A 56,947-nucleotide genomic window follows, 5' to 3' on the forward strand; every position below is an offset into this window, starting at 1 on the left:
CCAACGCCATCGCCACGCCCGGACACGGTAAGAGCGAACCATACGGGCGTCAGGGTTAATGCGGAGTTAAAAAGTTTTACCACTAACATATTGATATATTTTATGTTATTCGCTGCCGTGCTCTGCGTGTGAGGCGACAGCGTAGTCGCTTATGCCGCAGCCCAGATCGGAAACGGTCCGATCTATGGCCGGACGGGCTTGTGGTATGCCGCTTCATGAATGTTGTCTTCGAACGAACCGGCCCCATCCCCGAACTAGCCCCGTTTCCCTTTCGAGGACGGGGGCTTTTGCGTTTTAGGACCTTTGAAATCGCCTGGTGGAGCCGTAAAAGTGGGCTATGTCTGGGGAAGATTTAGCGAAACAGAATTTTTTTACCGCGTTGGACTGTCTCGATCGAGGCGACCTTGCGAACGCTGATCGCTATTTCAGAGCGACCCTTAAAATCGTGCCGGCACACGGCCCGTCGCTGGCGAACCTCGCTGCAGTCTTGGTGCATCAGGGGCACTTCGATGAGGGGCGCGAAAGGGCTGAACAAGCGGTCGCGGTCGGGCCGCCAAGCGCTGACGTTCTGAACACGCTCGGCTTCGCGCTGGGGCGGCTCGGCCGCTATTCGGAAGCGATTAAGGTCACTGACGATGCGCTGAAAATCGATCCTTCATCGATCGATGCGCAACTGACGCGCGGGAATGCTCTGCGTCGCCTTTGCCGTTTTGACGAAGCGCTGGCGGTCTATGATCGTCTTCTGTCGGCAGACCCGCAGAGCGAAGATGCCGCGCTGGGGCGCGCAACCGCACTCGCTCAAGCGCAACGCTTTGACGAAGCTTTCCCCATCTTCGAGCGGCTGCTTTCCCAAAATCCGAAGCTTGCGAGTGCGTGGGCGGGGCTCGGAAACGCCCTCGTTTCTTCTCACAAATCTTACGCCGAAGCGGTCAGCGCGTTTGACCGGGCGATCGAGATTTCGCCGGGCCTCGCCGACGCATGGGCCGGGCGCGGCGGCGCTTTCTTGGCGATGAAAGACTTTGAGAGAGCGCTTCCGAATTTCGAGCGAGCGTTATCGCTAGACCCACATCAGCGCTTTTTGCGCGGCGATCGATTTGGCGTTGCGGCGATGCTTTGTGATTGGAGCCATCGAGAAGAAGATGTCCGCGAAATGAGGCGCGGAATCGCAGAGGGGCGTTACCCATCTGCGCCGACGCACTTTCTATATGCATTCGATGAACCGGCGATGCATCTGAAGGCATCACGCGCTTACGCCGACTTGATGTATTCTACGGCATCAACCGCGCCGCTGAAGAGCGGCGCTCGTACCGGCAAAATCCGGATCGGCTATTTCTCTTCCGATTTCGGCGACCACGCGACCTCTTTTCTAATCGCAAGGCTGTTCGAGCTGCATGACCGGTCGAAGTTCGACGTTATCGGTTTTCCCGTTGGCCCTGCGAGGTTCGGAGATATAACGAACCGCGTTCGAAAATCGTTCGACGGATGGTTCGAGCTGGGCCCGCGCGTCTCGATTGAAAGCTGCGTGCAGATCGTGCGCGCACAGCAGATCGACATCGCGATCGACTTGAACGGCTACGCTCAAGAGCCTCGCTCGGACATCTTTGCGGCGCGGGTCGCGCCGATCCAAGTTGCGTATCTCGGTTATCCTTCAACAATGGGCGCCAGCTTCATCGACTATCTGATCGCCGACAAGATCGTCGTGCCGCCGGCGCAGCGCGCAAACTTCGCGGAGCATTTGGCCTATCTGCCGAATTGTTATCAGGTGAACGACACGACAACGCGCGTTATCCCAAACGATCCTGTATTCAGGCGGGACCACGGCCTGCCTGATGCTGGGTTTGTGTTTTGCTCCTTCAACAACAACAACAAGATCAATCCGGGTACTTTTACTGATTGGATGACGATCCTGCGCCGCGTTCCGGGCAGCGTCCTATGGCTATTGAAAAACAGCGACGTCGTCGCGCAAAACTTACGACGGGAAGCGTCGGCGCGCGGAATTAATCCAAACCGCCTTGTCTTCGCTCCCAGAGCCGACCTTCCACGCCATCTTGCCAGGCACAGGCTTGCGGACTTGTTTCTCGACACTCTGCCGTACAACGCTCACACCACGACCAGCGACGCCCTCTTGGCCGGCCTGCCTGTCCTGACGCTTCAGGGCGAGGCGTTCGCGGGGCGTGTGGCGGCAAGCATCCTAACCACGGTCGGCCTTCAGGACGGACTTGTGACGTTCTCGCGGGAAGAATACGTCGAACGCGCCGTCGCTCTTGCGACGGACGCTGACCGGCTCGACGGCATTCGCAAGAGGCTTGTCGAGTATGTTCGGACAAGCCCATTATTCGACATCAAACGGTTCACGGCCGATCTGGAAAGCCTGTACGAGGCTATGTATCAGCGTCAGGCTTCGGGCTTGCCGCCGGCTGAACTGTCTGTCGGTGTTTGACCATCCTCGCCATCGAAGGGCATCCGGAACCCCAAAAGCCGGGCTCGAAGCTTCCATCGCTGGGGATCGCAGGATTTGCAGCTTATACCGGTGTCGTCCAATGCAGCGATGGGCGCCGCTGAAAGGCGGCCAATGGGGGCGGCGGGGGTGGTTTGGCGCACTCGCTCCAATGAAATCAATGGCTTCGAGTTAATGCGGCTTCCCTTCCGGCGTATTGCCGGTTCTGCTAACCGGAGGAATGGCCAAGAACGAACGGAAGCCGATTGCATTTCAGGATGCCGCAGAGCTGGGCGAGTGGCTGATGAGCCACTTCCAGCATAGCGGCGAACTTTGGGTGCATATCTTCAAGGCTAAATCGGGCAGGCGGTCAGTGACGTGGACTGACTGCGTGATCGAAGCGATCCGCTTCGGTTGGATCGATGGACAGAAGTTGCCGCTGGACGAGGCTTCGTATTTGCAGCGCCTGACGCCGAGGAAGCCAAAGTCGAATTGGTCCGCCAAGAACCGCGAACATGCGATGAGGCTTATCGCGGAAGGGCGGATGATGCCTGCCGGATTGACCCATATCGAAGCTGCAAAGGCGGATGGCCGATGGGACAGCGCCTATGCAGGGTCAGCGGCCATGACCATCCCGCAAGATTTTCTGGATGCGCTGGAGACGATGCCCGCCGCCAAGGCGTTCTTCCAGACGCTGGATCGCAAGAATCTCTATTCGATCTACTATCGGCTTCACACGGCGAAGCGCCCCGAGACACGCGCCAAGAGATCGGCGCAAATCCTCGCCCAGCTTGACCGCGGCGAGCGCTTCCACTGAAAGCGAAACGATCGGGTCGAAAAGGCGATACGCCTCTACCGCAGGCCCTCATAGACCATGAAGCCGCGCGCGATTTCGAGCTTGCGCAGCATACGCGGCCCGCGCGGTTGAATCTCGGGTTCGAGATGGCGCCAGGAGGTCAGGCCGAACTGCGACAGTGTGCCGGGGGCTTCCGTCAGCGCTGCCATCTGGCCGGTGAGACTAAGCGGGGTATGGGCACGGGGGCTGAAGGGCAGGAGCAGCAGTTCGAAATGCACGAGGCCGCCCTCGCTCGTCGCCGCTGTGACGCCCGCGACCGTCGGCATGGTTTCCTCGGCGACGATGCCGAGAAGATCCTCGATCTCCCGGTGCGCCTCGCCCGTGAACAGCGACGAGAAGCTTTCGCCCTTAACGTCGCGGCCGAGCCGGGCGCAAATCCGCGTGCCCGCGACACGGAACGGATATCCGGCGGCGGGATCGTAGGCGAGCACGAAGATGTCGCCGAGCAGATGCCGCACGGGCTCAGGCGCAAGGCTGCTGCGGTCCGGGGCGGCCGATGTGCCTCGGGCCTTGTCCCAGTATGCGAAGAATTCCCGGTTCGACGGATGCTTCACGTTAATCACCCACCCGGCAGGTCCAGACACGGGACAGTTGTGTCCCGAGCCCGCACGCTGCGCGGCCCTTGGTTGTTGTGCGCAAGGATCGGTGCAGCGTCCATGCCGAAGGGCGAAACCGGGGGAGGTTAAGCCCCGGTTTGTGGCGTTAAGGTAAATTTAACTATGAAGTTGAGGCCGCAAGGGAACCGGGTAGTATGCATCTACTCCATACGGCAGCAGCTTTTCCCAAGAGCTGCCGCCGGGTCCAGACGGTCGAATACAAGTTGAATAACGGGTGGCTATAAGACCGGCCATCGCGCGGGGAGGGGTGGGGATTTCCTTCGCGAAAGGCTGTCATCGATCAAGGGAGGACCTGTCCGGTCCTCCCTTTTTCATTTTCGGCGCGGGATGACCGCTTTTTCACCCAGGATGGACACAGGCGGCTTGCGCTGCGGGGCAAAAGCCGTATGTCAGGGACTGGCTGGCCCGATCCGTTCCCGGTCCGGGCGGCCCTGGATGAGACCATTGCTGGCACCCCCCGAACACTCCCGCGAACCCATTCTGACGCTGCCGCGTCCGATGACGCTTCTGCTCGCGATCCTGTTTGGGATTCATATCGCGCGGATGCTGCTGCCTGCGTCGCTGGATCAGGAAGTCATCTGGGTGTTTGGCTTCGTGCCCGCGCGCTACGAAACCACCCTGATGGCCGAGCAGATTCCGGGCGGAATCGGTGCAAGTATCTGGAGCTTCCTCACTTATTCGCTGCTGCACGCGGACCTCACTCATATCGGGTTCAACATGCTGTGGATGCTGCCGTTCGGCAGTGCGCTGGCGCGGCGCTTCGGCGGGGTGCGGTTTTTCGTCTTCCTCGCCATTACCGCGGTGGCCGGGGCATTGGCGCACCTGCTGACGCATGCCCATGAGCTGGCGCCGATGATCGGCGCATCCGCCGCTGTGTCCGGCACCATGGCCGCCTCGCTGCGTTTTGCATTCCAGCGCGGCAGCTTCCTGTCATTTCGTCGCACCCCCGATGCCGATGCGGCCGCGCGCATCCCGGCGTTGCCCTTGTCGCGGGCGCTGCGCAACGGACGGGTGCTCGCCTTTCTCGGAATCTGGTTCGTCCTGAACCTGTTTACCGGGCTTGGCGCCATCGAGATCGGTACTCAGGGGCAAAGTATCGCATGGCAGGCGCATGTCGGCGGCTTCCTGGCCGGCCTTTTGTTGTTCTCGCTGTTCGATCCCGTGCCGCGCGGCGGCAGCGAGTCACCGGCCGATATTTCACCTGAGGAAAATCTTTCCTCCCGCGACGTCTGATTCGATTTTTCTTTTCCTTGCAGCCCTCCCTGCATTGATCCATCATTCGATCAATGCCGGACCGCACTTCGCCGGTGATGCAACCAAATCGCCGCTGAGTGAGTTGTTCCCGGCTGGACGAGATCGCACGGTTCAGAATGCGATCGCATCACTTTATGGGAGGCGCTGGCAATGACGGTTCAGGCAATTCTCGGCACCAAGGGATTCGAAGTCATAAGCATCGAGGCAGACGCCAAGCTGTCCGATGCTATCCGTGTCTTGACCGAGCGTCATGTCGGTGCGGTGCTGGTGATGAAGGATCATCACATCGAAGGCATCCTGTCTGAACGTGACGTTGTGCGTGTGCTCGGCAAGCATGGCGCGAGCGTGCTGGCGATGCCCGTCAGCGAAGTCATGACGCGCAAGGTCGTGACCTGCCGCCGCGCCGACACCGCCGCCTCGATCATGGAAAAGATGACGAACGGCAAATTCCGTCATCTGCCGGTGGTGGAGAACGAGCGCGTCGTCGGCCTGATTTCGATCGGCGACATCGTGAAGTGGCGCGTCAAGGAATACGAGCGCGAGCAGGAAGCGCTGCGCGACTATATCAAGACGGCCTGAGGTCTCACGTCACGGTGCGAGTTGCGCTGTGCCCGGCGGCTGGCTTGCCGTCGGTGTGAGCATGTTGATCGCTTCCTGAATCGATTCGATGGCGCGTTCGGCGGCGCGTTCGCCGTGCGCGATGCATTCCTCGGCACGATGGAAATCGAACCATCCGATCCGTCCGACGCGCGGAGAGATCAGTACGTCGGGGGGGTCGCCCGCGAGACGTGCGCGGGTGATGCGGTCCTGCATGATGTTGAAGGCGTCCACCATCACGGTGGAGATGCCGGGGCGGCCGGGCGCGCCGAAGAACTCGCGCTTCATGGTCTTCTCAGCGGAGAAGAATCCGAATCGCTTTTTTTCCGGAGCAGGCTCGGGCGCCACAGCGTCTTCCGGCGTGCCGTGTGCGACGATGGTGCCGTGGCCGGTGATGTCGGTGGAGACGTTGCAGGCGATCACGATCTCGGCGCCCATCGCGCGCGCCGCGGACACCGGCACTGGATTGACCAGTGCGCCGTCCACCAGCCAGCGATCGCCAATCAGGATCGAAGCGAAAATGCCGGGCAGCGCGTAGGAGGCGCGCATCGCATCGACCAGCCTGCCGTGGTTGAGCCAGATCTCGTGACCGGTTTTCACCTCGGTCGCGACCGCTACGTATTTCAGCGGCAATTCCTCGATGGTGATCCGGCCGAACGTGGTGTCGAGTTGGGCTGCGAGCTTGTCGCCACCGATCAGGCCGGAGCCGTTCAGACGGATGTCGAGATAGCTGAACACGCTGCGCGGGCCGAGATGCCGCGCCCATTCCTCGAACGTGTCGAGATGGCCCGCCGCATAGGAACCGCCGACCACCGCGCCGATCGAGGTGCCGACAATGATGTCGGGGACGATGCCGTTGGCGATCAGGGTGCGCAGGATTCCGATATGGGCGAAGCCGCGCGCCGCGCCGCCGCCGAGCGCGAGACCGATTTTGGGCCGGCGCGGAGCAGGGGCCGCGTCCTTATCGTTGGACCCGATGGCCTGGCCGATCCCTTTGAAGACTTCGAGCAACCCGGGGCCTCCCGATGATGGATGGTGCCCTCCGGTGCGGTTTTCCCGCCCCGGACAGGCCGGATGGAGAACATGCGGTGGTTATTGCCGGAATGTGACTGAAGCGGGACCTTTTATCCAGATATGTTCTGTCCCAGAGCCATTTCCGCCGCCCCTTGGGCGGGTCTGGAGGCTTGAATTCGCCGCCTTTTCAGGGAAAAAGCTACGCATGATGACATTCCGGCATGGCAGTCTTGTCTCAAGGCGCATGGCGCGCCTTGCGTGCGCCTGTGTGGCTGTCGTCCTGTCCGGCCTGATGCTCGTCGAATCCGCTCATGCGCAGTTTCCCGGCGATCAGCCGGCGCCGGTTCCCCCCGGCAGCATTCCGCAGGCGGAGCCGTCGGCGCCTGCCATCAGCCTCGCGCCGCCGTCCGGTTTGTCTCCTGCCGATTTGCCGGCCCAGCTCACCCAGCCGCCGCTGTTGCCGCCGGCCCCGGCGGTTCAGGCCACGCCGCAAGGCACGCTCACTTTGTCTGCACGTTTTGGCAAGGACATGCCCGCGATCAATGGCGGGCTGATCTGGCGTATCTATTCCGACAAGCTCGGCCCGAATGGCGCGATGCATCTCATCCGCGAGGAGCGCGCCGCGGCACCGGTGATTCCGCTGCCGCCGGGCGGCTATGTGATTCACGTCAGTCTTGGTCTCGTCAGCGACGTGCGGCCGGTGACGATCAGACAGGAAGAGACCACGCGCGAGACGTTCGATCTTGCGGCAGGCGGCTTGCGGATCGAAGGCCGTGTCGGCACGTCGAAAATCCCGCAAGGCCAGATCGTCTTCTCGATCTACAAGGGCAGCCAGTTCGAGATCGGTACCGGCGACCGCTCTCCGATCGCGCAGAACGTCGCGGCGGGCGATGTGCTGATGCTGCCTGCCGGAATCTATTATCTCGTCTCGACCTATGGGGACGCCAATTCGATCGTCCGTTCCGACATTCGCGTGCAGGCCGCGAAGCTCACCGATGTCGTCGTCACGCATCGGGCCGCCGTCATCACGCTCAAGCTCGTCGGCGAGAAGGGCGGCGAGGCGCTGGCGAACACCGCATGGTCGGTGCTAACGCCAGCAGGCGACGTCATCAAGGAATCGATCGGCGCGTTTCCACGCGTGATGCTGGCCGAGGGCGAATACAAAGCCATCGCCAAGAATGACGGCAAGGTGTTCGAGCGCGACTTCGAAGTGAAGAACGGCGTCGACGGCGAAGTCGAAGTGCTGACGCGCTGATTATGACAAACTGTCATAGTTTCTAATTCGGACTAACCATCAAACAAGTTTTCCTGTTGCCGTCGCGTGCGAATGCGAGGGATTTACGCCGCTTTAATTGGCACGGCATTGGATGCGCGCGCGTGAAGAAGCTGCGTTAGTGCGCGAGGATACGTTGTGAGTACCATCGGTATTTCGAACGAAAATATTTCCGGGTCCGATTTGTTCAGCGATCTGTCGGTGCTGGAGCGAAAATGGCGCGCCGCATTGAAGCCGGGGCGCCTGCTGCCGCCTTTTGAAGATGTGACGCTGGGCGGCTTGGGCCGCATCGCCGATAACATGGCGCTGCTCAGGGGGCAGGGCGGCGATATCGAAATTCTGCGCGCCGGGCGCGAGGTCGATGCATGGCTTGAAAGCGAAGTTCAGCACACGCCGCTGGCCATGCTGCCGCCGGACTGCGCGCTGACGCTGGCGGAGGCTTGCGCCTCGGCGCAGCATAATCAGAAGCCTTATCTCGCCACCGCCCATTGCGTGCGTCACGGCAAGGTGCAGGCCTATGACGTTCTCGCGCTGCCGATGGCGTCCCGCTGGGGCGACGTGCTCACCAGCATCTATGTTCATACGCGCGGTCTCGATTTCGACCTGCTGGATGCGGTGTTCTGCGCCACCGATGACGGTGTGCTGTCGCTTGCGGCCATTCGCGACGCCGAAGGACATCCGGTCGATTTTCAGATCGTGCATCTCAATCAAGGCGCGGCGCGGCTGTTGCGGCTGCCTTCCGACGAATTGCGTTGGTTGCGGCTGAGCGCGGGAACGCATCTGTTGTCATTCACCAACGTGCTGGCGCAACTCGCGGAAGCGACGGGTGCCGCGGCGAATGTGCAGATCGAAGTCGAGGGGGATGGTTTCACCTTGAAACTGAATGTCGCGCCGGTCGGCGACATGCTGTCGGTCATCCTGACAGACATTACGGATCTGAAGCGCCGCGAAAGATCGTTCCGCCTGCTGTTCGACGCCAATCCGATGCCGATGTGGGTATTCGACGCGCAAACCAAGAATTTCCTCAACGTCAACGATGCGGCCATCCGGCACTATGGATATGACCGCGCCACCTTCCTGGGGATGAATCTTCTCGACATCTGGCCGGAGGACGAACGGCAGGCCCATGCAAGCGTGCTGGACGAGGTCGGCGACATCTATCAGTCGACCCACAACTGGCGACATATGAAGGCCGATGGCTCCGAGATCGAGGTTTTGACATTCGGTCGTCGCGTGCCGTTCGAGGGGAAGGATGGCTTTCTGGTGACGGCGGTGGACATCACCGAGCGGCGCAGGGCGGAGGCGCGCATCGCCTATATGGCGCATCATGACAATCTCACCGGCCTGCCGAACCGCGTGAAGTTTCGCGAGCATCTCGATCAGGCGCTGGAGCGGAGCGATGGCAGCGATGAACGCATCGGCGTGCTGTGCATCGATCTCGACATGTTCAAGAATGTGAACGACTCGTTCGGGCATCCGGTGGGCGACCGCCTGCTGAAGATGGTGGCGGAGCGGCTGCAGGCGGTGATACCGGCGGATTCGCTGGTGGCGCGCCTCGGCGGCGACGAATTCGCGATGGTCGTGAAACGCAACCCGATGCCCCGCGATCTCAACGATCTTTCGGCAATATTGATTGCCGACGTGAGTGCGCCTTATGCCGTGGACGGGCTGGAGCTTGTGATCGGCGCCAGCGTCGGCATCGCGATGTCGCCGGGCGACGGCGTGACCGGAGACGATCTGCTGCGCAACGCGGACATGGCGCTTTACCGCGCCAAGTCGGAAGGCGGCGGCGCGCATTGCTTCTTCGAGCAGGAAATGGACCGTCAGGCGCAGACCCGCCGCGCGCTCGAATTCGATCTGCGCCACGCGCTGGCCAATGGCGAGTTCGAATTGCATTATCAGCCGCTGGTCGATGTTGCGGCCAACCGTATTGTCGCGTTCGAGTCACTCATTCGCTGGCGTCATCCGGAGCGCGGCATGGTCTCGCCGGCGGAGTTCATTCCAGTGGCGGAGGATATCGGCCTGATCGTCACGCTTGGCGAATGGGTGCTACGCGAAGCCTGCACCGAGGCCGCGAAATGGCCTGCGGATATAAAGGTGGCGGTGAACCTGTCGCCGATTCAGTTCAGAAGCCGCAATCTGGTGCAGACCGTGATCGCGGCACTTGCGCATTCCGGCCTTGCGCCGACGCGGCTGGAGCTGGAAATCACTGAATCGCTGTTTCTTGCGGAGACAGAGGCGAACCTCGCGATGCTGCATCAGCTCCGCAGCCTCGGCGTGCGCATCTCGATGGATGATTTCGGCACGGGTTATTCGTCACTGAGTTATCTGCGCAGCTTCCCGTTCGACAAGATCAAGATCGACCGCTCCTTCGTGCGCGACCTTGCCGAGCGGGAGGATTGCGTGGCGATCGTGAAGGCAATCTCTGGCCTCGGCCAGAGCCTGAACATCTCCACGACGGCGGAAGGCGTCGAGACCGAGGACCAGCTCGAGCGCCTGCGTGCGATGGGCTGCACCGAGGTTCAGGGATTCCTGTTCAGCGCCGCAAAGCCCGGTGTGGACATCGCAGGATTGCTCGACAGGTTCGGACAGGGACGCACGAAGGCAAAAGGGGCCGCTGCGGCCGCGTGAGGACTAGAACCGCGTCACGATCTCGCCGAGCGGCGGGCGAGGGCGATCCTCGATCGTTTTGGTCGGCTTGCCGATGTGGATGAAGCCCGCGATCTTCTCGTTCGGCGCAAGGCCGAGCGCATCCATCGCGTCGCGGTCGAACGCCATCCAGCCCGTCACCCAGTCGCAGACGTAACCAAGCGCGGTCGCGGCGTGAACGATGTTCATGGCGCTGGCGCCGGCCGATAATTCCTGCTCCCACGCGGGCACCTTGAAGTGCTCGATGGTCTTGCTAACCACCGCGATCACGAGCGGGGCCTGCGAGAACCGGGTGCGCTCCTTCTCGATCTGGTCGGGCGTCGCCTGCGGGTTCTTCTGCGCGAACAGTTTCGCGAAAATCTCGCCTGCGCGCGTGCGGCCGTCGCCCTCGAATACGATGAAGCGCCATGGCGACAGCTTGCCGTGATCGGGCACGCGGGAGCCGATGGTGAGGATGGTGTCGAGTTCGGCCGCAGAGGGGCCGGGGCCGGTCATCTCCATCGGCTTCAGCGAGCGGCGGGTTTTCAGAAGTTCAAGTGCGTCTGGCATGTCTGTCTTTCAGGTCTGTCTTGTGGCCAACAGATAGGAAGACGCCGATGCCCGGCACAAGGGCGGGCACCGGCATGAAGTTTAGATAGACTTTAAGCAAGCCCCTTCGCGCGCTTCACATCCGGCGGCGTGGCCTCGGCGGTCAGCGCCTGCAATGCCTCGTCGAGCGGCAACACGGTCTGGCCTTCGCGGCCGAGGCGGCGGATCGAGACGGCGCGCGTCTCAGCCTCCTTCTTGCCGACGACCAGCAGCGCCGGGATCTTCGCCAGCGAATGCTCGCGGACCTTGTAGTTGATCTTCTCGTTGCGCAGATCGATCTCGACCCGCAGGCCAGCCGCGCGGCAAGCCTCGAACACCTCGCGGGCATAATCGTCACCATCCGAAGTGATGGTGGTGATGACGGCCTGCACCGGCGCGAGCCAGAGCGGGAAGTGACCGGCGAAATGCTCGATCAGGATGCCGGTGAAGCGTTCCAGCGAGCCGCAGATCGCGCGATGCACCATCACGGGTGCGACCTTGTTGGAATGCTCGTCGATGTAGAACGCGCCGAACCGCTCCGGCAGGTTGAAGTCCACCTGCGTGGTGCCGCACTGCCATTCGCGGCCGATGGCGTCGCGCAGCACGTATTCGAATTTCGGGCCGTAGAACGCGCCTTCGCCCGGATTGATCGAGGTCTTGATGCGGTTGCCAGATTTGGCCTCGATCTGCGCCAGCACCTTGGTCATCACGCTTTCGGCGTGGTCCCACGCGGCATCGGTGCCGACACGCTTGTCGGGGCGCGTCGAGAGCTTGACCGTGAGTTCACCCTCGAAGCCGAAATCGGCGTAGGTCGACAGGATCAGGTCGTTGATCTTGAGGCACTCGTCCGCGAGCTGGTCCTCGGTGCAGAAGATGTGTGCATCGTCCTGCGTGAAGCCACGCACGCGCATCAGCCCGTGCATCGCGCCCGAGGGCTCGTAGCGGTGTACGACGCCGAATTCGGCCAGGCGGATCGGCAGTTCGCGATAGCTCTTCAGGCCGTGCTTGAAGATCAGCACATGGCCGGGGCAGTTCATCGGCTTGATCGCGAACCAGCGCTTGTCTTCTGCTTCATCGCCGGCGGACTGCGCCGCGAACATGTTCTCGCGATACCATTCCCAGTGGCCGGAAGTCTCCCACAGCGACTTGTCGAGCATCTGCGGCGCGTTGACCTCGTCGTAGTCGGCAGCGAGGCGGCGGCGCATGTAGGCGATGATCGCCTGAAACAGCGTCCAGCCCTTCGCGTGCCAGAACACGACGCCGGGGCCTTCCTCCTGAAAATGGAACAGGTCCATCTCGCGCCCGAGACGGCGATGGTCGCGTTTCTCGGCTTCCTCAAGCTGCTTGAGGTAGGCGTCGAGATCCTGTTGGCTCGCGAACGCGGTGCCATAGATGCGCGTCAGCATCGGGTTGTTGGAATCGCCGCGCCAGTACGCGCCCGCGACCTTCATCAGCTTGAAGGCGTTGCCGACCTTGCCGACGGAGGTCATGTGCGGCCCGCGGCACAGATCGAACCAGTCGCCCTGCTTGTAGATCTTGATCTGCTGATCGGCTGGAATGGCATCGAGCAGTTCGACTTTGAACATCTCGCCGTTGTCGCTGAACACCTGCTTGGTCTGTTCGCGCGTCCACACTTCCTTGGTGAAGGGTTTGTCACGCGCGATGATCTCGCGCATCTTCTTTTCGATCGCGGCGAAGTCCTCGGGCGTGAACGGCTCGTTGCGGAAGAAGTCGTAATAGAAGCCGTTGTCGATCACCGGGCCGATGGTCACCTGCGTGCCCGGCCATAGCGTTTGCACGGCTTCCGCCAGCACGTGCGCGGCATCGTGCCGGATCAGTTCCAGCGCGCGCGGGTCGTCGCGGTTGATGAATTCGATTTTCGTATCGTGTTCGATTCCGTCGGTAAGGTCGGATACGACACCATCGAGCGCCATCGCCACGGTGCGCTTGGCGAGCGAGGGCGAGATGCCCTTGGCGATCTCAAAACCGGTGGTGCCTTTGGGGAATTCGCGTTTTGCCCCGTCGGGGAAGGTAACGGCAATCATGTCGGGATTTTCGACCGCTTTGAGGTTGGCGAGGCCGAACTGGAATCCGGACGCGGGGGCTTCTTTATCAGACATTAATCTCTCCTGTTGCTCACTCCTGCGAACGAGCGCAGGTAAGCGGTAGGAGAGGGATATAGCAGCGGAATCGCCGTGGGCAAAGGCGTTTGAGCGCCTTACGCCGTCAGCAAATCCTCGATCATCACCGGCAGTTTGCGGACCCGCACGCCGGTGGCGTGATGGACGGCATTGGTGATCGCCGCCGCGATGCCCGCAAGGCCGATTTCACCAAGGCCGCGCGCGCCGAGTTCGTTGAAGATCGTGTCGGGATGTTCGACGAACGACACGTCGATCCGCGGTGCGTCGGCGTGTGTCGCCATGACATAATCGGCGAGGTTGCTGTTGATCGCAGCGCCATTCTGCGGGTCGTACCAGGTGTGCTCGAACAGCGCCATGCCGACTCCCATGACGACGGCGCCTTCGATCTGGTTGGACGCCGTCTTCATGTTGATGACGCGGCCGCCGTCGATCACGGTGACGACACGCTCGACTTTCAGCCGCGCCAATTCCGGCTGCCAGCTCACCTCGGCGAACTGCGCGCCGAAGGAATGCAGCGAGTACTTCTTCTTCAGCGGATCGTTGAATCCGCCCTCGCTCTTGCCGTGCCCCTTGACCGATGCCTTGCCGGCCATTTCCAGCACGCGGGCGAACGGCAATCCGCCGCCGTCCGCCGCGCCAACCGTGGTGTTGGCGGCGACTACCTTGCCGTCCTTGAACGTAAGGTCGCGCGGCTTGTGGCTGGCGGATGGCGAGTTCGGCGTTTTCACCGCGAGGTCGATGATGGATTGCTGCGCCTCCCGCACGGCCTGAAGCATCGCCGGAATAACGGATGCGGTCGCCGCCGAGCCGCCGGAAAACGGACCGGGCGGCAGGTCGGTGTCGCCGAGCACGACCTCGATCTTGTCGGTGGGCACGCCGGCTTCGGCGCTGACGATCTGCGCCGCCGCCGTATAGGTGCCGGTGCCGATGTCCTGCGTCGCGCAGGTGACGCGCACGGTGCCGTCCGATTTCAGTTCGACAGCGGCCTCGGTCGGCATCCGCAGTGCGATCCATGAAGCGCCCGCCACGCCCCAGCCGAGGATTTTTCCGTTCTTGGTCATCGAGCCGATGCCGGGCGTGCGCTTGCTCCAGCCGAACTTGTCCGCGCCGGTCTGCAGGCATTCGACCATGTGGCGCGACGAGAAGGGCAGGCCGCTGCTCTCGTCCACCTTCGGCTCGTTCATGATGCGGAATTGAACCGGATCGATCTTCAGCTTGATCGCGAGTTCATCGACCGCCGACTCCAGTGCGAACAATCCTGGCACCGCGCCGGGGCCGCGCATCGATGTCGGCGTGCCGACATTGCGTTTGGCGGCCGAGGACCGGACGCGCAGGTTCGGCGTGGAATAGAGGAAGGGCGTCGCCTCGCCGCAGTTCTCGCCGTAATCGTCCGACATCGATGTGTGGTTGATGGAGTCGTGACTGAGGCAGACGAGCTTGCCGTCGGCCGTCGCGGCAAGCTTGATGTGCTGCTGCGTCACTGGCCGGTGACCGGCGGACTCAAAATTCATCTTGCGGGTCAGCACAAGCTTGATTGGCTTCTTGAGTTTCTTCGCCGCTGCGGCAGCAATAAAACTGTGGGCCCACGGCCACAATTTGCTACCGAAGCCCGAGCCGATGAAACGCGCGACCACCCGAATGTTGTCGGTGGGTTCGCCCAGCACCGCGGCTGCGACCTGGCGATGGTTCACGACTGCCTGACTTGGCTCATACAGCGTGAACACACCGTTCTCATACGTCACGACCGAGGCGTGCAGTTCGATGACGGAATGGGTCTCGGTCGGCGTGACGTAGGTTTCATCGATCTTGACCGGCGCATCCGCGAACGCCTTCTCCACGTCTCCGCGCTGGCTGTCCGTGGTCCATTTCGAAGGCTCCAGTTCATCCTTCACGTTGAAGGGTTTGGCGTCATACGTGACCTTGATGGTATCGGCGGCTGCGGTGGCCTGCTCGAAGGTGTCGGCGATGATGGCGGCAACGTACTGGCCGTAATAGCGCACTTCATTGTCGGCGAGCGGGGGGCGCCTCTCGTCGATCATGCCGTTTTTGGCGGTTGGCCGGTTGAGCTTGCCGATATTGCCGGAATGCAGCACGAGCCGCACGCCCGGCATCTTTTCGGCGGTGGTCGTGTCGAGGGTCTTAATCATGCCCGCCGCGACAGTGGCGCGGACCGGAACGGCATAGAGCATGCCGTCGAAATGGTGGTCGGAGGTGTAGATGGCTGTGCCGGTGACTTTCTTCGGTCCGTCCACGCGATTGAGCGGGGAGCCGATCACCTTGCCGGGGTCCACATAATTCATGGTGCAATCTCGCTATTGGCTTAGGCCAGCTTTGCTGCGGCGTCGAGGGTGTGAACGAGGCAACGCTTCGCCAGTTCGACCTTGAAGCCGTTCTGGCTCTGCGGTTTCGCATCTTTCAGGAAGGCCTCGGCGGCAGCGCGGAATGTCGCCTTGTCCGGCGCTTTGCCGATGAGTGTTTTTTCCGCATCCGCGTTGCGCCATGGCCGCGTGCCGACGCCGCCCATCGCGAACTGCGCGGTCTCGATCTTGCCGTTCGTGACTGTCATCACAACAGCGGCGGAGGCGAGGGCGAACTCATACGATACGCGGTCGCGCAGCTTCAGATACAGCGAGCGCGATCCCTTTGGCGGCGCGGGCAACGTCACATGGGTGATGAGGTCGCCGGGCTGCATCACGGTCTCCTTGTCGGGCGTGTTGCCCGGCAGCAGGAAGAACTCCGCGATCGGCACGTTCCGCTCGCCCTGCGGCCCGCGAATGTGGATGGTGGCGTCGAGCGCCATCAGCGCGACATTCATGTCGGATGGGTTGCTGGCGATGCACTGGTCGCTGGTGCCGAGAATGGCGAGCGTGCGGTTGAAGCCGTTGATGGCCGCGCAGCCCGATCCGGGATTGCGCTTGTTGCAGGCCATGTGCTCGTCGCGGAAATAGACACATCGCGTGCGTTGCAGGAGGTTGCCGGCCGTCGTCGCCATGTTGCGCAATTGTGCCGATGCGCCCGATAGCAGCGCCTGCGACAGCACCGGATAATCGCGCACCACGCGCTCGTCATGCGCGAGGTCGGCGTTGCGGACGGTCGCGCCGATCTTCAACCCGCCATCGGCGGTAGGTTCGATCTTGTCCAGCGGCAAATGATTGATGTCGATGACCTGCTGCGGTGTTTCGACATTCAGCTTCATCAGGTCGATAAGTGTGGTGCCGCCGGCGAGGAAACGGATATCGGCTCCCTGTTGCGCGGTTTGCGCGGTAGAGGCGGCTTTGATCGCGGCATCCACATCGTCGGCGCGGCGCAGTTGGAACATGTGCATCTGCCGTCTCCTTACGTACCTTGCCGGACCTGCTGGATCGCGGCGACGATGTTCTGGTACGCGCCGCAACGGCAGATATTGCCGCTCATGAGTTCACGCACGTCGGCATCGGACGGACCGCACGGTTCTTTCATCAACGCGACGGCGGACATGATCTGACCGGACGTGCAGTAGCCGCACTGGTAGCCATCGTGCTCGACGAAGGCGGCCTGCATCGGGTGCAGGTTGCCGGGCTCGCCGAGGCCTTCGATGGTGGTGACTTCGCGCTCAGTGAGAGCGGCGGCGAAGGTCAGGCAGGAATTCACGCGGCGGCCATCGACATGCACGGTGCATGCGCCACACTGGCCGTGATCGCAGCCCTTCTTGGTGCCGGTGAGGTGGACGTGCTCGCGCAGGAAATCGAGCAGCGTGGTGCGCGGGTCGATGGTGGCGGAATAGGGTTTGCCGTTGATGGTCAGTTTCGTCTCAACGGCATAACCCGGCGAGACGGTTGTCTTCGTCGGTGTCATGTCAGCCTTGCTTGGGGTTGGCCAGTTCGTGGCAGTTGCGATGCCGGCGGCACCGATGGTCTGGAGGACGGTCCTGCGATCCGGGCCTGGCTTGCCCGATTTGGATGGATCATGCTCGGTCATGCATCCCTCGATGCTGGTGACGTATGTATCCAAACCCCGCCGGGTTCGAATTTGTCTAACTCCAAACAATAGCGATGGCTGCGGTCAGTTCCATGACCCGATCGCCAAATGCCCCACACAAAAAAGTGTCGTGAAAACAAAAGCGGTAGCTGCGTCCGCCAGCACATTCATTCGTGCTTATCGTTGACGCCGCGCCAGCGCGCGTAACGCCACGGCAGATACCAGCGTGCATTCGCGGGTCTCTGCTTGGGCACGAAGTCGAGGCCCGACGTGCCCCACGGCTGGCAACGTAGCAAGCGGGCCAGCGTCATCCAGCCGCCCGCCCACAATCCGAACCGGCCGATGGCTTCATCGCCATAGGCCGAGCAGGTCGGAACATGGCGGCAGTTGAATCCGATCAGTGGCGAGAGCGTGGACCGATATAACCAGATCATGCCGCGTCCCGCATTGCGCGGCGCGTTCTTCGCCATGTCGCAGGCACGGCAGCCGCAGGACAATTTGAAAGGCATGAGCTTGGTCTGGGTTAGAGGTTAGTTCCGGTTCCAGGAACTATACTGGTTTTTCCGCCACAGTTTCACAGCATCGCGCGGGTTTGAATGCAACGCGCCGAATGTTTCATGGACGCTGCGCTGCGGCACCGTTACGATTTTCATAATGCTCGTGTGACAGGATTCGTGTCACGCTTCGGCTCTGGGCCGTTGCCCGGCTCGGGCATGGAAGGGAATGGAAGTGGGGTCGCTCACGTTTAGCGGCTGGGCGCGGATTGGCGCCGCAGCCCTCTTGGTTGCGCTGTTCGGCCTCGCCGCGCGTGAGGAAACCGCACATGCTTCCGGCGCTGCTCAATCGTCGCCATCCGCGAAGACCTCCCACGCAGCAGATGCGCCCCATGAGCCGGAAACGGTCGAGCCGCGCCGCCAGCCGATGACGTTTGTCTGGCACGCGGCGCCGAAAGATCAGTGCGCGCCGGATTGTCGCGACTGGATCGAGGCGGTCGGCGTCATCACCACCGACACGCCTGCATTGTTCGAGAAGATCGCAACCGGTCACGATCTGTCGTCCGCGACCGTGGTGCTGAACTCCAGCGGCGGTTCGGTGCTCGATGCGCTGGCGCTTGGCCGGGTGTGGCGCAAGGCGGGCCTTTTCACCACCGTCGGTCAGGTGATTGAGAAGGACGGGTTGAACGGCAAGGTCCGTGCGATCGAGCCGGACGCCTATTGTGAATCGATGTGCGTATTCCTGCTGCTGTCGGGCAAGACCCGCAACGTGCCGCCGGAGGCGCATGTCCGTGTCCACCAGATCTGGATGGGCGACCGCGCCAATGACGCGAAGGCCGCAACCTACACCGCGCAGGATCTGATGATCGTCGAACGCGATGTCGGGCGGCTTGCGAAATATACGTTCGACATGGGGGGCACCGGCGATCTGCTGACGCTGGCCTTGAGCGTGCCGCCGTGGGAGCCGCTGCATGAATTGTCGCGCGACGAATTGCGGTTGGGTAACCTCGTGACCGACGAGCCGGTGGTGGCGGACGTGCCGAAGCTTGAGCCGCCGCACACGGCGACGGTGGGCAAGCCTGTCGTGACCAAGCCGATTCAGGATCGCGTGGCGACCATGCCCGCGACGATGGCGCCGACCAAGACGGCAGAAGCGCTGCCGCCGACCGGCGGAGCCGCGCCTGCGCAATGATGCGGGCGGCAGTCCGATTATTCGGCGGGAGCCGTGTCGGCGTTGAGCGCGCCTGACGCCTTCTCTTTATTCTCGATCTGGTCGATCGCGTCGACCACGGCGTCGAATGTCAGCAGCGTCGAGGCATGGCGGGCCTTGTAGTCCCGCACCGGCTCCAGCACCGCGATGTCGGCCCATTTGCCGTCCGGCGGCGCGCCATTGTCCTTCAGCATCTTGGTCACGGTGTCGCGCAACTGGCGCAGTTCATTGGCGCTCGAGCCGACAATGTGGCGCGCCATGATCGAGGAGGAGGCCTGACCCAGCGCGCAGGCTTTCACGTCATGGCCGAAATCGGTGACGACGCCGTCCTTCATGTTGAGGTCGATCTTCACCGTCGAGCCGCACAGCTTGGAGTGGGCCGTCGCCGAGGCATCGGGATGGGGAAGGCGGCCGAGCCGTGGAATATTGCCGGCCAGCTCGATGATTTTCTTGTTGTAGATGTCGTTTATCATGAAAGTACCTGTGGGCTGCGCCCGCCCAAAAGGGCCATCTGGAGCCTTGGCTCGCAGTCCTGCTGTCCTATATAATGGCTGGATCGCAGGAATAAACCTGTCGAATTGACCGGCTGCCCCGGAAAGTCACGATTTGGCTTCCGGCAGCCTTCTAAACTCACGCAAGGCGTCCGACGGTCCCACAGGGCCTCTGGCGACCCGGTGACACTCCGGCCCCGTCTTTGGCAATGAGGGCCGGTCGAACGGAGAGCCACGATGGATGCTGTCATCAAGCCGCTACGCGGCAAGGTGGACAAAATCGAAGTTCCTGCTTCCGAGATCGATCAGGCGGGGATTAACCCGGATCAGCCGCGTCCCTCGCGCGACGCGGCCGAGCAGGCGGTGAAGACGCTGCTCGCCTATATCGGTGAAAATCCCGACCGCGAGGGCCTGCTCGACACGCCCCGCCGCATGGTCGAGGCTTATGACGAACTGTTTCAGGGCTACCACCAGTGCCCGGCCGAGGTGCTGAACCGCACCTTCGGCGAGACCGCGGGCTACGATGATTTCGTGCTGATCCGCGACATCGAATTCCATTCGCATTGCGAGCATCACGTCATGCCGTTCTACGGCAAGGCGCACATCGCCTATACGCCGGTCGACCGCGTCGTCGGGCTGTCGAAGATTGCGCGCCTCGTCGATGCCTTCGCGCATCGGCTGCAGACGCAGGAGCATCTCACCGCCCAGATCGCGGCGGCGCTCGACAAGGTGTTGCAGCCGCGCGGCGTCGCGGTGCTGCTCGAGGCGGAGCATACCTGCATGTCGGTGCGCGGCATCGCCAAGCACGGCGCCAAGACGGTGACGTCGCGCTTTACCGGAATGTTCTATGACAATCCGGATGAGCAGAACCGTTTTCTTCATATGGTGCGGGGCATTAGCGCGCCATTTTCAGGCGCTTGAAGTTTTTCACGAACCTTAGAATGTTGTTCGCAAGTGACGACGCAATCAGGCCACAACGCAGAGCTTGAAGAGGGGCTTTCGTTCGCTCCGCGCTTCGACGCGTCCGGACTCGTGACGTGCGTGGCGACCGACGCCCGCTCGGGCGACGTGCTGATGGTCGCCCACATGAACGACGAGGCGTTGCGCAGGACCATCGAGACCGGCGACGCCTGGTACTACAGCCGCTCGCGCAAGAAGTTATGGCGCAAAGGTGAGACGTCGGGTCATGTCCAGCGCGTCGTCGAGATGCGGATGGATTGCGATCAGGATGCGGTGTGGATTCGCGTCGAGCAGTCCGGTGCGGCCTGCCACACCGGCCGGCACTCCTGTTTCTATCGCGCGGTGAAGAACGAGAATGGCGGCGCGAAGCTCGTGTTCGTCGATGCCGATAAGGCGTTCGATCCCGGCAAGGTCTACAAATAGCACCCCGTCACGCTGCGCTTCGGCTTGCGCTTGCCCGCGCCGTTAACCCTCCATTAACCATAATCGCCCAGGGTGCAGATGGACCGGAAGGTCCGGCGGGTGTTGGGAAGCGCCCGCGACATTCAGACGTGTCACCGGGGAGCGGGACACATGGCAATCGACAGCACGACTGCGTCGTCAGTCATTGATTCTGCGCGCGCGAAAATCGCGGGCGCCATCAAGCAGGCCGCAGATGCGACCGGCGCGAGCTTCGATTACCTGATTTCCACCGCCAAGATCGAATCCAACCTCGACCCGAAGGCGCAGGCATCCACCTCGTCGGCGCGCGGGCTTTACCAGTTTATCGAGCAGACCTGGCTCGCCACCGTGAAGCAGGCGGGGGCCGCGTTCGGCTACGGCAATTACGCCAATGCGATCTCGCAATCACCGTCCGGCACTTATTCCGTCAGCGATCCGGCGACGCGCGACCAGATCCTCAGGCTGCGCGACGACCCCGCTGCCAACGCGGCGATGGCGGGCGCGCTGACGCAGGCCAATAGCTTCAAGCTCTCCGGCGAACTTGGACGGCGCCCGACCGACGGCGAACTTTACATGGCGCACTTCATGGGCGTCGGCGGCGCGACGAAGCTGATTTCCAGCGCGCAAAGCAATCCGAGCGCGTCCGCACCCGCGATGTTTCCGAATGCGGCCGCCGCCAACCGTTCGATCTTCTACAATCGCGACGGCAGCGCGCGCAGCGTGTCGGAAGTCTATTCGGACATCAATACACGCTTTGCCCGCGCGGCGAATTCTCCGATGGCGCGTTTCGCGGTTGCCTCGGCGGGCGGCTCGTCGCCTGCCATGGACAACATGGCGTACCTGTCGAGCTTCCCGCAGGGCAGCGGCGCGTCCATGACGACACGGCAGATGGGGCCAACATTCCATTCGCTGTTTCAGGCCGGCGATCGCGCCGAGCCTTTGTCTTTGACGGTGCGCCAGTTGTGGGGTGCCGGTTCGCAGGCCAACGCGGAGGCGCCCGCCGCGGCTAATCCCGATCAGTCGCAATTCAATCTGTTCAGCGATCCGAAGGGCGTGTTTGCGGGGTGAGCGGAGGGAGTTAACAAAAACTCAACGGCCGCAGCCGTTTATGGTGAACTGTTTCTTAAGTGTCATGGTTTACGCTTTCTGACAGTAGCGTCGTATTCCCGACGCAGTCAGCAAAGTTGCGTAAGCCGGAACACCCATGATCGTTCGGCAGTTTATCAGTTGGGTTCGTACCGCTCCCGTCGGGGAGCGCGCCGAGGCGACACGGGCATTGGCCCGCGCCTGGCTCATTTCAGATTTATCGCAGGACGATCGCATCGCCGCCGAAGGCGCGCTGCTGATGCTGCTCGACGATGCCTCGCCGCTGGTGCGGCAGGCGATGTCGGAGGTGTTCGCGGCCGAGGCCGATGCGCCGCCCGCCATCGTCGCGGCACTCGCGGCTGACCAGCCCGATATCGCATTGCCCGTTCTCGAATTCTCGCCGCTGCTGATCGATGCCGATCTGGTCGATCTCGTCGCCACCGGTTGCCCGCAGGTGCAGTGCGCGGTGGCGCGGCGCGCGGAGTTGCCGGTGTCGGTGGCTGCCGCGCTCGCGGAAGTCGGCGATGCGGCGGCGGTGCTCGAACTGATTGAAAATCCCGGCGTGACGCTGGCGCCGTTCTCGCTGGAGCGGATCGTCGAGCGCCATGGCGATCTCGCCGTGATCCGCGAACAGCTTTTGCAGCGTGAGAATTTGCCTGCGTCGGTGCGCCTTGCGCTGGCGGCCAAGGTGTCGGCGACGCTGGCCCGCTTTGCCGCAGCGCGCGACTGGATCACGCCAGACCGCGCCAGCCGCCTTGCGGCGGAAGCGACGGAACGCTCGCTGCTCGATATCGCAAGCCTGTCGCAGGGCGAGGAGCTGGCAAATCTCATCCATCATCTGCGCGAAAGCGGCCAGCTCAACGCAGGCCTCGTGCTGCGCGCGTTGTTGTCGGGCAATGCCGGTCTGTTTGAAGCAGCGCTTGTCGAGCTGAGCGGCCTGCCGCCGCGTCGTGTCGCCGCGTTGGCCTATAGCCGCGGGGCAGGGCTGGACGCGCTGCTGACGAAGGCGGGTTTCCCGGCCTCGACCGTTCCGGCATTCCGCGCCGCGGTCGCAGCGATTCTGGAGATTGGCTTCGTCGATAGGCAGGACGGTATTGTGCGGTTGCAACGCCGCATGGTCGAGCGTGTGTTGACGCAATGCGAGAGCGAAGTGGCGTCGGCGCACGATCCGCTGCTGGTGCTGCTGCGGCGCTTCGCGGTCGAGGCAGCGCGCGAGGATGCTCGGCTGTTCTGCGATGAGACGGCGACACAGATCGACGCCCAGCGGTTCGTGCAGATGATCGAGGACGCGGCGCCAGTCGAAGACGATTGTAGTTACGACGAGATGATGGCCGAGGATGACGAGGACATCGTCTTCGTGGATTCTCCGCCGCTTGCGCCGCGTTTGGATGACGAAAACGAATTCAGCTATGAAAGCGAATTCGACGACTATGCGCCGCTGGACGAGAATTATGCCGCCTCGAATGACGAATATGCGGTGATCGAGGGACTGGACGCCGAGATTGCCCAGATCGTCCGCGAGCGCATCGCGGCCTAAAGCAACATCGTGCTTCATACGAGCATGCAAAAGCGCCGCTGTTGAGCGGCGCTTTTTGTTTGCCGGTGAGGAAGTGGGGGGCGTTTAGTCCGCTGGTACGATGCTCGGCGCCAGCACGGCTTCGAGGTGTTCGGGGCGGTCGCGATTGGCCTCGATCAGGAATTCGTCGGCCAATTTGCGCAAACGGATGCTCAGTTCATCCGCCGTGTCTTTTTTCGAACTGCTCTTCGGCAGTTCGCGCACGATGGCCTGAATGGCGTGAACATGATGGGCGATCAGGTCCGATGGTACCGTAGTGAGTTCGGGCGCATGTTCGAGAATGCGGCAGAGGCTTTCGGCGGCGACCGCCGCTTTGGGATAGCCGAACGTGGTGGCATCGCCCTTGATGTCATGGGCTGCGCGGAACAGCTCTTCCCGGTTCTGGCTGGTGAAGCCATCCTTCGCCACCACTTCGAACGCGTGCGCGAGGCGGGCGCATTCCTCGTCCATCCAGCTCTTGAATTCACCGGACAGGCCGGCGAGCGCCTCCTCGGCGCGCGCGATCGGGTCGTCAGTGTCGCGATCATCCGCATGGCGCACGAATTTGCGCAACGGATTTGGCTGGGTGATGACCTGATGGGCTTCGAAGGTTTCGACCTTGAGGCTGCCGGTTTTGTCTTTGGCCATGGCCGCTATCCGGGGCTGCGGGCTTTATCCAGCAGCGAGGGTTGCTGCAGGATTTCGGCCTTGCCGCCGTTGCGGCGGTCGAGACCGATATAGGTATTGGAGGTGTTGCGCCGCCGGTCCGGGCCAAAATAGCTCTTGGTGCGGATGAAGGGCCGGGGGGATGCCACCACGTTCAGGATACGCTGGTAGAGCCCCTTGGCGGAGATCGGCTTGGCGAGGAATTCGGTGACGCCCGCGTCACGCGCGGTCATGACACGACGCTTCTCCGAATGGCCGGTGAGCATGATGATCGGCGCATACGGATTGCCGACGCCGTCCGGCTGGCGGATCATCTGCGCGAGTTCGAGCCCGTCGAAAATCGGCATCGACCAGTCGGTGATGACGATGTCGGGGACATAATGGCTGTACATTTCAAGCGCGGTGGCGCCGTCTTCGGCTTCATAGACTTCGCGCGCGCCGAACGAGTGCAACAGCGTACGCAGAATACGCCGCATATGCGCGTTGTCGTCGCAGACGAGAAACCGCAGTTTGTTGAAGTCGATGCGGAACATGCACAGCCACGTAGAGGGACGCCGATATGGGAAAAGTCTAGGCTGGCGGCCGTTAACGCCCGGTTAAGCATAAACGCGCAGTCCGAGGCATCTGCCTGCGGTTAAACGCCGAACTGCTCACTCAGGATACGCTCTTCCAGGCTGTGGCCGGGGTCGAACAGCATGCGGATCGAGATGCTCTTGTCGGTCAGCACCTCGACGCGGGTGACGTAGCGCACTTCATTATGGTCGGCGACCGCGGCCACCGGACGCCGCTCGTCCTCCAGCACCTCGATGGTGATGTGGGCGGAGCTTGCGAGCAGGGCGCCGCGCCAGCGCCGTGGGCGGAAGGCGTTGATCGGCGTCAGCGCCAAAAGGTTTGCCGTGATGGGAATGATCGGTCCCTGCGCCGAGTAGTTATAGGCGGTCGAACCGGCCGGCGTGGCGACGAGAATGCCGTCCGAAATCAGTTCGGGCATCCGCACCTGCTCGTCGATCAGGATGCGCAGCCGCGCGGCCTGATAGATCTGGCGAAACAAGGCGACTTCGTTGATGGCGTGGTGCACATGCACTTCACCTGCGGCGTCAGTCGCGCGCATCAAAAGCGGATTGATGACGGTCAGCCGCGCGGCATTCAGGCGTTCGATCAGCCCGTGGCGGCTGTATTCGTTCATCAGGAAGCCGACGGTGCCGCGATGCATGCCGTAGATCGGCGTACCGGAGCGCATCCGCTCATGCAGCGTGCGCAGCATCAGCCCGTCGCCGCCGAGCGCCACCACGACATCGGCATCCTCGACTTCGCGATTGCCGTAGTCCGACGACAATTGCGCCAGCGCGCGCTGGGCTTCCAGCACCGGGCTCGCGACAAAGGCAATGCGTTGGTATTTGCTCTCGACGGTCATGAAGGCTGGTTAACCCCGTAGGGCGCAGGCCGGATTGGCGTGAATTCCTCAAGTGTATCCGGTCTTTGCCTCCTGCGGTACTGGGGGAAATGTGCTCCGTCCGCGACCCTTTAACAGCGTTAACGCCGCAAGATGGCTCGCTCGCAGGCGCGGACGGGACGAAATCGACATTAACAAGATGTCATGCAGATGAACAGAAACCGTTTGGCGGCTTCAGTTTGAGTTCAGTGCGCGCGGCTCATCATCGGGCCACGATCACCGCTTCGGCCATTCGGCCCATTGCGCTCTGATCCCGAAACAGGAGTTTGCCATGTTGAAGATCATTTCAGCCGCCATTGTTGCCGCCTCGGTGATGGTTGCGCCGGCGATGGCCGCGACCGTGATCAAGACGCAAAAAACGATCACCCATTCTCAGGTTCTGAAGCCGTCGGTGGCGAATGCCAACGCCCACATGGTGAAGAAGCATCATCGTCACCATGTGCGTCCGCATCACCACACCAAGCGCGTGGTCGTGAAGCATCGTCATCATGGTTGATTGACGACAGCGGCGCGGCTTGCCCCGGCTGCGTCCGCTGAATTGAGAGCCGGTTCGTGGATTCCCCCGTCCACGGACCGGCTTTGTTTTTAGTTCGTCACGAACCGCAGGCCGCCATAGACGCCGATGCCGGTTTTCTCGAAGCCGAGCGGATTTTGGTAATGGCGATCGAGCACGTTATCGATGCGTCCGAACACCGACCAGTTCTGATCGACTTTGTAGTTCGCCGCGAGGTTGAGGAGCTGATAGCCAGGCGCGCGCACAGTGGCACCTGTTGCGTCGGCATCGCTCCACGAACTGATCCAAAGCGCGGTCGCCGTCAGCGTCAGTCTGTCGGTTGCCGCCCATTTGGCTTGCGCGCTCCACTTATGGGCCGGACGACGTTTTAACGCGATGTGCTTGGTGTCGTCCGTGGCAATCGTGTGGGTGTAGTCGCCGCGAAGCGTGAGGGATTCTGTGAGTGCGAACGAGGTGAAGGCTTCGAGGCCGTGGGTCGTCGCGAGTGCGACGTTTTCGTATGAAAAGAGCGTCGGGTCGGTCGGGACTGGCTGGAAGCTCTCAATGAGGTTGTTGAAGCTGTTATGATACCAGGTGCCGCCAAACTGTAAGCGCTTGTTGAACAGGGCTTGCTCGAAGCCGTAATCGTAGCCTTTGCTTTCCTCCGGCTTCAGGTTGAGGTTCGAGACGACGCCGAAAGCAGGGTTGGTTGAATACAATTGATCGATTGAGGGCGCGTGAAAGCCGGTGCCATAGCTTGCCTTGAGCTTGGTGCCGGTTTCCGGAATGACGATCGCCGGCGCAACACGGAACGTGTCGTGCCCGCCAAAATGGTCGTTCTGGTCATGACGCACGTTTGACACGATAAAAAGCCGGTCGAAAAAATTGGATTGCAATTCGGCATAGCTGCCGAGGTTTTGAATCGAGCCGGCAGCCACGGGAATGTTGAAGACGGCCTGGTCGATGCGCCCCCGTTCGGTTTCATGCTCCACGCCGGTGACAAGCGTCTGTCCCCTCACAAGCGCAAGATCGCTTCTCCAGTACACCTTCGCACGATCGCCATGGTAGCTGCTGTTTGGGGTGTCTGATCCATAAAACGGAGGACCATAAGGGTCGGTCGTGTTCCGCTGAACGTCGGTGTAGGTCACGCCAACATGGTTGTTGAAGCGCCCGTCGAGTAATTTGAATACGCCCTCGACGAGGCCGTTGAACTGCTTGCTGTCGGACCGGGACTGGATCGGGTTGGGGACGGTTGCAAACGTCACCGGATTGAAACCATCGCTCTCCGTATACCGAAGGTGAGCATCCGTGTAGCGGGCGACGGCATTGACCGAGAACATCTCGGAGAAGTCGTGGCTGACTTTGCCGTGGAAGGTCAGGTTGTCATAGAAGTCGTTGTTGCGCTTCTGTCCTGGAGGCAGGCTGGAGAGTGGTACGACCGGTGTCGAGTCAACCCGCATGTGCGATGTGGTGAAAGCATAGCGTGTGTCGCTGGTCGAACCGCTGACCGAGGTTGCCTGATTGAACGTCCCGAACGATCCACCTTCGAGCAGCGTGGACCATTGCGGCGCGCCCTTGCCGGTCTTGGTTGTCATCGAGATGACGCCGCCCATCGCGTCCGATCCGTACAGGCCACCCTGCGGGCCGCGAAGAACTTCGACCTGTTCGAGGCCGAATGTCGTCAGCGGACCGAAATCGAACGCGCGATTGGGACTCGATGGATCGCTCACGTCGATGCCGTCGATGAGGACCTTGGTGTGATAGGAGTTTGCGCCGCGGATGAAAACGGATGTCAGTCCGCCCGGAGCATTAGGTGCAACATTGAGACCGGGAACGGTCTGGAGCAGATCCGGCACGGTTCGCCGCTGTGTGTCCTGAATATCCTTTGCCGTGATCACGGTGATCGAGCTGGCAATCTGGCTGACCGGAGTAGGGATCGTGGTCGGCGAGGTCACGAGGTTGTTCGGCAGATTGGCGGAAGCGGCAGATGCTTCGGCAGGCTTCGGCTTCGCATCCACGCGCTTCCTGTTTTTCGGTAGATGCTGGTTCGGCTTCTTCGGGGCCGGGCTCACCTGAATCGCGGGCAGCGGCGGTTCGGTCTGCTGGGCCTGTGCGGATGGAATGAAAGCTGCGCTCGCCAGCAATGCTGAGAGCAAAGCAGGCGAGATGCGCCTGCGCGAGGATGATTGATGTAATGTCACGTTCGGCCCCCACCGAAATCTTGCAGGCGGAGAACGATCAGGCTTCCAGGCGCATGATATGAAAGCGAGGCTTCACATCGGGACTGGAGAAGGCCAGAGGCATGTCTCCGCAACGGTTCATGTCATGTCACCGCTGCGGAAGCCGCTCCTTCGCACGCCCCGCGCGACGGATGGATGACCGGCGCAGGCAGGTCTCCTGGCTCGCGGATCGTCGCTGCTGTCCGCCTTCCCAAGCCGGCATGGGCCGTGCTCAGTGGCATGATGGACAGCGGCTCACCGCTGACAGTTGCGGGGGCAGCTTCGGAATTGCCGCGCCGGAGAAGGTGTGCGAAATATGCCCTCAGCGCGACGGCACCGAATTCCCTATTACGCCGGCTTGCGCCGGCACCTGTACCGTGCCCGCAATCAAGCGGGGTGGCGGTGTCGTGTCAACGCCACAATGTCCGAGAATCTCTGCGCGATGGACTTCCCCGATCTGCGTTGCAAATGGGAGACAGCGGCACGCCGCGCAGTGCGTCGCGCCATGCCGCTATTGACCATCGTTCTGATGCTTGGCGGGTGCGCGTTCGGCAGCGCGGATTACGATGGCGTCACTTATACCGCTGACCGCGGCGTCAGCGATCAGCCGTTTCCCAAGAATTATCGCCCCCAACTGCTCGCATTCCTGCACACATATCTGAACGATCCAACCGACGTGCGCAGCGCGGCGATCGCGGAGCCGATGCAGCGCGAAGTCGGCGGACGGCAGCGTTACGTTACCTGCCTGCGCTACAGCGCCAAGAATCTCGAGGGCAGCTATACGCCGGTGAAGGAGCGTGCGGTGGTCTACATCGACGGCCGTCTCGACCGCCTGATCGAGAAGCCGGGCGAAATCTGCGCGGGGGCGAACTATGCTCCGTTTCCCGAGTTGGAGAAGCTAACACGGTGAGGCCTGCGATGCAGTTCCGGACGACGACTCGGCTTGCGGCCTGTCTGGTGCTGTGCCTCGGCATCGCCGCCGTGCAGGGCATCGTGACGCGGCCGCAGATCGCGGGTTGGTACAATGAACTGGCGAAGCCGTCATGGACGCCGCCAGCGTCTCTTTTCCCGATTGTCTGGACAGCACTCTACAGCCTGATGGCGGTGGCGCTGTGGCGATTGTGGGAGAAGGCCGCGCCATCATCGGCGCGCAACTGGGCGATCGCGCTGTTTCTCATTCAACTGGCACTCAACGCGGCATGGTCACCGCTGTTTTTCAGCGCGCATGCGACGCGCGCGGCGCTGATCGATATCGTGCTGTTGCTTGCCGCAATCGCTCTGACGATGGTGGCGAGCGTACGGGTGGATCGTATCGCGGCGTGGTTGCTGGCGCCGTATCTCGCATGGGTCGCCTATGCGGCGACACTCAATGGCGGCATCGTCTGGATGAATTGAGAGGAATGCTCTGTTTCGAGAATCGGCAGACGGACTCGGAACCGGTTTTTCCGCAAGACACCCGCGAAAAAACAAAGCATGGGACTCTTCCCCCGAATCTCCTTCAAATCCCGGCAACGACTGGGGCGATTCTCGCCCCTCAGACTGCCGAGCGAACAGCCATGATGGATCGTGCCCTTACACTCGCCTTGACCGTTGCGGTGGTCGCGAACACGCTCTGCCTGTGGTCGTATATGTAACGCAGGCGCCGAGGCGGGGGGGCCTCAGTTGAGGTAGCCTTGATTCGCGGCTTCGATGCGGGTTGAGATATCGACGTAATGCTTCAACTGGGAGTTTTCGGTTTCGAGGTGCTCATTGGCGATCAGGAGCGCGCGCACGGCGCTGCGCAGGTTGCCGTCGCAACTCGCAATGGTCTCGTCGATCAGCACATCGTAACGGTCGGCCGGAAATTCTGAAGACGCCATCAGGTTACTCCCTCTCTACGCGGTGAGCTGTCGATAACTCCCAAGTCGGACACCCATGAGGCGGTTCGGCACATCCTTACCTTTTGCCCGCAATTCACAGCGCACCTGTGGAAGGCTTGTGTATGAGGGCCTCCCGGGCCGGTTCCGGAAGGGAGACATGCCTGCCGGGGCGGTCTTGTCCGGCTCGCCCGGCGCTGATAGCTGTTGGCCCGTTGCCGGCGTAGCACAGCGGTAGTGCAGCGGTTTTGTAAACCGAAGGTCGGGAGTTCGATCCTCTCCGCCGGCACCATTCAGAACGGTTCGTGCTGTTCGACATTGCCCGTCACGGCCTCGCGTTCTGTGATCCGTACGCCAGCGGGAATGTCGCAAACGGGGCCGAAGTTAAGCCCGGCGGCTGTGCAGGGGCCTGCGTCCGCTGCATTTGCCTTTCGTTAACCGCTGATCTTATTCGTATTTTAGTTCCCGGTTGCTGCAATTGAACGCGACATCATGCTTGCGCGTTAGCCTTACCGCGCGATTGCGCCTGCCTCTTAACTTATGGCGGCCATGGCTGAATTAGGATTGAAGCGAATTCGGAAGGTTGTTCTGATGCGTATCGTCGTCTCGCTCGCAGTTCTGGTCGGCAGCACAGTGCTTGCATTTGCGGATAGCGGTGGCGTGATCGCCGTTCCGGGCAAGCCCGGCGTCCCGGTCATGATCAACGGGCGCGATGCGACGTACGCCATGGTCGAAGGCGACTGGGGGCTCTCGCGTGGCGTCCATGTGCAGCCGACGGTCTATGGCGGCTGGGATTATTACGAAGGCCCGCCCGTCGGCCACTACTATCCTTCGCTCGGCCGCCGTCCGGGTTATGGCCGCCTTGAGATTCAACCCTCGGCGAATCGCAAATTGCCGCAGCCTGCGGAAAGTTATCATCAGTCATGGTCGGCGCAGTCGGCACCTCCGCAACAGACCGTGCCAGCCTATCCGCCGCCGGTCATTGTCGCGCCGGAAGTCACCCCACGCTTCAGACATTAAGACACAACAAATAACCGACAGGAGAGTGCGTATGCGTTTCAAGGTTCTGGGTCTCGCCGCGATGATCGGGGCGATGGTCAGCGCCGTTCCGGCGATGGCTTGCTACAACGGTTGCGGCGGCGGTTTGTTTACTTCGGGCGCAACGGCCTATGGTTGCGGTTATGTCGCGAGCGGTTGCGGTGTGACGTTCCGCGAGCAGTTGCCGAACCTCGATGCCGGCCCGCAGTACTACTACGTCAACCAGGGGCCGACCTATACCGGTCCGGGCGACATCGCGCCGGTGCCGACCTATCAGGAGCGCTCGGTGTCGGGCTGGGCGGCTTACAGCCGGCCATATTACTACGGCTACAATGGTGGCCCGTACGCGCACGCTTCGCATCACTACTATGACGGTGCCTATATCCAGGGTCCGCGTGTGTACAGCTACCGCTGGCGTCACCATCATCGCGCGCGTTACCAGCGTACGAATGTCCGCCAGCACAATCGCGGCGTGAAGCCGCGCACCCATTACTACTACACGGGCCATCCGGCCGGTGAGAAGGTCGTGCGCGGCAACGCTCACGCGCATCCGAACAAGATGTAATCCATCGATCGTGGCTGATCTGGTTTCGCTCCTCTTCGCGTGATGCGGAGGGGAGCGAAATCTTTTTGGCAGTTACTTGATCAAGCCAGTTATTTCATCAACCCAAGCCGCGACGCGCCGATATAGAGCGCAAGCGCGGTGGCGTTGGAGACGTTCAGGCTCTTGATCTCGCCTGGCATGTCGAGCCGCGCGAGTGTGCCGCAGGTCTCCCGCGTCAACTGCCGCAAGCCTTTGCCTTCGGCGCCGAGCACGAGCGCGAGGGGCGCGCGCAATTCCGTCTCGGCGAGGTTGGTGCTGCCTTCGCTGTCGAGCCCGACGGTGAGGAAGCCGTGCTCCTTCATCTCGGTGAGCGCGCGGGCCAGATTCTGCACGATCACCACCGGCACCAGTTCCAGCGCGCCGGAGGCGGATTTCGCCAGCACGCCGGTGGCCTCCGGGCTGTGGCGCGCCGTCGTCACCACCGCCTTCACCGCGAACGCCGCAGCCGAGCGCAGGATCGCGCCGACATTGTGCGGATCGGTGATCTGGTCGAGCACCAGCACGATGCCGTCCTGCGGCAGTTCGGAAATATCGAGCGCGGGCAGGGGATCGGCTTCCGCGAGCAGGCCCTGATGCACGGCGTCCGGCCCGAGCCGCTGGTCGATCACGCTCGGGCGCACGACTTCCGGCGTCAGCTTCTTAAGATCGATGTTTTCGTCCTGAAGGCGGCGCAGCGCGTTTTCCGTGACGAACAGCTTGCGGATCTTCCGCTTCGGGTTAGCCAGCGCCAGGGTGACGGTGTGCCAGCCATAGAGAATCGCCGGCCCGTCGCGGTCTTCCCGGTTCCGCCGATGCGGCGGTCCGCCGCGTCCGCGCGGCGGCGTGCGGTTCGAGCCCTTGAAGCGGGAGGATGGATCGCGGCTGGCCATGGCGCGCTTGTCTCACGAGGGTTCCTGCAAGGCAATCGGCAAGCCGATAGTGTGATGCTGAGGAGTACAGACGTTTTGCGGGAACATGCGCAGAAGGGACAGTAAGGGGGTTGCACGCATGCAACCCTTTCGTCGGCCAAAGGGGTCGCATGGAGCCCAACAAAAACGCTCGCGGAAATTTATTTTCCGCGAGCGTTTTCAGTATGGTGGGGGAAGAAGGACTCGAACCTTCGAAGCCATACGGCGGCTGATTTACAGTCAGCTCCCTTTGCCACTCGGGACACTCCCCCGGTAGTTCAGTGTCATTGGATCGCTCCGCCGCGAAGCGGTCAGATGGCCCACAATGACGTTGAAAAGCGTGCCCGTTCACGGACAACCGGTCGGCGGCGTTTATGGGGGAAGCGGCGGGGGAAAGTCAACCAAGGCGACAGGTTATTTCCCAGAGTCTGAATCTTTAAAAATCCAGCGTTAACCGGAAGATCGCTCAACTTTTCCAAGCCATGTGCGATTGGAGCGGGTGAAGGGAATCGAACCCTCGTATTCAGCTTGGAAGGCTGCTGCTCTACCATTGAGCTACACCCGCGCTGGTGATGAACTAGCACGGCTGCAGACGGGCCTCAACAGCCGCCGCGAAAACTCAACCATTTGAAGTTAAAGCAATTTGGGATGGCGGCGGGTCAGTCGATTTCGGTGGATGCCTCATCCCGGAACGATGTCAGGCGAGAGATGAACGCCAGCATCAGGCCTATTCCCACCAGTGAAAACGCCATGGCGAATATCTTCGTCACCGCGGCGCTTGGCGCCAGATTGGCGTCGCCCACGGTCGTGAGCGACACTACGCTGAAATAGGCCGCATCAAGCCAGGACCACCCCTCTACGGATCGAAACACCAATGTTCCGATCAGGGTGGCGACGATCAGTAGAAACATGATGGCCCTGAATTCCGGGTCGCGAAGGCCGCGCCGGAATCCAAGGAACAACAAGACCAGGCCCGTTATCAGCGACTTCATGCGGCTGGCTCGCGAATGAATATTCGAGCATTGCCTTCGATTCGGATCGCGCGCGCAACCGCGTATTGGCGTTGTCAGCGCCTAAAAATCGCGGCCAATAATTGGAGCGATGGCAGGGCCTGCCGGTTGGGAGACGAGGGCGCCGCGTGCGGCACCCTCGCGCCATCATGCGGCTGAGCGGTTCTTGATCGCGCCGCCGATCGCGGTGAGGATCGCGCCAGCCGCGTCGCCCCACCAGACCTGCGATGGTGTTGCCCAGTGTGGCGAGATCGAATGTCGGGGAATCGTCACGGGGCCGTGACGCAGTTGTATGCATTCTTGGCTGTGGACCGGCAGGTACGGAGAATTGCCAAGGCCGATCCATCGGCAAAAGCTTGGATTCTCGTTCACACACTGAAGGAGCATGGCAATGCAAGGCGCTGAAATTGGTTGGATTGCGGCCATCATCGTTGGCGGTCTGGCCGGCTGGTTTGCCGAGATGTTTATGAAGACCGGCACCGGCATCCTGATGAATATCGTGCTCGGCATTGTCGGCGCGGCGGTGGCGAATTTTCTCTTGGGATTGTTCGGCATCGCGCTGGGCGGATGGATCGGTTATCTCATCGCCGGTTTCATCGGTGCCTGCATCCTGATCTTCGTCTGGCGCGCGATCCGCGGACGAGCGTGACGTTTCATGATCTGACGGCGCCTGCACTTCACGACGCCGCCAGATCGGTCTGTAGCCCCTAAGCCGCGTACCGCTTTGCCGGCTCTTTGCCGGAGAGATTCGGCATCAACTTCTGGCGTGCCGCTTCATACACTTCCAGATCCGCATTGTCGGGCAGTGCGGGAATGGTGGCGAATTCATTCTGGTCGAGACCAGACAACGCGGCGTCGACCATGCGCTCCGCCGGCATCACCCATTCGCTGGGTACGTTCTCGAGCGGAAGTCCCGAAACATCCCAGAAGTCCGTGGCTGTTGCGCCGGGCAGCACGGCCTGAACGCGGATGTTCTTATCCTGAAGTTCGTGGCGGAGTGACTGACTGAAGGCGAGAACGAAAGCCTTCGATGCGCCATAGACTCCGTTGAGCAATTCCGGCGCAATAGCGACGACCGAAGCTATGTTGATGATCGTGCCGCCGCCGCGAGCGACGAAGCCGGGCACGGCGGCATAGGTGAGCCGTGTCAGCGCGGTGGCATTGAGGTTGATCATCTCCTCCATTTTGTCGATGTCGGAATCGAGCAGCGGCGCGGTGGCGCCGATGCCTGCGTTGTTCACCAGCAGGGTGATGCTGGCGTCGGTCCGCAGCAGGCCCTCGATTCGCCGCAGGTCGTCTTTTTTGCCGAGATCGGCGGTCACGACCTCGACAGCGCGGCCAGTCGCGGCGCCGATCTTGCTGGCGAGGGCATTTAGTTTGTCGCGCCGGCGCGCGACCAGAATGAGATTGTAGCCGCGGCGGCTGAGGCGTTCCGCGTAGATCGCACCGATGCCGGATGATGCGCCGGTGATGAGTGCAGTGCCTTTTGCTGAAAGTGCCATGATACGTCTCCTGTTGATCCAATCCGTGTCTTCCCGAATTGGATACCTGCTTTTCTGGACGTCTTAAATGTCATATAAACACCTTTTCAGGACATAGGTGGCTCCCATGCACGAGGTTGCGCTGGCGATATTCCCCGGCTTTCAGGCGATGGGGTTTGCTGTGGTGTCTGCGTTTGAAGTGGCCAACATGACGTTGGGCGAACCGGCCTATCGGTTGACCTTGCTGTCGGAGAACGGTGGGCCCGTACGCTCTTCAGCCGGCTTCTGCATCGAGACCGAAGCGTTCGGCGACGAGACCTTCGATACCGTCGTGATCGGCGCGGGCGCGCAAATCGAACCTGTCACCCCCGCTATGGCGGAATTCGTCCGGCGCTCGATGGGGACGGCGCGCAGAGTGGCGGCGCCCTGCATTGGCGCATTTGTTCTGGCAGAGGCCGGGGTACTCGATGGTCGCCGCGCCACGACGCACTGGGCTTTCGCGCAAGAGCTTCGGCAACGATATCCCGCGATCACGGTCGAGGAAGATCGCATCTATATCGTGGACGGGCCGGTGTGGACCTCGGCTGGAATGACGGCCGGCATCGACCTTGCGCTCGCCATGATCGAGAAGGATCACGGTGCGGAGGTGGCGCGGTCAGTGGCCCGCAAGCTCGTCGTCTATCATCGCCGTACGGGAGGCCAGTCGCAGTTTTCGACGTTGCTTGAACTCGCGCCGAAATCAGACCGCATCCAGAGCGCGCTCGACTACGCCAAGAGCCATCTTGGGAACGTATTGTCGGTCGAGGAACTTGCGCAGGCCGCGCATCTCAGTCCCCGGCAATTCAGCCGCGCATTCCGCGCCGAGACCGGACAGTCTCCGGCCAAGGCCGTCGAGCATCTGCGCGTTGAGGCCGCGCGTCTGATGATGGAGGAGGGCCGTCATTCGATGGATGTGATTGCAAACGAGACGGGCTTTGCCGATCGCGAACGGATGCGCAGGGCTTTCCTGCGTGTGCTCGGACAGCCGCCGCAATCGATCCGCCGTCATGCGCGCGCTGCGGCGTGAGGTGAGTGGCGCTCAGGAGTCCTGCTCCGGTGTGGCGTCCGGGCGCGTCACGAGGCGGATGTCGCAGACGATGCCGGACACGGCATAGTGCACCTCATATCCGCCGCCCAGTTGCCGCGTCAGGCTGGTGATGAGACGGGTGCCGAAGCCTTCTTGCTCCGGCGCTTTCACCGGCGGTCCGCCGCGCTCGCTCCAGGTCAGGCTGATGAGGTTACCGATCTCGTTCGGCTCCTTGGTCCAGCGCAGCTCGACATGACCGGTATCGTTGGAGAGCGCGCCGTATTTCATCGAGTTGGTGCACAACTCATGAAAGATCATGGCGATCGGCACCACGATGGCTGAGCGCAGGTCTACCGGCGGTCCTGACAGCGTAAACCGGTGCGCGAGATCTTCGCGCGCAGGCGCGAGCGCTGCTTCCGCAACCTCGCGCAGATCGGCGTGCTGCCAGTTGTGTCGCGTCAGAAGGTCGTGGCTGCGCACCAGCGCCTGCAGCCGCTCCTGAAAATTGCGCAGTGCCTCTGGCCCCTGATTGGTGCGGAAGCTCATGGAGGCGATGGATTGCACGGTGGCGAGCGTGTTCTTGACCCGGTGCGCGAGTTCGTGGACGAGAATTTCGCGCCGCGCCTCGGATTCCTCACGCTCTTCCTCACGCCGTGCGTTTTCGTCCATCAGGCTGTCGAAGGTTTGGCCGAGCATGCCGATCTCGTCGTTGCGCCCGTCGAGCCGGTTGCGAACGCCATCATGTCCCCGCCGCCAGCTTTCCGCCGTGGCGACCATCTGCATCAGGGGGCGGCGGATGATGCCCTCGCCGACGAGCCATGCCAGCAGGAAGGCAGCCGTGCTGCCGAGCACGAACAAGAGAACGCTGCTGCGGAGCGCGCGGTCGATCGGTCCCAGCGCTTCCGCGCGCGCGATGCCGCTCGACACATAGAGTCCGAACGATGTGTAGGGCGCGGGTATGTAGCCGAGGATGCGGTCGGTCCCGTCGCGGCTGCGGACGTCCGCCGTGCCGGGCAGAGCCGAGAGCAGGTACATGTATTGCGTCGGAAAGCTCGTGCCGATGAATTTTTCCGGATTGGGTTCGCGGGCGACGATGATGCCGTTGCGGTCCGCCACGGTCACGGCGCTCCCGGGCGCGAGTCCCCGTTCGCGCAATTGCCGGCCGAGCCATTCGAGATTGACGCCGGCGCCGACGACGAAATCGATGTGGTCGCCGGTCACGGCCGGCAGCGCGACCGGAACGATGCGGCGGCCGGACAACCGGCTCATGGTGTAATCGCCGACGGAAAACTCGCGCGTGGTCAGGGCCTCGCGGAAATAATAGCGGTCGCTGAGATTGACGGCGGGAACGCTGCCTTCACTAAAGCAGCGGGGTTCTCCGTTTGGCTCGATGATGACGATGGAGGTCAGCGGCGGCAATTTGGTCCGCACACGTGCCAGATATTGCTGGCAGGCGGCGAAGTCGCCGCTGCGAACTTCCGACGCCTGGCCGGTCGTGTGCAGAACGCCCTTGATGCCCTCGAAGATCTGCTCGAGCTCCGACACGGCGAAGTGCGCGTTGCGCAAAGCCTCCGCATTCACCTCCTGATAGCGGGAGTCGCGCAGATCGAGCGAGGAGTAGATCAGGGCGGCGAGGCCCGGCAGGCAGGCGACCAGCACCAGCGACAGGAGGCGGTAGACCAAGGACATGCGGCGCATGGAGGAAAAGCGTCTCAAGCCGCGGTTCCTGATTTCGCGAAGGGCCTCATGGACCGGATTTATTAAGGAAGCAGGGGCAGGGCGAGTCAAGCTGCGTTATCCGCCGGAAAAGGCGTCGGAAATATCCGGCGAGAAGGGCGTGACGAACGCAAAGCGGTCGGCTATAGAAAGCCGCCTGTAGGGGTGTAGCTCAGTTGGTAGAGCATCGGTCTCCAAAACCGAGGGTCGCAGGTTCGAGTCCTGCCGCCCCTGCCAGTATCGGACATGCAGATTCAGACATGCAGCGGCATTGATCTGCATCGATCTCCCGCCAAACGATGCGGGATTTTTTATGCCTCATGCCGGGTTGATATCTGCGTCGCAGGAATTCTTTATACGGTTTACTGGCCGGCCAGCGGACCGGGAAAATTGTCATGACGGTTTCAGCCCAGCCCATTCCTTCCGGATTTCGCGCGCCTGAGGGTGTGCGCATCTACGCGATCGGCGACATCCACGGCTGTGCGGGTCCGCTGCGGGATAAGCTCGCCGCGATCGATGCCGATCTTGCCGCGCGCTCTGGCGTTGAGGCGCTGAGAATCTTCATTGGCGACTACATTGATCGCGGTCCGGATTCGCGCGGTGTGGTCGATACGCTGATCGAACTTAGCCGCCGGGAGCGCTGCATCTTCCTGCGCGGCAATCACGAGGCCTATGTGCTGGATTTCCCGCACAATCCGAAGATCATGCCGATCTGGGGCGGGCTTGGCGGACGTGAGACGCTGGCGTCCTACGGTATTGCGTCTTCACCGGCGCCGGATGCGACCGAAGCCCTGCACCTCGCCAATGCGCTTGAGCGCGCGATGCCGGGCAGCCACCGCGATTTCTATCGCAATCTCGTTTTGTCCTATGCGGCGGGCGACCTGTATTTCGTCCACGCCGGGGTCCGGCCGGGCATTCCACTGGAGGCACAATCGGCGGTGGACCGGACCTGGATCCGGCATGAGTTTCTTGACCATGAGGGGCTGTTCGAGAAGCTCATCATCCATGGCCACACCCCGGCGCCGGAACCGGAAATCAGGCCCAATCGCATCAATATCGATACGCGGGCCTTCTCCTCCGGCCGCCTGACTTGCATCTGGCTGGAGGGCGGGCAATTCGGCTTTGTCTGAAATATGAGGCCGCAGCGGGATTTACGGTCCTGTCCGGGGGCAGGCAGGGGTTGCTGGCACCTTGACCTGATGGCCGGTCCGCAGTAGATAGCGCTACCTGCTGTCGGCCCGTTCAACGGATATCCGGCGCGGCTTTATCTCCCCGGACAATCGAGCCCGCGACAAGCCTATTTGGCGGCTCATCCTTCAAACGAGGGTTGGGCATCGCGAACGTCTGTCCGGAAAGCAAGCAATCTGGCCCGACACTTTATTCAGACGCGAGTGGATACCGAGACGATGGCGTTCAGCCCGTTCAAATTTCTGCAGGAGGTCCGCTCCGAGACGTCCAAGGTGGTGTGGCCGACCCGCCGCGAGACCATGATCACGACCATCATGGTGTTCGTGCTGGTGGCGGTTGCGTCGATCTTCTTTTTCGTCACGGATCAGGTGATCCGGATGTTGATTACGTTCGTCCTCGGCATTCGCTAGCGACGGCTGGAACTGACACATGAGCATGCGCTGGTACATCGTTCACGCCTACTCGAACTTCGAGAAGAAGGTCTCCGAATCCATTCGGGAGCAGGCCAAGCAACGCGGCCTCGAGGACCTGTTCGAGCAGGTGCTGGTTCCGACCGAGAAGGTCACCGAAGTGCGCCGGGGCCGCAAGGTCGATACCGAGCGCAAGTTCTTCCCCGGCTACGTGCTGGTGAAGATGAACCTGACCGACGAGGCGTTCCACCTTATCAAGAACACTCCGAAGGTAACGGGCTTCCTCGGCGCCGAAAACAAGCCGATGCCGATTTCCGAAGCCGAAGCGATGCGCATCCTGCATCAGGTGCAGGAAGGCGTGGAGCGGCCGAAGACCTCGGTGTCATTCGAAGTCGGCGAGAATGTCCGCGTGGCGGATGGTCCGTTCGCGTCGTTCTCCGGCGTGGTGGAAGAAGTGGATGATGCGCGTTCGCGCGTGAAGGTCGCGGTGTCGATCTTCGGCCGCGCAACGCCGGTCGAACTGGAATTCGGTCAGGTCGAGAAGGTCTGATCGTTATCGGAGCGGTTCGCCGCTCCGCAAGACCCGTGGAAGGGGGCAGGTGATCGCCAGTCACTTGCGAAACCGGACCACGGTTCCTCAAGAAGGCCCGGAATGGTCCGGGCCATTTGAAGGAGTTGAGCATGGCAAAGAAAGTGACCGGATACCTGAAATTGCAGGTGCCGGCCGGTGCGGCGAACCCGTCGCCACCGATCGGTCCCGCGCTTGGTCAGCGCGGCCTGAACATCATGGAGTTCTGCAAGGCGTTCAACGCGCAGACCCAGAAGATGGAAAAGAACACCCCGATTCCGGTGGTCATCACCATTTACGCGGACCGCTCCTTCACCTTCGAGATGAAGACGCCGCCGATGTCCTTCTTCCTCAAGCAGGCAGCGAAGATCCAGTCCGGCTCGAAGGCGCCGGGCCGTGACAAGGCCGGCAAGGTGACCAAGGCGCAGGTGCGCGAGATCGCCGAGAAGAAGATGAAGGATCTCAACTGTGACACCGTCGAGTCGGCCATGAAGATGGTCGAGGGCTCTGCCCGTTCGATGGGTCTGGAAGTGGCGGGGTAACGAGTCATGGCTGTTGGAAAGAAGCTCGTGAAGGCCCGCGAGGGCATCGACCGCGAAAAGCTCTACCCGATCGCGGACGCCGTCAAACTCGTCAAGGAACGCGCGCACGCGAAGTTCGACGAGACCATCGAGATCGCGATCAATCTCGGTGTCGATCCGCGTCACGCCGACCAGATGGTGCGTGGCGTCGTCACGCTGCCGAACGGCACCGGCCGCACGCTGCGCGTCGGCGTGTTCGCACGCGGCGCCAAGGCAGACGAAGCCAAGGCTGCTGGCGCTGACGTTGTCGGTGCCGAAGACCTCGTCGAGATCGTGCAGGGCGGCAAGATCGAGTTCGATCGCTGCATTGCGACCCCGGACATGATGCCGCTGGTCGGCCGTCTCGGTAAGGTGCTCGGCCCGCGCGGCATGATGCCAAACCCGAAGATCGGTACCGTGACCATGGACGTCGCGGCGGCCGTGAAGGGCGCCAAGGGCGGCTCGGTCGAATTCCGTGTCGAGAAGGCTGGCATCGTCCAGGCCGGCGTCGGCAAGGCGTCGTTCTCGGAAGAGAAGCTCGTGCAGAACATCAAGGCGCTCGCCGATGCAGTTGCAAAGGCGAAGCCGGCGGGTGCCAAGGGCACCTACATCCAGCGCGTCGCGGTGTCCTCGACCATGGGCCCGGGCGTCAAGGTTGAGCCGGGCAGCCTGAACTCCTGATCGGGGTTGCTTACAAGATTGCAGGGCGGGGCGGATCAAATCCGCTCCGCCCTTTGCTTTTGGAGAGGGGAATTTGGAGGCGGTATTATTGTCTTCCGAGAAGGCCTCTGAAGCGGCTCTTACTGGCCCGAAACCTGCTTTCGGAACCCAGAATCCACTTGGCAAAGCAGCCGGGACTCGTTAAACATTCCTTTCCGGGCGTGCTGGCTGTCGCTGGCGCGTCCGTGCTCGCTTTCCGAAAAACCCATCAATAGGAGTTCATTCCTCGTCGATCAATCCGCTTGGCTTGTTCGACCCGGAAAAGAACGACTGTCGGCCTGGATTTGGAAAGCGGCAGGGGCCGCGCTCCTTCATGGATGGCGGCTTCGAATCCTGTCCAAGACTGCGGGTGTCTTGCCTATTCTTTTGAAGGGCTTGGCTTAATTTCCTGCACAGACGGGTGAAGACCGGATTTTGCATTCCACCGTGCAACAACGGTGGACAGCGGGTTTGGTTCGACCTCGACACCTCCGAAGGCCTTCGCGGCCGGACGAGAGGGCAGGCTGTCAATGTCGTCAGGCCCTGACGTGTCGAGAGATTGATTGAGTGTCTCGAGACCCGAGCTGGGCAGGGCGATCGGTGCAACCCGGCGGTCCTGCTTCCGAGCAAAGGCCGCCAACCGGAAAGAGCTTGCTGTGGAACGAGCGGCAAAAAAAGAGGCGGTCGACGCGCTGAAGGGGACTTTCAAGTCCACGGGCGTTGCGGTCGTCGCTCATTATTCCGGCCTCACGGTGGCCCAGATGCAGATTCTGCGCACGCAGATGAAGCAGGCTGGCGCTTCGGTGAAGGTCTCGAAGAACCGTCTCGCCAAAATTGCTCTTGAGGGCACGGACGTTGCCTCCATTGGTTCCCTGCTGAAGGGGCCAACCGTGATCGCTACTTCGAACGATCCGGTCGCAGCGCCGAAGATTGCCGTCGAGTTCGCCAAGACGAACGAGAAGTTCGTCATCCTTGGCGGCGCGATGGGAACGACTGTCCTGAATACCGACGCGGTGAAGGCGCTTGCCTCGCTGCCGTCGCTCGACGAACTGCGCGGCAAGATTGTCGGCCTCCTGGTGGCGCCTGCAACCAAGATCGCTCAGCTCGCCAACGCTCCCGCGGCGAAGGTCGCGCGCGTTGTTCAGGCCTATGCCTCAAAGGGTGAAGCGGCGTGATGCCATTCTCCATCTCAACTGGTTCGAACTGATACGCTGAAGGAAAGATACAATGGCTGATTTGCAGAAGATCGTGGACGACCTCTCGAGCCTCACCGTGCTCGAGGCTGCCGAGCTCGCGAAGCTCCTCGAAGAGAAGTGGGGCGTTTCCGCTGCCGCCGCTGTTGCGGTTGCTGCTGCTCCGGGCGCTGGCGGTGGTGCCGCTGCTGCTGAAGAAAAGACCGAGTTCCAGGTCGTTCTGGCTTCGGCCGGCGACAAGAAGATCGAGGTCATCAAGGAAGTCCGCGCCATCACCGGCCTGGGCCTCAAGGAAGCCAAGGACCTCGTCGAAGGCGCGCCGAAGCCGCTCAAGGAAGGCGTTGCCAAGGACGAAGCCGAGAAGATCAAGGCGACCCTCGAGAAGGTCGGCGCCAAGGTCGAGCTCAAGTAAGACGACAATCTTGTTCGGGCCGGTTCCTTCGGGAGCCGGTCCGGACACGACAATGTGTGGCGGTTCGGGGAGGTACCCCTCGAAAAGCTGCAAAAACCCACCAGATAGGTGGGAGCACGAAAGGCGTCCCGACCAGCAGGGGTCATGGGACTAAGGCGTCGGAGAGCGAAAGCTATTTCGGGCTGTTCGAGAATTTAGGGTCTGGTTGACGGGCAAACGCGGTGAGCGTTTCGCACGTCATTTTGCGTCTTGGGATGCGGCGCGGCAACGCGCGCGACCGGGACGATTTCGAAATTCAAGCTGGACAGCGGTGCGCAGCCGCAGTCCGGGGAATGCCGCCGGCAAGGCGGCGAAATGAGAGGCCACGATGGCGCAGTCGCAGCAAACTTTCACCGGTCGCAAGCGTGTTCGCAAGTTCTTCGGACACATCAAGGAAGTCGCGGAGATGCCGAACCTGATCGAGGTTCAGAAGGCATCCTACGACCAGTTCCTGATGGTCGACGAGCCTCAAGGCGGACGGCTGGACGAAGGTCTGCAGGCTGTGTTCCGGTCTGTGTTCCCGATCAACGATTTCTCCGGCACTTCACAGCTCGAGTTCGTGCGCTACGAGTTCGAGGCGCCGAAGTATGACGTCGACGAGTGCCGCCAGCGCGGCATGACCTTCGCTGCGCCGCTGAAGGTGACGCTGCGCCTCATCGTGTTCGATATCGACGAGGAAACCGGCGCGAAGTCGGTGAAGGACATCAAGGAGCAGGACGTCTACATGGGCGACATTCCGCTCATGACGATGAACGGCACCTTCATCGTCAACGGCACCGAGCGCGTCATCGTCTCGCAGATGCATCGTTCGCCGGGCGTGTTCTTCGATCACGACAAGGGCAAGACCCATTCTTCGGGCAAGCTGCTGTTCGCAGCGCGCGTGATTCCGTATCGCGGTTCGTGGCTCGACATCGAGTTCGACGCCAAGGACATCGTGTTCGCGCGCATCGACCGCCGCCGCAAGATTCCGGTGACCTCGCTGATGCTGGCCCTTGGCCTCGACGGCGAAGAGATCCTGTCGACCTTCTACAAGAAGATTCAGTACAAGCGCGCCAAGGATGGCTGGCGCGTGCCGTTCTCGGCTGATCGTTTCCGCGGCTATTCGGCTGCGACCGATCTCGTCGATGCGGATTCGGGCAAGGTTGTGCTCGAAGCCGGTAAGAAACTCACCGTGCGCCAGGCCCGCCTCCTGCAGGAGAAGGGCCTCAAGGCGCTGCGCATGAGCGACGCCGATCTCGTCGGCACGTTCCTCGCCGAAGACCTCGTCAACCCGAAGACCGGCGAAATCTACGCCGAAGCGGGCGAGGAGATCACCGAGAAGTCGCTGAAGGCGCTGATCGAGCAGGGCTACAAGGATCTGCCGATCCTCGACATCGACCACGTCAATGTCGGCCCCTACATCCGCAACACGCTCTCCGCCGACAAGAACGTCACGCGCGAGGACGCGCTGTTCGACATCTACCGCGTGATGCGTCCGGGCGAGCCGCCGACGCTCGAATCCGCGCAAAACATGTTCCAGTCGCTGTTCTTCGATTCCGAGCGCTACGACCTCTCGGCCGTGGGCCGCGTGAAGATGAACATGCGCCTTGAGCTGGATGCGCCGGATACCCATCGCACGCTGCGCAAGGAAGACATCCTTTCCGTCATCAAGACGCTGGTGGACCTGCGCGACGGCAAGGGCGAGATCGACGACATCGACCATCTCGGCAACCGCCGCGTGCGTTCGGTCGGCGAGCTGATGGAAAATCAGTATCGCGTCGGCCTGTTGCGCATGGAGCGAGCCATCAAGGAGCGCATGTCGAGCGTCGATATCGACACCGTGATGCCGCAGGACCTCATCAACGCGAAGCCTGCCGCTGCCGCGGTGCGCGAGTTCTTCGGCTCGTCGCAGCTCTCGCAGTTCATGGACCAGACCAACCCGCTGTCGGAGATTACCCACAAGCGCCGTCTCTCGGCACTTGGACCGGGCGGTCTTACCCGCGAGCGCGCCGGCTTCGAAGTGCGCGACGTGCATCCGACGCACTACGGCCGTATCTGCCCGATCGAGACGCCGGAAGGTCCGAACATCGGCCTCATCAACTCGCTCGCGACGTTCGCGCGCGTGAACAAGTATGGTTTCGTCGAGACGCCTTATCGTAAGGTGAAGGACGGTCGCGTCACCGACGAGGTCGTGTACCTCTCGGCGATGGAAGAAGGCCGCTACCGCGTCGCGCAGGCCAACGTGCCGCTCGATAACCGTGGCCGCTTCACCGAAGACCTCGTCATCTGCCGTCATGCGGGCGAAGTGATCCAGCTCACGCCGGATCGCGTCGACTACATGGACGTGTCGCCGAAGCAGCTCGTCTCGGTCGCCGCGGCGCTGATCCCGTTCCTCGAGAACGACGACGCCAACCGCGCGCTGATGGGCTCGAACATGCAGCGTCAGGCCGTGCCGCTGGTGCGCGCCGAAGCGCCGTTCGTCGGCACCGGCATGGAAGGCGTGGTTGCGCGTGACTCGGGCGCTGCGATCGCGGCGCGCCGTACCGGCGTGATCGACCAGATCGACGCGACCCGTATCGTCATCCGCGCGACCGAAGATCTCGATCCGACCAAGTCGGGCGTCGACATCTACCGCCTGATGAAGTTCCAGCGTTCCAACCAGTCGACCTGTATCAACCAGCGCCCGCTGGTGAAGGTGGGCGACGTGGTGAAGAAGGGCGACATCATCGCTGACGGTCCGTCGACCGATCTCGGTGAGCTCGCGCTCGGCCGCAACGTGCTCGTCGCGTTCATGCCGTGGAATGGCTACAACTTCGAAGACTCGATCCTCTTGTCCGAGCGGATCGTCAAGGATGACGTCTTCACCTCGATCCACATCGAGGAATTCGAAGTCATGGCCCGCGACACCAAGCTCGGCCCCGAGGAAATCACCCGCGACATTCCGAACGTCTCGGAGGAAGCGCTGAAGAACCTCGACGAAGCCGGCATCGTCTACATCGGTGCGGAAGTTCGCGCTGGCGACATCCTCGTCGGCAAGATCACGCCGAAGGGCGAAAGCCCGATGACGCCGGAAGAAAAGCTGCTGCGCGCCATCTTCGGTGAAAAGGCGTCCGACGTTCGCGATACTTCGCTCCGCGTGCCTCCGGGCGTGCAGGGCACCATCGTCGAAGTGCGTGTGTTCAACCGTCATGGCGTCGACAAGGACGAACGTGCGCTGGCGATCGAGCGGGAAGAGATCGAGCGTCTCGCCAAGGACCGCGATGACGAACAGGCGATCCTCGACCGCAACGTCTACGGCCGCCTCGCGGACCTTCTCGAGAACCGTCAGGGCATCGCTGGCCCGAAGGGCTTCAAGAAGGACACCAAGATCACCCGTGCGGTGCTCGAAGAGTATCCGCGCTCGCAGTGGTGGGCATTCGCTTCGCCGAACGACAAGCTGATGGCCGAAATCGAGGCCATGCGGAAGCAGTACGACGAATCGAAGAAGGGCCTTGAACAGCGCTTCCTCGACAAGGTCGAGAAGCTGCAGCGCGGCGACGAACTGCCGCCGGGCGTGATGAAGATGGTCAAGGTCTTCGTCGCGGTGAAGCGCAAGATCCAGCCGGGCGACAAGATGGCCGGTCGTCACGGCAACAAGGGCGTCGTTTCCAAGATCGTTCCGATCGAGGACATGCCGTTCCTTGAGGACGGCACCCATGCCGACATCGTGCTCAACCCGCTGGGCGTGCCTTCGCGCATGAACGTCGGTCAGATTCTGGAGACGCATCTCGGTTGGGCGTGTGCCGGTCTCGGCAAGCGGATCGGGCAGGCGGTCGATGCCTATCTCGCCAAGGGCGACGGCAAGTCCGACACCAAGGCGCTGAAGAGCACCCTGAAGGAGGTCTATGGCGACGACGAAGTCGTGAAGTCGCTGAACGACAATGAACTCCTCGAGTTGGGCCGCAACCTCAAGCCGGGCGTGCCGATTGCAACGCCGGTGTTCGACGGTGCCAAGGAAAAAGACATCGAGGACATGCTGGAGCTTGCCGGCGTCGACAAGTCGGGCCAGTCGACCGTGTACGATGGACGTACCGGCGACCAGTTCGATCGCAAGGTGACGGTGGGCTACATCTACATGCTCAAGCTGCACCATCTCGTGGACGACAAGATCCACGCGCGTTCGATCGGTCCGTACTCGCTCGTCACCCAGCAGCCGTTGGGCGGCAAGGCGCAGTTCGGCGGCCAGCGTTTCGGCGAAATGGAAGTCTGGGCGCTCGAAGCTTACGGCGCGGCCTACACGCTGCAGGAAATGCTGACCGTGAAGTCGGACGACGTCGCGGGCCGCACCAAGGTGTACGAGGCCATCGTGCGTGGCGACGACACCTTCGAGGCGGGTATCCCCGAATCGTTCAACGTGCTGGTCAAGGAAATGCGCTCGCTCGGCCTCAACGTCGACCTGCACAATTCCAAGATGGGCCCGGCGCCGACGTCCGAGGCGGCCGAGTAACGGAAATTATCTGCCCGGCCTTGCGGCCGGGCATTCGCGCCTCGCTCTCTCAGGATGTGAGGCGCGCGAGCTGACGAGATATTCTCGAATTCGCTGCCGGTGACGATCGGCACGCAAGGAGAAGACGATGAACCAAGAGATTATGAATCTTTTCAACCCGACGACGCCGGCCCAGGTCTTCGACCAGATCCGGATTTCGATCGCGTCGCCGGAGAAGATTCTGTCGTGGTCGTACGGCGAGATCAAAAAGCCGGAAACCATCAACTACCGCACGTTCAAGCCTGAGCGTGACGGCCTGTTCTGCGCGCGCATCTTCGGGCCGATCAAGGATTACGAGTGCTTGTGCGGCAAGTACAAGCGGATGAAGTACAAGGGCATCATCTGCGAGAAGTGCTCGGTCGAAGTCACGCTGTCGCGCGTCCGTCGCGAGCGCATGGGTCACATCGAGCTCGCCGCTCCGGTTGCGCACATCTGGTTCCTGAAGTCGCTGCCGAGCCGTATCGGCCTTCTGCTCGACATGACGCTGAAGGACCTCGAGCGGATTCTGTACTTCGAATATTACGTCGTGCTTGAGCCGGGTCTCACCGCGCTCAAGGACCGTCAGCTGCTGTCCGAAGAGGAGTATCTGAAGGCGCAGGACGAGTACGGCCAGGATTCTTTCACCGCGATGATCGGTGCGGAAGCGATCCGCGAGCTGCTGCGGGGTCTCGACCTCGAGAAGCTCGAGGCGCAGCTGCGCGCCGACATGGCGGAGACCGATTCCGACATCAAGCACAAGAAGTTCGCCAAGCGCCTGAAGATCGTCGAGGCTTTCCGTAACTCGGGCAACAAGCCGGAGTGGATGATCCTCACGGTCGTGCCGGTGATTCCGCCGGACCTGCGTCCGCTGGTGCCGCTCGACGGCGGCCGCTTCGCGACCTCCGACCTCAACGACCTGTACCGCCGCGTCATCAACCGCAACAATCGTTTGAAGCGGCTGATGGAGCTGCGCGCGCCGGACATCATCATCCGCAACGAAAAGCGCATGCTGCAGGAAGCTGTGGACGCGCTGTTCGACAACGGCCGCCGCGGTCGCGTCATCACCGGCGCCAACAAGCGTCCGCTGAAGTCGCTCGCCGACATGCTCAAGGGCAAGCAGGGCCGTTTCCGCCAGAACCTGCTCGGCAAACGCGTCGACTATTCCGGCCGTTCGGTCATCGTGGTCGGCCCCGAGCTGAAGCTGCATCAGTGCGGCCTGCCGAAGAAGATGGCGCTCGAACTGTTCAAGCCGTTCATCTATTCGCGGCTCGACGCCAAGGGTCTGTCCACCACGGTGAAGCAGGCGAAGAAGCTCGTCGAGAAGGAGCGTCCCGAGGTCTGGGATATCCTCGACGAGGTGATCCGCGAGCATCCGGTGCTGTTGAACCGCGCGCCGACGCTGCATCGCCTCGGCATTCAGGCATTCGAGCCGACGCTGATCGAGGGCAAGGCGATCCAGCTTCACCCGCTGGTCTGCGCCGCGTTCAACGCCGACTTCGACGGCGACCAGATGGCCGTGCACGTTCCGCTGTCGCTTGAAGCGCAGCTGGAAGCACGCGTCCTGATGATGTCGACCAACAACATCCTGCATCCGGCGAATGGTCAGCCGATCATCGTGCCGTCGCAGGACATCGTGCTTGGTCTTTATTATCTCTCGATCCTGCGCGAGGGCCTCGCCGGCGAAGGCAAGATCTACCGTGACATGGCGGAGATCGAGCACGCGCTGTTCTCGAAGGTCATCCACCTGCATACCAAGATCAAGTATCGGTGGAACGGGGTCGGTGAGGACAACAAGCCGATCTCGAAGATCTACGAGACCACCGCCGGCCGCGTCATGCTCGGCCAGGTTCTGCCGAAGCATCCGAAGGTTCCGTTCGACGCCGTCAACAAGCTGATGACGAAGCGCGAAATCTCCGGCGTGATCGACACGGTGTATCGTCACTGCGGTCAGAAGGAGACCGTGATCTTCTGCGACCGCATCATGGCGCTCGGCTTCCACAACGCCTTCAAGGCGGGCATCTCGTTCGGCAAGGACGACATGGTCGTGCCGCACGGCAAGTGGAAGGTCGTCGACGACACCCGCTCGATGGCGAAGGAATTCGAGCAGCAGTACAACGACGGCCTGATCACTCAGGGCGAAAAGTACAACAAGGTGGTCGACGCCTGGTCCAAGGCTACGGAGAAGATCGCTGACGAGATGATGAAGGAAATCTCGTCGGTGAAGAAGAATCCGAAGGGCGGCGAGGCTCAGATCAACTCGATCTACATGATGGCTCACTCCGGTGCGCGTGGTTCGCCGGCGCAGATGCGCCAGCTGGCCGGTATGCGCGGTCTGATGGCCAAGCCGTCGGGCGAGATCATCGAGACGCCGATCATTTCCAACTTCAAGGAAGGTCTGTCGGTTCTCGAATACTTCAACTCGACCCACGGCGCCCGTAAGGGTCTCGCGGACACCGCGTTGAAGACCGCGAACTCCGGTTACCTCACCCGTCGCCTCGTGGACGTGGCGCAGGATTGCATCATCAATGCAACCGACTGCGGCACCAACCTCGGCATCAAGATGCGGGCGATCGTGGACGCCGGCACCGTGGTGGCTTCGCTCGGCTCACGCATCCTCGGCCGCACCGCGGGCGAGGATATCCGCGAGCCGTCGACCAACAGGGTCGTCGTCAAGCGCGGCACTCTGATGGAGGAGAGCCACGTCGATGCCATCCAGCGCGCTGGTGTGCAGGAGGTGAAAATCCGCTCCGCACTGACCTGCGAACTGGTCAACGGCATCTGCGCCATGTGCTACGGCCGCGACCTCGCGCGCGGCACCCCGGTCAACCACGGTGAAGCTGTCGGCGTCATCGCCGCGCAGTCGATCGGTGAGCCGGGCACGCAGCTCACGATGCGTACGTTCCACATCGGCGGCGCTGCGCAGATCAACCAGCAGTCGTTCGTGGAGTCGAACTTCGACGGCAAGATCGTCATCAGGAACAAGGCGATCGCCACCAACTCGGAAGGCGCCAAGGTTGCGATGGTCCGCAACATGGTCGTTGCGATCGTCGATGCCGACGGCACCGAGCGTGCGACCCATCGTATCCAGTACGGCTCGCGCATGTGGGTCGACGAGGGCGATACGGTCAAGCGTGGCCAGCGCATCGCGGAGTGGGACCCCTATACCCGTCCCATTCTCACCGAAGTCGAGGGCACCATCGGGTTCGAGGATCTGGTCGAAGGCCAGTCGATCTCCGAAACGCTCGACGAGTCGACCGGTATCGCCAAGCGTATCGTCATCGACTGGCGCTCGACCAATCGTGGTGCGGACCTGCGTCCGGCCATCGTGGTCAAGGGCAAGGACGGCAAGGTGCTGAAGCTCGCGCGCGGCGGCGACGCCCGCTACATGCTGTCGGTTGACGCCATTCTGTCGGTGGACGTCGGCGCGACGGTGAAGCCGGGCGACATCCTTGCGCGTATCTCGACCGAGAGCGCCAAGACCCGCGACATCACGGGCGGTCTGCCGCGCGTGGCCGAACTGTTCGAAGCCCGCAAGCCGAAGGACGCCGCGATCATCGCGGAGATCGCCGGCACGATCCGCTTCGGACGGGATTACAAGAACAAGCGCCGTCTCTCGATCGAGCCGACCGACAAGACCGAGGAGCCGCGCGAGTACCTGATCCCGAAGGGCAAGCACATCCACCTGCAGGACGGCGACATCGTCGAAAAGGGCGATTTCATCGTCGAGGGCAATCCGGCGCCGCACGACATTCTGGCGATCAAGGGCATCGAGGAACTCGCTGCCTATCTGGTCAACGAAATCCAGGAGGTCTACCGGCTCCAGGGCGTGCTCATCAACGACAAGCACATCGAAGTGATTGTCCGTCAGATGCTGCAGAAGGTGGAGATCACCGACCAGGGCGACACCGACATGATCTCGGGCGAGCAGGTCGACAAGATCGAGTTCGACCAGAACAACGCCAAGGCGAAGGAAGAGGGCAAGAAGCCCGCGACCGGAACCCCGGTGCTGCTCGGCATCACCAAGGCGTCGCTGCAGACCCGCTCGTTCTTCTCGGCGGCGTCGTTCCAGGAGACCACCCGCGTCCTCACCGAAGCCGCCGTCAACGGCAAGGTGGACCCGCTCGAGGGCCTCAAGGAGAACGTCATCGTTGGCCGCCTGATCCCGGCGGGCACCGGCGCCTCGATGGCCAAGATCCGCGAAGTCGCGACCAAGCGCGACAAGCTGATCCTGGACGAGCGCGAGAAGCAGGCGGCGATCGCAACGCCTCCGGCCGCGCCGGAAGCCGAACCGCTGGCTTTGCCGCCGGTGGAGTGACGGTTCGCTTTACTCACCTCTTGAAAAGGCCGCCTTCGGGCGGCCTTTTTGCTGCAGTGCGCTGACAAGCTGTGGCGGCTTGTCTCTGGTTCCCCGGCTCATGAGGATGGGACAGGCCTGTTCGTTGCCTGTGCGCAAGGATCGCACCGAAAAAGAGCCTATTCTTTTGATGGACCGGGGCGGTTTTGATTGCCGAGCCCGGTTTTGTTCATCTACCTTTCAGGGGAAAAAGGCTTTGTATATTTTGACGTTAGGCTGGCGCAACGACCGGCCGATGGCGGGGCGAACAGCAAAGAAATGATCAATCTTGCGATTATCGGGGGTGGGCCGGGCGGCTTGATGTCGGCCTGGTACCTCAAGAAGAAACTTGGGCCGTTGTGCCGGGTTTCGATCTTTGAGGCCTCGAACCGTCTCGGCGGCAAAATCCAGACAGGCAAATTCGATTCGTCGGCCGCGATCTATGAGGCGGGGGTCGCCGAAATCTACGACTACTCGATGACGGGTCCCGATCCGCTGCGCGAACTGATCCAGCATTTCGGATTGCAGACCGTGCCGATGGATGCCGAGCAGATCCAGCTCGATGGCGAACTGCTTGACGACATTCCGGGCATGCGCCGCAAATATGGTCCCGAGACTGCGAACGCGATCGCGAATTTCCGCAAGCGCTGCACCAGCCTGGTCTCGCCGATCGAATATTACGAAGGCGTCGGCGCGCACGACAATGAACATCCCTGGGCGTTCAAGAGCGCGGAAGATGTGCTCGACGAGGAGGTGGCCGATCCCATCGCCAAGCGCTTCATCAAGGTGATGGCGCGCTCCGATATCGCGACCGAGAGCCACAACACCAACGGCCTCAACGCCTTGAAGAACTACGTGATGGATATTGAGGGCTATATCGGCCTGTACTCGATCCAGAACGGCAACGAGCAGTTGATCCACAGCCTGCGCAGCGAGATCGACGCCGAGATCAATCTCAACCATCGCGTGCTCAAGGTCGGCAAGAACGATTCCGGCAAGTACGCCGTCGAGATGATGAACGGCAAGGCGCCGGTGACGAAGGAATTCGACCTGGTGGTGATGTGCCTGCCGCATTCGTGGCTGGCGACGATGCGCTGGGAAGGGGAGTTGCTACGCCATTCGATGGTGCGGCATATCGCCTATTTCGACCGGCCCGCGCACTACCTGCGGGTGTCGATCCTGTTCGATACGCCGTTCTGGGGTGACAAGGTGCCGGGCGCGTGGTGGATGTCGGAAGCCTTCGGCGGCTGCTGTGTTTACGTCGAGGGCGCGCGCCACGATGTCGGCCGCAACGGCGTGCTGAACTGGCTGATCGCGGGTTCGGATGCACTGGCTTACGCCAACCTCTCCGATGAAGAGCTGATCGACGCCGCGCTCAAATCGCTGCCGGCCTCGTTCGGCAAGGCCCGCCCGCATTTCATCGAGGGCAAGATTCACCGCTGGCTGTCGTCGGTGAACTGCATTCCCGGCGGCCTGCCGGTGCGCGACGTGATGACCAACCATCGGCCCGAGCCTTACGAGCATCCGGGCTTTGTCGTGGTCGGCGACTATCTGTTCGACTCGACCCTCAACGGCCTGCTCGATTCCTCTGACGCCGCGACCGACATCATCACCACCGAGATGATGAAGCTGCGCTACGAGCGCGGCGAAACCGGCAACGTGCCGTCCGACAAGATCGACCGCGCCTATTTCGAAAACTATCGCAATGCCGGGCCTTATTCGGAAGTCTGGCAGAAGTTCACCGATCCCGATTACCTGATGGAGATGATCCGGATCGTGTGGCGGCCCAAGAAGGGTTACCGGCTGCTGGTCGCGGGCTCGGCGAGCGGCGAACTGGTCGGCGCGCTGCGCGAGCGTGGCGTCGATGCCTGGGGCGTCGAGAACAATCGTTTCATTCATGCCAAGACGCCGAAGGCACTGCGGAAATACAACAAGCTCGGCTCCGTGACCAAGCTGCCGTTCAAGGCCGACTCGTTCGACTTCGTGTTCGAGACCAGCCTGTGCCATCTTTCGCCCAAGCAGGTCGTGAAGGGCATCCGCGAGATCAACCGCGTGGTCAAGACCGGATTCGTGTTCGGTTCGGTGACGAGCGACATGGCTCCCGCGCTGATCGATCGCTACGACCTCCTGCGCGGCGTCAAGAAGCTCGGCACCTGGTGGGAGTGGTCGGAGTTGTTCTTCGGCAATGGTTTCGACCTGTCCGCGCATCGTGACGACCGGACCGATCAGGTCTGGGAGGCCACCCTCAAGGCGGGCAGGGGGCCGGGCGACTGGTACGCGGACTCCGACAGCCTGCGTTATTCTTTCTTCGACAAGATTGCGGACGACGACTGATCGCGTATGGTCCGCGAAAGCCGGCCGTCGAGGCGGCCGGCCTTCGCCTGATCGTCCGTACCGAAACCGCGCATAAAAATCGCGCACTGGGCAAATCCTTTCGATGTCGCTACCGCCGGATAGCACCGACCCGGAGTCCGTTGCCGACAAGCGCGCCGCCGAGGAGGCCGTGCGTCCAGAGCCCATTCCGGAGCCGGTCGCGGTCGACATTGACGACGACGATGACGAGGATCTCGTCGCCTTTACCGCGAGCGAAGCCGCGGGCGCATTCGCGACGATCTATCGCTTCACATGGCCGTTGATGCGCAACTACAAGCGCTGGCTTGTGTTCGTCGGCATCGGGCTGTTCGTGGAGACGTTGTTCAACGTTATCATGCCGCTCAGCCTGAAATACCTGATCGACGATGCGCTCGGGGAGGAGGACTTCCACGCGCTCTATGTGATCCTCATTGTGCTGGCGACCGCAGGCATTCTCACCTCGATCGTGGCAGTCTGGTACGAGCTATGGGACGCGCGCCTGTCCGCAGCGGTGATCTCCGATGTCCGCACCCGGCTGTTCAATCATCTGCAGAGCCTTCCGGCGTCCTTCTTCGGTCGCACCAAGCGCGGCGAAATCCTGTCGCGCTTCTCGGTGGACATGGCGGGTTATGAAAGCTCGATCAAATCGCTTGCCAACAGCGCGCTGCTGCCGCTGTTCGAACTGATCGCCGGCATCGGCCTGATGATCTGGCTGAATTGGCAACTTGCGGTGGTGGCGCTGCTGATTTTCCCGGTGACGCTGGTTGGCCCGCGAATCCTGACGCCGAAGGCGGTGCAGGCCAATTACGATCAAAAGGTCAACGAATCCGCGATCCTCGGCGTGGTCCAGGAAAACATCGGCACCCAGCTCGTGGTGAAGGCGTTCGGCTTGCAGCGCAAGGCGTTCGGCTGGTTCACGTTCCGCAACCTCAATGCGCGGCGCTCCATTGCGGAGGCCACCTTCCTGTCCTCGATGGTGGAGCGCACCGTCACCGTCTCCGTGCTGCTGCTGCATCTCGTCGTGCTCGGCATCGGCGCGTATCTCGCCACCAAGGGCCAGATCACGGTCGGCACCTTCGTCACCTTCGAGAGCGCGTTCTGGGAGATTTCCTACAACATCGCGCATCTGATGCATTTCATCCCGCTGGCGATCTCCTCGGCCGCTTCCGTGCAGCACATGGAGGAATTGCTCGACGAGCCGATGCGGGGTGCGGACCGGCCGGGCGCGCCGGAAATGCCGCCGGTGATGAACGATATCGCCTTCGAGCGCGTCAGCTTCAGCTATGAGGGCACCGATACCAAGGTGCTGGACGGTCTGACGTTGAGGCTCAAGGCCGGCAAGCACATCGCCATCGTCGGCCCAAGCGGCTCGGGCAAGAGCACGCTGCTCAACCTGATCCTGCGGCTTTACGAGCCGACCGAGGGACGCGTCGCCATCGACGGCGTCGACATCCGCAAGGTGACGCGGGATTCGCTGCGCTCGCATATGGCCGTCGTCTTTCAGGAGAACATGCTGTTCAACATGTCGATCCGCGAGAACATCCGGCTCGGCAAGCAGGATGCGACCGACGCCGAGGTGGAAGCCGCGGCGAAGACAGCGGAAATCCATAGCCATATCGCTTCGCTGCCGGAGGGGTATGACACGCTGGTGGGCGAGCGCGGCGACACCCTGTCCGGCGGCCAGCGCCAGCGCATCGCGATCGCGCGCGCGATGGTGCGAAATCCTTCGGTGCTGTTGCTGGACGAGGCGACCTCGGCGCTCGACCAGACCACCGAGGCCGCGATCAACCGCACGCTGCTCAAGGCGGCAGAGGGCCGCACCATGATCTGGTCGACCCATCGTCTGACCTCGGTGGTCGAAATGGACGAGATCATCGTGTTGCGCGACGGCCGGGTAGTGGAGCGGGGATCGCACGCGGAATTGATCGGCAAGAATGGTCTCTATCGTCGGCTCTGGGACGACCAGATGCACCAGCCGCATCACGATGCGGGTGAGAGTGACGAAGAGGACGAAGAAGACGAGGAAGACGACGAGTAAGGTTGCTGATTTACCCCGATGATCGAGATCAGGGGGAGCTTCGCGCCTTTTGAATTGGTGAAAAAACAGGGCGCAGGCGGGAAGCATCAAGGCGGCCCGGTGTTTTTGCAATGCGGTGCTGAAAGATTAACCACTCACTAAAACATTCCTTCCAATTGACGGGGGCCGCAGGCATCTATCAAGGAGTAACCTTGGAAGGTGGAATCTGACACAATTAACGATGCCGGCCGCTTGATCGCCCAGTATCTGCGTTCATCGCGTTAAAGTCCTGACCGGACTATCAAATGCCGGATCTGACTGGACCGGAAATCATCAGCGGCCTGATTTGGATATTTTTCCTGCCATGAATTCCATTGCTCCCGAGCACAGCTTCAACTCTGTCCTGACGTTCGACCGCGCCACCGGCGATGTCGCCGGGGCAGGTGCGCGTGAGCGGCTGCTGATCGGTGCGATGCAGGCGGGAGCTGCAATCAGCTCTGCTTGGTATTTCCGCGGCTTTGCGGCGGGGTGCCAGGGGCTGCGCACGTTGTCGGCCGAGCAGCCGATCGAGGTGCGCCTGAACAAGGATGCGATATTTTCCTTCC

At 61.9% G+C, this 56,947-nt stretch carries 50 protein-coding genes, 4 tRNA genes and 1 riboswitch (2 of these 55 running past the window's edge); of the genes, 32 read left to right on the forward strand and 22 right to left on the reverse strand.

The window, feature by feature from the left end; genetic code table 11:
* Positions 1-10, reverse strand: partial view of a PilZ domain-containing protein gene (locus tag AC1RNA_RS10300; protein WP_009341114.1) — the 5' end (the start) only. The gene continues 605 nt to the left of window position 1, outside the view; 10 of the gene's 615 nt are visible here — the first part of the coding sequence; it begins with the start codon at positions 8-10; its stop codon lies off the left edge, out of view.
* A gap of 327 nt (positions 11-337) precedes the next feature.
* Here AC1RNA_RS10300 and AC1RNA_RS10305 point away from each other — a divergent pair, with 327 nt between their 5' ends.
* Positions 338-2,440, forward strand: a complete 2,103-nt coding sequence (locus AC1RNA_RS10305) for an O-linked N-acetylglucosamine transferase, SPINDLY family protein (protein WP_492951033.1) — start codon at positions 338-340, stop codon at positions 2,438-2,440.
* Between the two features lie 238 nt (positions 2,441-2,678).
* A complete protein-coding gene (locus AC1RNA_RS10310; protein WP_492951034.1) occupies positions 2,679-3,254 on the forward strand; it encodes a YdeI/OmpD-associated family protein in 576 nt (191 codons plus the stop codon).
* A gap of 35 nt (positions 3,255-3,289) precedes the next feature.
* Here the strand turns inward: AC1RNA_RS10310 and AC1RNA_RS10315 are convergent, their stop codons facing one another.
* Positions 3,290-3,847, reverse strand: coding sequence for a PAS domain-containing protein (locus tag AC1RNA_RS10315; protein WP_040298695.1), 558 nt, complete (start codon positions 3,845-3,847; stop codon positions 3,290-3,292).
* Positions 3,848-4,345: 498 nt separating this feature from the next.
* On the opposite strand from AC1RNA_RS10315, the gene AC1RNA_RS10320 reads away from it, so the two are divergent.
* Both AC1RNA_RS10320 and AC1RNA_RS10325 read left to right on the forward strand, forming a co-directional pair.
* On the forward strand, positions 4,346-5,143 hold the full coding sequence (locus AC1RNA_RS10320; protein WP_009341110.1) for a rhomboid family intramembrane serine protease: 798 nt from the start codon (positions 4,346-4,348) through the stop codon (positions 5,141-5,143).
* 171 nt (positions 5,144-5,314) lie between these two features.
* On the forward strand, positions 5,315-5,743 hold the full coding sequence (locus AC1RNA_RS10325; protein WP_009341109.1) for a CBS domain-containing protein: 429 nt from the start codon (positions 5,315-5,317) through the stop codon (positions 5,741-5,743).
* 9 nt (positions 5,744-5,752) lie between these two features.
* Here AC1RNA_RS10325 and AC1RNA_RS10330 read toward each other — a convergent pair whose 3' ends face one another.
* A complete protein-coding gene (locus AC1RNA_RS10330) occupies positions 5,753-6,772 on the reverse strand; it encodes a patatin-like phospholipase family protein (protein ID WP_009341108.1) in 1,020 nt (339 codons plus the stop codon).
* Between the two features lie 208 nt (positions 6,773-6,980).
* Here AC1RNA_RS10330 and AC1RNA_RS10335 point away from each other — a divergent pair, with 208 nt between their 5' ends.
* Together AC1RNA_RS10335 and AC1RNA_RS10340 are read left to right on the forward strand one after the other, a co-directional pair.
* Positions 6,981-8,030 carry an RgsD C-terminal domain-containing protein gene (locus tag AC1RNA_RS10335; RefSeq protein WP_009341107.1) on the forward strand — a complete coding sequence of 350 codons (1,050 nt, stop codon included), beginning with the start codon at positions 6,981-6,983 and terminating at the stop codon, positions 8,028-8,030.
* 156 nt (positions 8,031-8,186) lie between these two features.
* Complete coding sequence (locus AC1RNA_RS10340) at positions 8,187-10,679, forward strand: putative bifunctional diguanylate cyclase/phosphodiesterase (protein WP_492951035.1); 2,493 nt, start codon at positions 8,187-8,189, stop codon at positions 10,677-10,679.
* A gap of 3 nt (positions 10,680-10,682) precedes the next feature.
* Here AC1RNA_RS10340 and AC1RNA_RS10345 read toward each other — a convergent pair whose 3' ends face one another.
* From AC1RNA_RS10345 to yidD, 6 genes are all read right to left on the reverse strand, one after another.
* Entirely contained in the window at positions 10,683-11,246 is a 564-nt protein-coding gene (locus tag AC1RNA_RS10345) for a nitroreductase family protein (protein ID WP_048755807.1), read from the reverse strand.
* Between the two features lie 92 nt (positions 11,247-11,338).
* Positions 11,339-13,384 carry a threonine--tRNA ligase gene (thrS, locus tag AC1RNA_RS10350; protein WP_492951036.1) on the reverse strand — a complete coding sequence of 682 codons (2,046 nt, stop codon included), beginning with the start codon at positions 13,382-13,384 and terminating at the stop codon, positions 11,339-11,341.
* Between the two features lie 98 nt (positions 13,385-13,482).
* On the reverse strand, positions 13,483-15,705 hold the full coding sequence (locus AC1RNA_RS10355) for a xanthine dehydrogenase family protein molybdopterin-binding subunit (protein ID WP_492951037.1): 2,223 nt from the start codon (positions 15,703-15,705) through the stop codon (positions 13,483-13,485).
* A 20-nt stretch (positions 15,706-15,725) separates the two neighbouring features.
* Entirely contained in the window at positions 15,726-16,730 is a 1,005-nt protein-coding gene (locus AC1RNA_RS10360) for an FAD binding domain-containing protein (protein ID WP_492951038.1), read from the reverse strand.
* 11 nt (positions 16,731-16,741) lie between these two features.
* Entirely contained in the window at positions 16,742-17,362 is a 621-nt protein-coding gene (locus AC1RNA_RS10365; protein ID WP_492951039.1) for a (2Fe-2S)-binding protein, read from the reverse strand.
* 167 nt (positions 17,363-17,529) lie between these two features.
* On the reverse strand, positions 17,530-17,871 hold the full coding sequence (yidD, locus tag AC1RNA_RS10370; protein WP_492951040.1) for a membrane protein insertion efficiency factor YidD: 342 nt from the start codon (positions 17,869-17,871) through the stop codon (positions 17,530-17,532).
* Positions 17,872-18,085: 214 nt separating this feature from the next.
* Here yidD and AC1RNA_RS10375 point away from each other — a divergent pair, with 214 nt between their 5' ends.
* Positions 18,086-19,048 carry a COG3904 family protein gene (locus AC1RNA_RS10375; RefSeq protein ID WP_492951041.1) on the forward strand — a complete coding sequence of 321 codons (963 nt, stop codon included), beginning with the start codon at positions 18,086-18,088 and terminating at the stop codon, positions 19,046-19,048.
* 17 nt (positions 19,049-19,065) lie between these two features.
* Here AC1RNA_RS10375 and AC1RNA_RS10380 read toward each other — a convergent pair whose 3' ends face one another.
* The gene (locus AC1RNA_RS10380) at positions 19,066-19,539 is read right to left on the reverse strand and encodes an iron-sulfur cluster assembly scaffold protein (protein ID WP_492951042.1); all 474 of its coding nucleotides are present in this window, start codon (positions 19,537-19,539) and stop codon (positions 19,066-19,068) included.
* A gap of 255 nt (positions 19,540-19,794) precedes the next feature.
* Here AC1RNA_RS10380 and folE point away from each other — a divergent pair, with 255 nt between their 5' ends.
* The 4 genes from folE to AC1RNA_RS10400 all read left to right on the forward strand — a co-directional run bounded on the left by folE (position 19,795) and on the right by AC1RNA_RS10400 (position 23,581).
* Positions 19,795-20,478, forward strand: coding sequence for a GTP cyclohydrolase I FolE (folE, locus tag AC1RNA_RS10385; protein WP_009341097.1), 684 nt, complete (start codon positions 19,795-19,797; stop codon positions 20,476-20,478).
* A gap of 33 nt (positions 20,479-20,511) precedes the next feature.
* Positions 20,512-20,940 carry a phosphoribosyl-AMP cyclohydrolase gene (hisI, locus tag AC1RNA_RS10390; protein ID WP_492951043.1) on the forward strand — a complete coding sequence of 143 codons (429 nt, stop codon included), beginning with the start codon at positions 20,512-20,514 and terminating at the stop codon, positions 20,938-20,940.
* Between the two features lie 150 nt (positions 20,941-21,090).
* Positions 21,091-22,026, forward strand: coding sequence for a lytic transglycosylase domain-containing protein (locus AC1RNA_RS10395; RefSeq protein WP_492951044.1), 936 nt, complete (start codon positions 21,091-21,093; stop codon positions 22,024-22,026).
* Positions 22,027-22,162: 136 nt separating this feature from the next.
* Complete coding sequence (locus tag AC1RNA_RS10400) at positions 22,163-23,581, forward strand: DUF2336 domain-containing protein (protein ID WP_492951045.1); 1,419 nt, start codon at positions 22,163-22,165, stop codon at positions 23,579-23,581.
* Positions 23,582-23,665: 84 nt separating this feature from the next.
* Here the strand turns inward: AC1RNA_RS10400 and AC1RNA_RS10405 are convergent, their stop codons facing one another.
* The 3 genes from AC1RNA_RS10405 to AC1RNA_RS10415 all read right to left on the reverse strand — a co-directional run bounded on the left by AC1RNA_RS10405 (position 23,666) and on the right by AC1RNA_RS10415 (position 25,679).
* Positions 23,666-24,247, reverse strand: coding sequence for an Hpt domain-containing protein (locus AC1RNA_RS10405; RefSeq protein ID WP_048755818.1), 582 nt, complete (start codon positions 24,245-24,247; stop codon positions 23,666-23,668).
* Positions 24,248-24,252: 5 nt separating this feature from the next.
* Positions 24,253-24,798 carry a response regulator gene (locus AC1RNA_RS10410; RefSeq protein ID WP_009341092.1) on the reverse strand — a complete coding sequence of 182 codons (546 nt, stop codon included), beginning with the start codon at positions 24,796-24,798 and terminating at the stop codon, positions 24,253-24,255.
* Between the two features lie 101 nt (positions 24,799-24,899).
* Complete coding sequence (locus AC1RNA_RS10415; RefSeq protein WP_009341091.1) at positions 24,900-25,679, reverse strand: NAD kinase; 780 nt, start codon at positions 25,677-25,679, stop codon at positions 24,900-24,902.
* 310 nt (positions 25,680-25,989) lie between these two features.
* Between AC1RNA_RS10415 and AC1RNA_RS10420 the strand changes: the two genes are divergently transcribed.
* On the forward strand, positions 25,990-26,214 hold the full coding sequence (locus tag AC1RNA_RS10420; protein WP_009341090.1) for a His-rich protein BRANT: 225 nt from the start codon (positions 25,990-25,992) through the stop codon (positions 26,212-26,214).
* 89 nt (positions 26,215-26,303) lie between these two features.
* Here AC1RNA_RS10420 and AC1RNA_RS10425 read toward each other — a convergent pair whose 3' ends face one another.
* Positions 26,304-28,412 (reverse strand): TonB-dependent receptor plug domain-containing protein, encoded by a 2,109-nt coding sequence (locus AC1RNA_RS10425; RefSeq protein ID WP_492951046.1) that lies wholly within the window; start codon positions 28,410-28,412, stop codon positions 26,304-26,306.
* Between the two features lie 169 nt (positions 28,413-28,581).
* Positions 28,582-28,819, reverse strand: a riboswitch (cobalamin riboswitch).
* A 32-nt stretch (positions 28,820-28,851) separates the two neighbouring features.
* Here AC1RNA_RS10425 and AC1RNA_RS10430 point away from each other — a divergent pair.
* On the forward strand, positions 28,852-29,340 hold the full coding sequence (locus tag AC1RNA_RS10430; protein WP_040298685.1) for a hypothetical protein: 489 nt from the start codon (positions 28,852-28,854) through the stop codon (positions 29,338-29,340).
* An 8-nt stretch (positions 29,341-29,348) separates the two neighbouring features.
* Complete coding sequence (locus AC1RNA_RS10435; protein ID WP_009341087.1) at positions 29,349-29,825, forward strand: TspO/MBR family protein; 477 nt, start codon at positions 29,349-29,351, stop codon at positions 29,823-29,825.
* Between the two features lie 263 nt (positions 29,826-30,088).
* Here AC1RNA_RS10435 and AC1RNA_RS10440 read toward each other — a convergent pair whose 3' ends face one another.
* The gene (locus tag AC1RNA_RS10440) at positions 30,089-30,289 is read right to left on the reverse strand and encodes a hypothetical protein (RefSeq protein WP_009341086.1); all 201 of its coding nucleotides are present in this window, start codon (positions 30,287-30,289) and stop codon (positions 30,089-30,091) included.
* 214 nt (positions 30,290-30,503) lie between these two features.
* Between AC1RNA_RS10440 and AC1RNA_RS10445 the strand changes: the two genes are divergently transcribed.
* The 3 genes from AC1RNA_RS10445 to AC1RNA_RS10455 all read left to right on the forward strand — a co-directional run bounded on the left by AC1RNA_RS10445 (position 30,504) and on the right by AC1RNA_RS10455 (position 31,889).
* Positions 30,504-30,578 (forward strand) — tRNA-Thr (locus AC1RNA_RS10445).
* A gap of 299 nt (positions 30,579-30,877) precedes the next feature.
* Positions 30,878-31,306 (forward strand): hypothetical protein, encoded by a 429-nt coding sequence (locus AC1RNA_RS10450; RefSeq protein ID WP_009341085.1) that lies wholly within the window; start codon positions 30,878-30,880, stop codon positions 31,304-31,306.
* Between the two features lie 31 nt (positions 31,307-31,337).
* Entirely contained in the window at positions 31,338-31,889 is a 552-nt protein-coding gene (locus AC1RNA_RS10455) for a hypothetical protein (RefSeq protein WP_009341084.1), read from the forward strand.
* Positions 31,890-31,978: 89 nt separating this feature from the next.
* On the opposite strand, the gene rlmB is transcribed toward AC1RNA_RS10455, so the two are convergent.
* From rlmB to AC1RNA_RS10480, 5 genes are all read right to left on the reverse strand, one after another.
* Complete coding sequence (gene rlmB, locus AC1RNA_RS10460) at positions 31,979-32,797, reverse strand: 23S rRNA (guanosine(2251)-2'-O)-methyltransferase RlmB (RefSeq protein ID WP_492951047.1); 819 nt, start codon at positions 32,795-32,797, stop codon at positions 31,979-31,981.
* A 204-nt stretch (positions 32,798-33,001) separates the two neighbouring features.
* A tRNA-Tyr gene (locus AC1RNA_RS10465) sits at positions 33,002-33,087 on the reverse strand.
* Positions 33,088-33,306: 219 nt separating this feature from the next.
* A tRNA-Gly gene (locus AC1RNA_RS10470) sits at positions 33,307-33,380 on the reverse strand.
* A 94-nt stretch (positions 33,381-33,474) separates the two neighbouring features.
* The gene (locus AC1RNA_RS10475) at positions 33,475-33,807 is read right to left on the reverse strand and encodes a potassium channel family protein (RefSeq protein ID WP_492951048.1); all 333 of its coding nucleotides are present in this window, start codon (positions 33,805-33,807) and stop codon (positions 33,475-33,477) included.
* Positions 33,808-33,972: 165 nt separating this feature from the next.
* A complete protein-coding gene (locus tag AC1RNA_RS10480; RefSeq protein WP_492951049.1) occupies positions 33,973-34,098 on the reverse strand; it encodes a hypothetical protein in 126 nt (41 codons plus the stop codon).
* 118 nt (positions 34,099-34,216) lie between these two features.
* On the opposite strand from AC1RNA_RS10480, the gene AC1RNA_RS10485 reads away from it, so the two are divergent.
* Positions 34,217-34,474 carry a GlsB/YeaQ/YmgE family stress response membrane protein gene (locus AC1RNA_RS10485; protein ID WP_009341081.1) on the forward strand — a complete coding sequence of 86 codons (258 nt, stop codon included), beginning with the start codon at positions 34,217-34,219 and terminating at the stop codon, positions 34,472-34,474.
* A gap of 58 nt (positions 34,475-34,532) precedes the next feature.
* Here AC1RNA_RS10485 and AC1RNA_RS10490 read toward each other — a convergent pair whose 3' ends face one another.
* Positions 34,533-35,327, reverse strand: a complete 795-nt coding sequence (locus tag AC1RNA_RS10490) for an SDR family NAD(P)-dependent oxidoreductase (protein WP_492951050.1) — start codon at positions 35,325-35,327, stop codon at positions 34,533-34,535.
* Positions 35,328-35,433: 106 nt separating this feature from the next.
* Between AC1RNA_RS10490 and AC1RNA_RS10495 the strand changes: the two genes are divergently transcribed.
* Positions 35,434-36,372 carry a GlxA family transcriptional regulator gene (locus AC1RNA_RS10495; RefSeq protein WP_492951051.1) on the forward strand — a complete coding sequence of 313 codons (939 nt, stop codon included), beginning with the start codon at positions 35,434-35,436 and terminating at the stop codon, positions 36,370-36,372.
* A 12-nt stretch (positions 36,373-36,384) separates the two neighbouring features.
* On the opposite strand, the gene AC1RNA_RS10500 is transcribed toward AC1RNA_RS10495, so the two are convergent.
* Positions 36,385-38,070 carry a sensor histidine kinase gene (locus AC1RNA_RS10500; protein ID WP_492951209.1) on the reverse strand — a complete coding sequence of 562 codons (1,686 nt, stop codon included), beginning with the start codon at positions 38,068-38,070 and terminating at the stop codon, positions 36,385-36,387.
* Positions 38,071-38,249: 179 nt separating this feature from the next.
* Between AC1RNA_RS10500 and AC1RNA_RS10505 the strand changes: the two genes are divergently transcribed.
* The 13 genes from AC1RNA_RS10505 to AC1RNA_RS10565 all read left to right on the forward strand — a co-directional run.
* Positions 38,250-38,325: transfer RNA gene (locus tag AC1RNA_RS10505), tRNA-Trp, on the forward strand.
* 158 nt (positions 38,326-38,483) lie between these two features.
* Complete coding sequence (locus AC1RNA_RS10510) at positions 38,484-39,218, forward strand: metallophosphoesterase family protein (RefSeq protein WP_048755825.1); 735 nt, start codon at positions 38,484-38,486, stop codon at positions 39,216-39,218.
* A gap of 276 nt (positions 39,219-39,494) precedes the next feature.
* Positions 39,495-39,686 (forward strand): preprotein translocase subunit SecE, encoded by a 192-nt coding sequence (secE, locus tag AC1RNA_RS10515; protein WP_009341075.1) that lies wholly within the window; start codon positions 39,495-39,497, stop codon positions 39,684-39,686.
* Positions 39,687-39,705: 19 nt separating this feature from the next.
* Positions 39,706-40,236 (forward strand): transcription termination/antitermination protein NusG, encoded by a 531-nt coding sequence (nusG, locus tag AC1RNA_RS10520; protein ID WP_009341074.1) that lies wholly within the window; start codon positions 39,706-39,708, stop codon positions 40,234-40,236.
* Between the two features lie 131 nt (positions 40,237-40,367).
* Positions 40,368-40,796 (forward strand): 50S ribosomal protein L11, encoded by a 429-nt coding sequence (gene rplK, locus AC1RNA_RS10525; RefSeq protein WP_009341073.1) that lies wholly within the window; start codon positions 40,368-40,370, stop codon positions 40,794-40,796.
* A gap of 6 nt (positions 40,797-40,802) precedes the next feature.
* A complete protein-coding gene (gene rplA, locus AC1RNA_RS10530) occupies positions 40,803-41,495 on the forward strand; it encodes a 50S ribosomal protein L1 (RefSeq protein WP_009341072.1) in 693 nt (230 codons plus the stop codon).
* Between the two features lie 674 nt (positions 41,496-42,169).
* Complete coding sequence (gene rplJ / locus AC1RNA_RS10535; protein WP_009341071.1) at positions 42,170-42,688, forward strand: 50S ribosomal protein L10; 519 nt, start codon at positions 42,170-42,172, stop codon at positions 42,686-42,688.
* Between the two features lie 52 nt (positions 42,689-42,740).
* Entirely contained in the window at positions 42,741-43,118 is a 378-nt protein-coding gene (gene rplL, locus AC1RNA_RS10540; protein ID WP_009341070.1) for a 50S ribosomal protein L7/L12, read from the forward strand.
* A gap of 367 nt (positions 43,119-43,485) precedes the next feature.
* Positions 43,486-47,622: a DNA-directed RNA polymerase subunit beta gene (gene rpoB / locus AC1RNA_RS10545; protein ID WP_009341069.1), complete on the forward strand. Its 4,137-nt coding sequence runs from the start codon at positions 43,486-43,488 to the stop codon at positions 47,620-47,622.
* Between the two features lie 127 nt (positions 47,623-47,749).
* Complete coding sequence (gene rpoC / locus AC1RNA_RS10550) at positions 47,750-51,955, forward strand: DNA-directed RNA polymerase subunit beta' (RefSeq protein WP_492951052.1); 4,206 nt, start codon at positions 47,750-47,752, stop codon at positions 51,953-51,955.
* 297 nt (positions 51,956-52,252) lie between these two features.
* Entirely contained in the window at positions 52,253-54,307 is a 2,055-nt protein-coding gene (locus tag AC1RNA_RS10555) for an FAD-dependent oxidoreductase (RefSeq protein ID WP_492951053.1), read from the forward strand.
* Between the two features lie 103 nt (positions 54,308-54,410).
* Entirely contained in the window at positions 54,411-56,363 is a 1,953-nt protein-coding gene (locus AC1RNA_RS10560) for an ABC transporter ATP-binding protein (protein ID WP_492951054.1), read from the forward strand.
* A gap of 343 nt (positions 56,364-56,706) precedes the next feature.
* Positions 56,707-56,947, forward strand: the start of a protein-coding gene (locus AC1RNA_RS10565; protein WP_492951055.1) for an FkbM family methyltransferase. The gene runs 737 nt beyond the window's last position; only the first 241 of its 978 coding nucleotides appear in the window; its start codon is at positions 56,707-56,709; its stop codon lies off the right edge, out of view.

Source organism: Afipia sp. GW821-FHT14H12, from assembly GCF_058803465.1.

Excerpts from the sequence above, each read along its gene's own strand:
- AC1RNA_RS10320 (WP_009341110.1), top strand. The coding sequence starts at position 4,346 with ATGAGACCATTGCTGGCACCCCCCGAACACTCCCGCGAACCCATTCTG.
- rpoC (WP_492951052.1), top strand. The coding sequence starts at position 47,750 with ATGAACCAAGAGATTATGAATCTTTTCAACCCGACGACGCCGGCCCAG.
- rplK (WP_009341073.1), top strand. The coding sequence starts at position 40,368 with ATGGCAAAGAAAGTGACCGGATACCTGAAATTGCAGGTGCCGGCCGGT.
- rplL (WP_009341070.1), top strand. The coding sequence starts at position 42,741 with ATGGCTGATTTGCAGAAGATCGTGGACGACCTCTCGAGCCTCACCGTG.
- yidD (WP_492951040.1), bottom strand. The coding sequence starts at position 17,871 with ATGCCTTTCAAATTGTCCTGCGGCTGCCGTGCCTGCGACATGGCGAAG.
- AC1RNA_RS10495 (WP_492951051.1), top strand. The coding sequence starts at position 35,434 with ATGCACGAGGTTGCGCTGGCGATATTCCCCGGCTTTCAGGCGATGGGG.
- AC1RNA_RS10430 (WP_040298685.1), top strand. The coding sequence starts at position 28,852 with ATGTCCGAGAATCTCTGCGCGATGGACTTCCCCGATCTGCGTTGCAAA.
- AC1RNA_RS10345 (WP_048755807.1), bottom strand. The coding sequence starts at position 11,246 with ATGCCAGACGCACTTGAACTTCTGAAAACCCGCCGCTCGCTGAAGCCG.
- AC1RNA_RS10500 (WP_492951209.1), bottom strand. The coding sequence starts at position 38,070 with ATGCGCCGCATGTCCTTGGTCTACCGCCTCCTGTCGCTGGTGCTGGTC.
- AC1RNA_RS10395 (WP_492951044.1), top strand. The coding sequence starts at position 21,091 with ATGGCAATCGACAGCACGACTGCGTCGTCAGTCATTGATTCTGCGCGC.
- AC1RNA_RS10420 (WP_009341090.1), top strand. The coding sequence starts at position 25,990 with ATGTTGAAGATCATTTCAGCCGCCATTGTTGCCGCCTCGGTGATGGTT.
- thrS (WP_492951036.1), bottom strand. The coding sequence starts at position 13,384 with ATGTCTGATAAAGAAGCCCCCGCGTCCGGATTCCAGTTCGGCCTCGCC.
- AC1RNA_RS10410 (WP_009341092.1), bottom strand. The coding sequence starts at position 24,798 with ATGTTCCGCATCGACTTCAACAAACTGCGGTTTCTCGTCTGCGACGAC.
- AC1RNA_RS10310 (WP_492951034.1), top strand. The coding sequence starts at position 2,679 with ATGGCCAAGAACGAACGGAAGCCGATTGCATTTCAGGATGCCGCAGAG.
- AC1RNA_RS10560 (WP_492951054.1), top strand. The coding sequence starts at position 54,411 with ATGTCGCTACCGCCGGATAGCACCGACCCGGAGTCCGTTGCCGACAAG.
- AC1RNA_RS10375 (WP_492951041.1), top strand. The coding sequence starts at position 18,086 with ATGGAAGTGGGGTCGCTCACGTTTAGCGGCTGGGCGCGGATTGGCGCC.
- AC1RNA_RS10365 (WP_492951039.1), bottom strand. The coding sequence starts at position 17,362 with ATGACCGAGCATGATCCATCCAAATCGGGCAAGCCAGGCCCGGATCGC.
- AC1RNA_RS10435 (WP_009341087.1), top strand. The coding sequence starts at position 29,349 with ATGCAGTTCCGGACGACGACTCGGCTTGCGGCCTGTCTGGTGCTGTGC.
- AC1RNA_RS10360 (WP_492951038.1), bottom strand. The coding sequence starts at position 16,730 with ATGCACATGTTCCAACTGCGCCGCGCCGACGATGTGGATGCCGCGATC.
- AC1RNA_RS10440 (WP_009341086.1), bottom strand. The coding sequence starts at position 30,289 with ATGGCGTCTTCAGAATTTCCGGCCGACCGTTACGATGTGCTGATCGAC.
- AC1RNA_RS10455 (WP_009341084.1), top strand. The coding sequence starts at position 31,338 with ATGCGTTTCAAGGTTCTGGGTCTCGCCGCGATGATCGGGGCGATGGTC.
- secE (WP_009341075.1), top strand. The coding sequence starts at position 39,495 with ATGGCGTTCAGCCCGTTCAAATTTCTGCAGGAGGTCCGCTCCGAGACG.
- AC1RNA_RS10555 (WP_492951053.1), top strand. The coding sequence starts at position 52,253 with ATGATCAATCTTGCGATTATCGGGGGTGGGCCGGGCGGCTTGATGTCG.
- rpoB (WP_009341069.1), top strand. The coding sequence starts at position 43,486 with ATGGCGCAGTCGCAGCAAACTTTCACCGGTCGCAAGCGTGTTCGCAAG.
- AC1RNA_RS10355 (WP_492951037.1), bottom strand. The coding sequence starts at position 15,705 with ATGAATTATGTGGACCCCGGCAAGGTGATCGGCTCCCCGCTCAATCGC.
- AC1RNA_RS10325 (WP_009341109.1), top strand. The coding sequence starts at position 5,315 with ATGACGGTTCAGGCAATTCTCGGCACCAAGGGATTCGAAGTCATAAGC.
- rplA (WP_009341072.1), top strand. The coding sequence starts at position 40,803 with ATGGCTGTTGGAAAGAAGCTCGTGAAGGCCCGCGAGGGCATCGACCGC.
- AC1RNA_RS10380 (WP_492951042.1), bottom strand. The coding sequence starts at position 19,539 with ATGATAAACGACATCTACAACAAGAAAATCATCGAGCTGGCCGGCAAT.
- AC1RNA_RS10475 (WP_492951048.1), bottom strand. The coding sequence starts at position 33,807 with ATGAAGTCGCTGATAACGGGCCTGGTCTTGTTGTTCCTTGGATTCCGG.
- AC1RNA_RS10450 (WP_009341085.1), top strand. The coding sequence starts at position 30,878 with ATGCGTATCGTCGTCTCGCTCGCAGTTCTGGTCGGCAGCACAGTGCTT.
- nusG (WP_009341074.1), top strand. The coding sequence starts at position 39,706 with ATGAGCATGCGCTGGTACATCGTTCACGCCTACTCGAACTTCGAGAAG.
- AC1RNA_RS10400 (WP_492951045.1), top strand. The coding sequence starts at position 22,163 with ATGATCGTTCGGCAGTTTATCAGTTGGGTTCGTACCGCTCCCGTCGGG.
- AC1RNA_RS10415 (WP_009341091.1), bottom strand. The coding sequence starts at position 25,679 with ATGACCGTCGAGAGCAAATACCAACGCATTGCCTTTGTCGCGAGCCCG.
- rlmB (WP_492951047.1), bottom strand. The coding sequence starts at position 32,797 with ATGGCCAGCCGCGATCCATCCTCCCGCTTCAAGGGCTCGAACCGCACG.
- AC1RNA_RS10305 (WP_492951033.1), top strand. The coding sequence starts at position 338 with ATGTCTGGGGAAGATTTAGCGAAACAGAATTTTTTTACCGCGTTGGAC.
- AC1RNA_RS10490 (WP_492951050.1), bottom strand. The coding sequence starts at position 35,327 with ATGGCACTTTCAGCAAAAGGCACTGCACTCATCACCGGCGCATCATCC.
- AC1RNA_RS10510 (WP_048755825.1), top strand. The coding sequence starts at position 38,484 with ATGACGGTTTCAGCCCAGCCCATTCCTTCCGGATTTCGCGCGCCTGAG.
- AC1RNA_RS10405 (WP_048755818.1), bottom strand. The coding sequence starts at position 24,247 with ATGGCCAAAGACAAAACCGGCAGCCTCAAGGTCGAAACCTTCGAAGCC.
- folE (WP_009341097.1), top strand. The coding sequence starts at position 19,795 with ATGGATGCTGTCATCAAGCCGCTACGCGGCAAGGTGGACAAAATCGAA.
- AC1RNA_RS10335 (WP_009341107.1), top strand. The coding sequence starts at position 6,981 with ATGATGACATTCCGGCATGGCAGTCTTGTCTCAAGGCGCATGGCGCGC.
- AC1RNA_RS10485 (WP_009341081.1), top strand. The coding sequence starts at position 34,217 with ATGCAAGGCGCTGAAATTGGTTGGATTGCGGCCATCATCGTTGGCGGT.